Below are 56,878 nucleotides of genomic sequence, written 5' to 3'. Positions count from 1 at the left end.
ACGCCAGCGGGCCGGGCCGTCGGGGGCGGCGGCGAGAGCCGGGGCGGCCGGTGGCCGGTCGCCCCGCGGGGCCTCCGGCTCGGCACGCAGCTCCAGCGCCGCCGCGTCCGATCCCGCCCCCGGCTCGCTCAGCGCGAAGGCCGCGATCGCCGTGCCGTCGGCCACCCGGGGCAGCCAGCGGGCGCGCTGCTCCGGGGTGCCGTGCGCGTGGACCGGGTGGGCGCCGAGGCCCTGGAGGGCCAGGGCCGTCTCGGCCTCCGTGCAGGCGTAGGCCAGGGACTCCCGCATCAGGCACAGGTCGAGGGCACCCGAGGTGAACAGGCGCCCGAGCAGCCCGAGGTCGCCGAGCTCGGCGACCAGGGCACGGTTCACATGCCCCGGTTCGCCCTTGTCGGCCAGCGGGCGGAGCCGTTCCGCGGCCAGGGTGCGCAGCTCGGCGCACCAGGCGAGTTGTGCCGGTTCGAGCGAGAATGCGGTCATCGCCGGTCCCTTCTCCGCCACCCCGCCTGCCGGCCGGGCCACTCCGAGGCTATCGCGGACCGTTGACTGTCGTCACCAACACGATACGCTCCTGGGGCGAGCCCACCACGCCAAGGGGGCGAACCGTATGAATCCACGGGGCACGGCCCACGTCGACACCTTCGCCCGGGACCATCTGCCACCCCGGGACCAATGGCCCGAGCTCCGCTTCGATCTGCCGGAGCTGCACTACCCCGAACGGCTCAACTGCGCCGCCGAACTGCTGCACGGCCCGCCCGACGACCGCCCGGCGTTCCTCACGCCCACCGGCGAGCCCTGGACGTACGGCGATCTGCGCGCCCGCGTGGACCGCGTCGCGCACCTGCTCACCGGTGAACTCGGTGTGGTCCCCGGCAACCGGGTCCTGCTGCGCGGCCCCACCACCCCCTGGCTCGCGGCCTGCTGGCTGGCGGTGCTGAAGGCGGGGGCCGTGGCGGTCACGGTGCTCGCCCAGCAGCGCCCGCACGAGCTGAGCACGATGTGCGAGATCGCCCGGGTGCGGCACGCGCTGTGCGACATCCGGGCCGTCGACGACCTCGCCAAGGCCGAGATCCCCGGCCTGCGCATCACGGCCTACGGCGGTGACGCCCCGGACGACCTCCTCAACCGCCCGGCGCCGACGACCCCGTTCGAGGCCGTCGCGACGGCGGCCGACGACGTGGCGCTGATCGCGTTCACCTCGGGCACCACCGGCCGCCCCAAGGGCTGCATGCATCTGCACCGGGACGTCCTGGCGATCGCCGACACCTTCTCCCGGCACGTCCTGAAGCCCGACGCGGACGACGTGTTCACCGGCAGCCCTCCTCTGGGCTTCACCTTCGGACTCGGCGGGCTGGTGATCTTCCCGCTGCGAGCCGGCGCGCGTGCGCTGCTGCTCGAACAGGCGGGGCCCCGGCAGCTGCTGCCCGCCATCGCCCGGCATCGGGTCTCCGTGCTGTTCACCGCGCCGACGGCGTACCGCGCGATGCTCGACGAGCTCGACGGGCACGACGTCTCCTGCCTGCGCCGCTGCGTCTCGGCCGGCGAGAACCTGCCGGCGGCCACCTGGCAGGCCTGGCACGAGCGCACCGGCCTGCGCGTCATCAACGGCATCGGCGCCACCGAGCTGCTGCACATCTTCATCTCCGCGGCCGACGACCGGATCCGGCCCGGGACCACCGGCGTTCCCGTGCCGGGCTGGCACGCGCGCGTGCAGGACGCAGACGGCCGGCCCGTACCCGACGGGCAACCGGGGCTGCTCGCCGTACGCGGGCCGGTCGGCTGCCGCTACCTGGCCGACCCGCGGCAGCGGGACTACGTGCGCGACGGCTGGAACGTCACCGGCGACACCTACGTCCGCGACCCCGACGGCTACTTCCGCTACATCGCGCGCGCCGACGACATGATCATCTCGGCCGGGTACAACATCGCCGGCCCCGAGGTGGAGGACGCGCTGCTGCGGCACCCGGACGTGGTGGAGGCGGCGGTCGTGGGACGGCCCGACGAGGCCCGCGGGCAGGTCGTGCTGGCCTTCGCCGTCCTCAAGGAGGGCGCGCGGCGGGACGCCGAGGCGCTGCGCGCCTTCGTGAAGAGCGAGCTGGCACCGTACAAGTGCCCGCGCGAGATCGTCTTCCTGGACGCGCTGCCGCGCACGGCCACCGGCAAGCTCCAGCGGTTCAGACTGCGCACCCACGGGGTACCGGGAGGCGACCAGGAGTGATCCGTACGACCTAAGATGATCAACGTGTCCGACCAGCATGCACCACGGTCTCTCATCGTCACGCTCTACGGCGCGTACGGCCGCTTCGTGCCGGGCCCCGTGCCGGTAGCCGAACTGATCCGGCTGCTGGCCGCGGCCGGCGTGGACGCCCCGTCCGTCCGCTCCTCGGTGTCGCGGCTCAAGAGACGCGGACTGCTCGTGCCGGCCCGCACCGCCCAGGGTGCGGCCGGCTACGAACTGTCCCCGGACGCCCGTCAGCTGCTCGACGACGGCGACCGCCGCATCTACGCCTGTACCCCGCCCGAGGACGAGGGCTGGGTACTCGCGGTGTTCTCCGTGCCGGAGTCGGAGCGGCAGAAGCGGCACGTGCTGCGCTCGCGGCTGGCCGGACTCGGTTTCGGCACGGCCGCCCCGGGCGTGTGGATCGCGCCCGCACGGCTGCACGAGGAGACCCGGCACACGCTCCAGCGGCTGCGGCTCGACGCGTACGTCGACTTCTTCCGCGGTGACCACCTGGGCTTCGCCCCGACCGCGGAGGCCGTCGCCCGGTGGTGGGACCTGGCGGCCATCGCCAAGGAGCACGAGGCGTTCCTCGACCGTCACGCGCGCGTGCTGCACGACTGGGAGAAGCGCGAGGACACCCCGGCCGAGGAGGCCTACCGGGACTACCTCCTCGCCCTGGACTCCTGGCGCCACCTCCCCTACACCGACCCCGGCCTGCCTTCGGGGCTGCTTCCCGCGGACTGGCCGGGGGTCCGCTCGGCGGCGGTGTTCCGGGGGCTGCACGAGCGGCTGCGGGACGCGGGGGCGGGGTTCGTGGGGCTCTGATCCCCGCGGGCGCCGCCCGGATTGCCGCCTCCGCCGCACTGTGGAACGGTCGACGATGTCCGTGAGTGGGCGGAGCACGCGGCGGGAGGCGGACCGAGGGATGACCGTCACCACACCACCGGGCGCGGCAGGCGCCCGCGCGGACCGGCTGCCGTGAAGCGTCTCGGGCGCTCGGTGCACGGTGGATGGCATCGGGCCGGTGCGCACACCCTCGTGCGCCAGGGCCGCGAGGTGGAGCTGCTGCACCGGGCCATGGGCTTCGCCACGCTCGCGCTGGTCACCCTGGCACCGCTGCTGATCGTGGTCGCCGCCGCCGATCCTCTGGCGCGGGGCGGATTCGCCTCGTGGCTGGCCGACGGCATGGGGCTGTCCGGGCGGTCAGCGCGGGTGCTCACGGAGATCTTCAGCCCGCCGCGCAAGGTCATCGGCACCACGAGTGTGCTCGGCGGGGTCGCGCTCGCCGTCTTCGGCGTCGCCTTCGGCGGGAGCGTGCAGAACGGCTACGAGCGGATCTGGGGCCTGCCCTCGGGCGCGTGGCACCGGGTCTGGCGGCAGGCGGTGTGGATGATCGCGATGACCGCGTACCTGTACCAGGAGGTGCAGACGCGCAGCCTGACCTCGGGGCCGGAGCGGATCGCGCTGAGCGCGGCGTCCGGGGTGCTGTTCTTCTGGTGGGGGCAGCGCTTCCTGCTGGGTGGTCAGGTCCCCTGGCGCCTTCTGCTCCCGGGTGCGGTGGCCACCATGCTGGGGCTGGGCGGCCTGCGGATGTTCTCCTACTTCGTCTTCACCCCCCTCATCGTCGACAACGCCATCAGCTACGGAGCGGTCGGCGTCGTCCTCGTCGTGGAGTCCTGGCTCATCGGCGTGGGCTACGTCGTCTACGGCGGGGCGCTGATCGGCCGCTGGGCGCTGGAGCACCACGGGCCCCGCGACCGCACCGAGTAGCCCACACCCCGGCGGCCTTTCCGTAGGGCGTCCGGATTTTCCGTAGGAACGCACATGCCACCCCGATGAGGCCCGGCCCCGGCTCATGCGAACCCACAGCTGGGTTTCCCCTTGCATCTGCGGCATTATCATCAGCGGATACCCGGCCGAGGGAGCAGACCCGTCATGACCCGTACCGTGCGCCGCGTCCGCCGCCCGCTCCACGGGGCCGCGGTGGGAGCAGCCGCCCTGCTGGCCCTGAGCGCCTGCTCGCCGTCCGGCCCTGGCTCCTCGGCGAAGCCGGACGCCTCGGGGCCGGACAGGCTCTCCGGTGAGGTGACCGTCTTCGCCGCGGCCTCGCTGAAGGAGAGCTTCACGACGCTGGGCGAGCGGTTCGAGAAGGAGCACCCCGGCACCGAGGTCACCTTCAGCTTCGGCGGCAGCGACTCCCTCGCCGCGAGCATCACCGGCGGCGCCCCGGCGGACGTCTTCGCCTCGGCCAGTACCAGGACGATGAAGACCGTCACAGCCGCCGGGGCGGTCTCGGGCCCGCCCGTGACCTTCGTCCGCAACAAGCTGGAGATCGCCACCCTGCCGGGCAATCCGCACAGGGTGAGCTCCCTCGAGGACCTCGCCGCACCGGACCTGAAGGTGGTGCTCTGCGACAAGGGGGTACCGTGCGGCGCCGCAGCGCAGAAGGCCCTGGACGCGAGCCGGCTGAAGCTCACCCCCGTCTCCTACGAGCAGGACGTCAAGGCCGCGCTGACCAAGGTCGAGCTGAAGGAGGCCGACGCCGCCCTCGTCTACGCGACGGATGTGCGCGCGGCGGGTGACAAGGTGGCGGGCGTGGAGTTCCCCGAATCCGCCGAGGCCGTCAACGACTACCCGATCGCCCTGCTCAAGGACGCGCCCAACGCCGAGGCCGCCGAGGCGTTCATCGCGCTGGTGCGGTCCGCCGAGGGCCGGAGGGTCCTCGGCGGGGCCGGGTTCCTCACGCCGTGACGTCCTCCCCGACCGATGAGCCTCGCGCCGCGGCCGGCGTCCTCCGGGGCGGTCCGCGGCGCCGGCGCGTGCGGACGGGCGTCCCGCTGCCCCTGCTGCTCCCCGCGCTGACCGGCCTGGCCTTCCTGATCGTCCCGCCGGCCGCCCTGCTCGTGCGGACCCCGTGGCACAGCCTGCCCGAGCAGCTGACCAGCGCGGATGTCTGGCAGGCCCTCCGGCTGTCCCTGTTCAGCGCCACGGCGGCCACCGCCGTGTGCCTGGTCTTCGGCGTGCCGCTGGCCTGGCTGCTGGCCCGCGTCGACTTCCCCGGCCGGGGTCTCGTACGCGCCCTCGTCACCCTGCCCCTCGTCCTGCCTCCGGTCGTGGGCGGTGTGGCGCTGCTGATGGCGCTCGGCCGCAACGGCATCGTCGGGCAGTGGCTGGACTCGTGGTTCGGGATCACGCTGCCCTTCACCACCGCCGGGGTCGTGATCGCGGAGGCGTTCGTGGCGATGCCGTTCCTCGTCATCAGCGTCGAGGGCACCCTGCGGGCCGCCGACCCCCGCTACGAGGAGGCGGCCGCCACCCTGGGCGCGTCCCGCTTCACCGCGTTCCGGCGGGTCACGCTGCCGCTGATCGCGCCGGGCATCGCGGCGGGCGCGGTCCTCGCCTGGGCGCGGGCCCTCGGTGAGTTCGGGGCGACGATCACCTTCGCCGGCAACTTCCCCGGCCGCACCCAGACCATGCCCCTGGCCGTCTATCTGGCCCTGCAGAGCGACCCGGAGGCCGCGATCGCCCTCAGCCTGGTGCTGCTGGCGGTGTCGATCGCGGTGCTGGCGGGGTTGCGCGACCGTTGGATGAGGGCCGGATGACCGAGACCCACGAGCAGGACGCGTACGCCGGCACCGCTACGGGCGGGCTGGACGCCCGCCTCGTCGTCGACCGCGGCGGCTTCCGGCTCGATGTGGCGCTGACCGTCGCGCCCGGCGAGGTCGTCGCCCTGCTCGGGCCGAACGGCGCCGGCAAGACCACCGCGCTGCGCGCCCTCGCCGGACTGACTCCGCTGTCCGGCGGCCATCTGCGGCTGGACGGCACCGACCTGGACCGTACGCCGCCGGAGGCGCGCCCTGTCGGTGTCGTCTTCCAGGACTACCTGCTCTTCCCTCATCTCACCGCCCTCGACAACGTCGCCTTCGGCCCCCGTTGCCAGGGCGCGTCCAAGGCGCAGGCCCGGGCGCGGGCCGCCGAGTGGCTGGAGCGCCTGGGCCTCGCGGCGCACGGCGGCGCCAAGCCGCGCCGGCTCTCCGGCGGCCAGGCCCAGCGCGTCGCCCTCGCCCGCGCCCTGGCGACCCGCCCCCGGCTGCTGCTGCTCGACGAGCCGCTGGCGGCGCTGGACGCCCGTACCCGTCTGGAGGTGCGCGCCGGGCTCCGCCGGCACCTGGCCGAGTTCGAGGCGGTCGCCGTGCTCGTCACCCACGATCCGCTCGACGCGATGGTGCTGGCCGACCGGCTGGTGGTCGTGGAGCACGGCCGGGTCGTCCAGGAGGGCACCCCGGCCGGCATCGCCCGCCACCCGCGCACGGACTACATCGCGCGGCTGGTCGGTCTGAACCTCTACCGGGGCGAGGCCGACGGCCACACCGTCCGGCTGGCCGACGGCCCGCCCCTCACCACCACGGAGGTCCTGTCCGGCCCCGTCTTCGTGGCGTTCCCGCCCAGCGCGGTCACCCTGCACCGCGACCGGCCCTCCGGCTCCAGTGCCCGCAACCTGTGGCGCTGCGAGGTGGCCGGTCTGGAGACCCACGGCGACCAGATCCGGGCCGACCTCACCGGCGAACTCCCCCTCGCGGCCGACCTCACGACGGTCGCCGCGGCGGAGCTCGGCCTCCATCCGGGAGCGGAGGTCTGGGCGACGGTGAAGGCGGCGCAGACCCACGCCTACCCGGTCTGAGGCGGCCGGCGTCCCCGTGCCTCAGGCCGCCGCCCTGACCGGTGCCCCTCCGGGACGACGGCATCCCCGTGCTTCAGGCCGCCGCCCTGACCGGTGCCCCTCCGGGACGACGGCATCCCCGTGCTTCAGGCCGCCGCCCTGACCGGCGCCCCCTCCGGGACGACGGCTTCGCGCACGACGCGGCGGCGCCGGACCGGCAGGAGCGTCGGGTGGGCGACGCCCCAGGCCGCGCCCTTGCAGATGAGTTCCTTGTAGAACGCGGCGAGCCGGCCGGTCAGGGCCGCCCGGACGGCGCGGTCGTCGGCGGTGACGTACTGGATCAGGCCGTCCCCGCGGCCCAGCGAGATGCACTGGTTGAAGTACCGCAGCGGCACGTTCGGGATCTTCCCGCCGGTCAGGCGTGCCGCGATGGCGTCGGCGGCCTGCCAGGCGGTGGGGACGCCGGAGGCGCACGACATCCGCAGGGGCTTGTCCGCGGGGCCCATCGCGAGGGCCGCGTCGCCGACGGCGTACACGTCCGGGTGCGACACCGAGCGCATGGTCCGGTCGACGACGATCTGGCCGGTGCCGGTGACGTCCAGGGTGGTGGCCTGTGCGATCGGGTGGACGGCGAACCCCGTGGTCCACACGGTGACCGCGGCCGGGAGGGGCGTTCCGTCGGCGGTGGTGACGCGGTCGGGCTCGACGGCGGTGACGGCGGTGTGCTCGTGGACGGTGATGCCGAGCCGGTCGAAGACCGCGCGCAGATGCCGGGCGCCCTTGCCCGAGAGCCAGTCGCCGAGGCCGCCGCGGGCGGCGAGGGCGACGTCGAGGTCCGGGCGGGCTTCGGCGATCTCGGTCGCCGCCTCCACGCCGGTGAGACCGCCGCCGACCACGACCACGGGCTCCCCGGCGGCCAGGCCGGCCAGGCGTTCGCGCAACCGGAGCGCTCCGGGCCGGCCGGCGATCTCGTGGGCGTGTTCGGCGGTGCCGGGCACGCCCTGGTCGTTCCAGCCGCTGCCGAGGGCGTACACGAGGGTGTCGTAGGCCAGTTCCTCCCCCGGCTCCCCGGCGCCCTCCGTGCCGGGGGCGGCGACGGTGACGGTCTTGCGGTCCACGTCGAGGGCGGTGACCTTTCCCTGCTTCAGTGCGACGCCGGTGCCCTCGAACATCTCGCTGAACGGGCGGGGCGCGAGGTCCTGGCCGCTGGCGAGCTGGTGCATCCGGACGCGCTCGACGAAGTCGGGCTCGGCGTTGACGAGGGTGATGGCGACGTCCTCGCGGTGCAGTCGCCTGGCGATGCGCCCGGCGGCGGTGGCTCCGGTGTAGCCGGCTCCGAGGACGACGATGCGGTGCTGCATGGCGTAGCTCCTGTCATGACGGCTGTCTCCAGCGGATTCACCCCTTGAACCGGGCGGCCCGCCGTTCCCTGACAGGAATGCGATGTGAGGCACGTCACATCGCGTGCGGCCGGGTCAGAAGACCGTGAGCAGGGGGTCTCCGTGGTCGCCGGCGGCCCACAGCCGGGTCGCGCGCTCGAGCTTGTCGGGGTTGACCTGGCTGCGGAACGCGACGATGCCGTCGGCGGCGACCTCCAGGCACATGACGCCGATGACCCGGCCGTCGAGGACCACCACGACGGCGGGGTCACCGTTGGCGGTCCAGGCGTAGACCCCGGGAGAGCCGCCGACCAGGGCACGCTTGGCCGCGCCGGGCTTGAACAGGCCCCGCATGAACCTGGCGACCGCGAGGGCGCCCTCGAACGCCTTGGCGCGGGCCGGAACCTTCCCGCCGCCGTCCCCGACCGCGACGGCGTCCTGGGTGAGCAGCCGCACGAGCGGCTCGGTCCGCCCGCTCGCGGCGGCCGCGAGGAACTCGTCGATGACCCGCCGCGCGGCTGCCTCGTCGATCTCGGTGCGCGCGCGGGTCCTGCCCTCGGCGACATGCTTCTTCGCGCGGTGCAGGAGCTGCTGGCTGGCGGCCTCCGTGATGTCGAGGATCTCCGCGATCTCCCGGTGCGGATAGTCGAAGGCCTCCCGCAGCACGTACACCGCCCGCTCGTTCGGGGAGAGCCGCTCCAGCAGGACGAGCACCGCGTACGAGACGGATTCACGCTGCTCGGCGGTGTCGGCGGGCCCGAGCATCCGGTCCCCGGCGAGCAGCGGCTCGGGCAGCCACTGGCCGACGTAGGTCTCGCGCCGCGCGCGGGCCGAGGTGAGCTGGTTGAGGCACAGGTTGGTGAGCACCTTCGTCAGCCACGCCTCGGGGACGTCGATGCGGTCGGTGTCGGCGCCCTGCCAGCGCAGGAACGTCTCCTGCACGGCGTCCTCGGCCTCGCTCGCCGACCCGAGCAGCCGATAGGCGACGGCCTCCAGGCGCGGCCTGGCGGCTTCGAACCGGTCCACGTCGTCCATGGTCATGACCATGTTCCGGATCCTAACGCTCCCGGGCGCCGCCGTTTCCGAGGCTCAGCCGCGGCTTGGGAGCGTCGGTGCGGCCCGTCTGCGGGCGGCGGCTGCCCGCGCGGTAGGGGGCGGGCCAGGTCGCGCCGGGACCCGTGTAGCCCTGCTCGGCCGCCGCGTGCAGGGTCCAGTGCGGGTCGTACAGGTGCGGGCGGGCGAGCGCGCAGAGGTCGGTGCGGCCCGCCAGGATCAGGGAGTTGACGTCGTCCCAGGAGGAGATCGCGCCGACGGCGATCACGGGGATGCCGGTGGTATTGCGGATCCGGTCCGCGAACGGCGTCTGGTACGACCGTCCGAACTCCGGCTGCTCGCCGGCCACGACCTGGCCCGTCGACACGTCGATCGCGTCGACGCCGTGCGCGGCGAAGGCCCGGGCGATCTCGACGGCGTCCTCGGCACTCGTCCCGCCCTGGGCCCAGTCGGTCGCGGAGATGCGGACGGTCATGGGCCGCTCCCCCGGCCACACGTTCCGTACGGCGTCGAAGACCTCCAGCGGGAAGCGGAGCCGCTTCTCCAGGGAGCCGCCGTAGGCGTCGGTGCGCCGGTTGGTCAGCGGGGAGAGGAACCCCGACAACAGGTAGCCGTGCGCGCAGTGCAGTTCGAGCAGGTCGAAGCCTGCCCGGGCGGCGCGGACCGCGGCTGCCGCGAACTGCTCGCGGATGTCGGTCAGCTGGGCGCGGGACAGCTCGCGGGGCGTCTGGCTGAACCCCTTGTACGGGAGCGCCGAGGCGGCCACGAGCGGCCAGTTGCCCTCCTCCAGCGGCTCGTCCATGCCCTCCCACATCAGCTTCGTGGAGCCCTTGCGGCCACTGTGGCCGAGCTGCACGCCGATCGCGCTGCCTGGCGCCCGGTCGTGCACGAAGTTCGTGATCCGTTTCCAGGCCTCGGCCTGCCGGCCGGTGTAGAGACCCGCGCAGCCGGGCGTGATCCGGCCCTCCTCGCTGACGCACACCATCTCGGTCATCACCAGCCCGGCCCCGCCCAGCGCCCGCGCGCCCAGGTGGACGAGGTGGAAGTCGCCGGGGACGCCGTCGACGGCCGAGTACATGTCCATGGGAGAGACGACGACCCGGTTGCGCAGGGTCAGTCCGCGCAGCCGGAACGGCGTGAACATCGGGGGCGTGCCGGGCGGGCAGCCGAACTCGTGCTCCACCGTCTGCGTGAAGCGGGCGTCGCGCAGCCGCAGGTTGTCGTGCGTGACGCGGCGGCTGCGGGTGAGCAGGTTGAAGGCGAACTGGCGGGGCGGCTGGTCCAGGTACAGGGCGAGGTTCTCGAACCACTCCAGGCTGGCCCGGGCCGCGCGCTGGGTGGAGGCGACGACGGGGCGCCGCTCCGCCTCGTAGGCGGCCAGGGCCTCGGGCAGGGTGTCCCGCTCCTCCAGACAGGCGGCCAGGGCGAGCGCGTCCTCGACGGCGAGCTTGGTGCCGGAGCCGATGGAGAAGTGGGCCGTGTGGGCGGCGTCCCCGAGGAGGACGACGTTGCCGTGCGACCAGTGGTCGTTGACGACCGTGCGGAAGGTCGTCCAGGTGGAGTTGTTCGACTTCAGGGGGCGGCCGCGGAGCGCTTCCGCGAAGATCTTGGCGCAGCGCTCGACCGACTCCGCTTCGTCGAGCTCGTCGAATCCGGCCGCGCACCAGACCTCGTCGCGCATCTCGATGATGACCGTCGAGGCGTCGGGGGCGTAGGGGTAGCCGTGGAGCTGCATCACGCCGTGTTCGGTTTCGGCGATCTCGAAGCGGAAGGAGTCGAAGGGGAAGTCGGCGGCGAGCCAGATGTAGCGGCAGCGGTGGTGCGTCACCCGGGGGCGGAAGGCGTCCGCGTGCCTCTCGCGGGTCGTGCTGTGGATGCCGTCCGCGGCGATGACCAGGTCATGGGTCCGCTGGAGGTCTTCCGGGGCCTCGGTGCGGAAGCGGAGGCCGACGCCGAGTTCGCGGCAGCGGGCGTGGAGGATCTCCAGGAGGCGCCGGCGGCCCAGGGCCGCGAACCCGTGTCCTGAGGAGGTGTGGCGGGTGTCGCGGTGGACGATGTCGATGTCGTCCCAGCGGATGAAGTGTTCCTGGAGGGCCTCGTGGACCCGGGGGTCGGCGTGCTCTATGCCGCCGAGGGTTTCGTCGGAGAGGACCACGCCGAAGCCGAAGGTGTCGTCCGGGGCGTTGCGTTCCCAGACGGTGATCTCCCGTGCCGGGTCCAGGCGTTTGAGGAGGGTGGCGGCGTAGAGGCCGCCGGGGCCGCCGCCGACCACCGCGACGCGCAGGGGTTCGCCGGGCGGGGTGGCCGGATGCGGGTCGGCTGTGGCCGGTCGCGCGGTTCGCCGCGCCTCTTCGGGTACGTCCACTATCGTCCGCTCCATTTCGGAGGGCGCTTCTCCGTGAACGCCGCGTGGAACTCGGCGTAGTCCTCCCCGGTCATCAGGAGGGCCTGGGTCGAGGCGTCGAGTTCGATCGAGGCCGCCAGGGGCATGTCCAGTTCGGACGTGAGGAGCGCTTTGGTCTGGGCGTAGGCCAGGGCGGGGCCCTCCGCCAGGCGCCGGGCCAGTTGCTGTGCGGTCTCGTCCGCCCGGCCCTCCTCCGTCAGTTCGCTGATCAGTCCGATGCGCTCCGCCTCGGTGGCCCGGACCGGGTCGCCCAGCATCAGCAGGCGGGTCGCGTGACCCAGGCCGACGACCCGGGGCAGCAGGTAGGCCGCGCCCATGTCGCCGCCGGAGAGGCCGACGCGGGTGAAGAGGAAGGCGAAGCGGGCGGTGGGGTCGGCGACGCGGAAGTCCGCTGCCAGGGCCAGGACCGCCCCGGCGCCCGCCGCCACGCCGTGCAGCGACGCGATGACGGGGAACGGGCACTCCCGGATCGCCCGGACCACCTGGCCCGTCATCCGGTTGAAGTCCAGGAGCCGGGCGGTGTCCATGCCGAGGGTCGCGCCGATGATCTCGTCGACGTCGCCGCCGGAGCAGAAGCCGCGGCCCTCTCCGGCCAGCACCAGGGCCCGTACGGACCGCTCCCGGGACAGCTCCGCGAGCAGATCGCGCAGGTCGGCGTAGGCACCGAAGGTGAGCGCGTTGAGCTTGTCGGGGCGGGCCAGGGTGACGGTCGCGACGCCGTCGGCGACGGCGACGCGCAGATGCTCCCAGCCGGGGGTGCGGGCGGCGGAGCCGGTGAAGGGACTCATGACGTGCGGCCTCCTCGGGCGGGCACTGCCTCACTGAGCTCTACCCCTCGAAGCTATCACTCATCCGTGACTGTCGTCATGAGTGCGCGATAGACCGTCCGGGTAGGACTTCGGTACGCGCCCGGCGTGACCCGGGCCGGTCACATCCGTCACAGATCGTCCACACCGGCGTAACGGCGGGAGCAGCTGCGCGCGGCACCGCGTTCACCTGGGTAAGCCGTCCGGCAAGGAGGCGAAGACGCCTCCGACGGTGCCCCTCGGACGCCTCCGGAGAGCGGCGCCGTACCATTCATCAGGTTGAAAGCAGGATGTCCTGCTCCATGAACGGACCCGCCGTGTACGAACTCCCCTCAGCCCCCGCCTCCTGGCGCATCGCGCTGCCGCACACCGCAGCGGCGGTGCCCGTGGCCCGTGCCCTGGTCCGTACGGCGCTGGCCGAGCTGGAGCACGGGGCGGACTGCGACACCGCGGAGCTGCTCACGGCGGAGCTGGTGGCCAACGCGGTGGAGCACACCACCGGCGAGTCGCCGATAGAGCTGGTCGTGGAGCTGATGCCGTCCGGCTGCCAGGTCGAGGTCCACGACGGCGACCCGGCCCCGCCCGGCGACCTCACCTGCCCGGCCGGCGGACCACCCAACCCCTGGCAGGAGCACGGGCGCGGGCTGCTGCTGATCCGCGCCCTGAGCTCCTCCTGCGGGCACCGGCCGACCGCGTCCGGCAAGGCGGTCTGGTTCAGGCTGCCTCTGGTACCGGCCCAGCGACGTCCGTCGGTGTGATTGCGGCGGACCGAGAGCTCCGCCGCGCAAGGCCCGTTCAGGCGAGGGTCGCCACCATGACCGCCTTGATGGTGTGCATCCGGTTCTCCGCCTCGTCGAAGACGACCGAGTGGGCCGACTCGAAGACCTCGTCGGAGACCTCCAGGTACTCCAGGTCGTGGGCCGCGTGGATCTCCTGGCCGACCTTGGTGCCGAGGTCGTGGAAGGCGGGCAGGCAGTGCAGGAACCTCACGTCCGGGTTGCCGGTGGCGCGCAGGACGTCCATGGTCACGGCGTACGGGGCGAGGGCGGAGATGCGCTCGGCCCAGACGTCCTTCGGCTCGCCCATGGAGACCCAGACGTCCGTGGCGACGAAGTCGGCGCCGCGCACGCCGTCGTCCACCGTCTCGGTGAGCGTGACGCGGGCGCCGCTGCCGACGGCGAGGGCACGGGCCCGGTCGACGACCTCCTCGGCCGGCCAGTACTCCTTCGGCGCGACGAGACGGACGTCCATGCCGAGCAGGGCGCCGGTGATCAGGTAGGAGTTGCCCATGTTGAAGCGGGCGTCGCCCAGGTAGGCGAAGGAGACCTCGGTCAGCGGCTTGGCGCAGTGCTCGGTCATGGTCAGCACGTCGGCGAGCATCTGGGTGGGGTGCCAGTCGTCGGTGAGCCCGTTGTAGACGGGCACCCCGGCGTACGCGGCCAGCTCCTCCACCTTCTGCTGGCTGTCGCCCCGGTACTCGATCGCGTCGTACATCCGGCCCAGCACCCGCGCGGTGTCCTTCACCGACTCCTTGTGCCCGATCTGCGAGCCGGAGGGGTCGAGGTAGGTGGTCGAGGCGCCCTGGTCCGCGGCCGCGACCTCGAACGCGCAGCGGGTGCGGGTGGAGGTCTTCTCGAAGATCAGCGCGATGTTCCGGCCCCGCAGGTGCTGGGTCTCGGCCCCGGCCTTCTTGGCGGCCTTCAGTTCGGCGGCCAGCTCGACCAGGCCGCGGAACTCCTCCTCGGTGAGGTCCAGCTCCTTGACGAGGTGGCGGCCGGCGAGGGCGGTCGGGACAGTCGCCATGGGGGCGCTCCAGGGATACGGGGACACAGACTTTGAAATACTATACGAGGGATGGCATGTCTATACAGATGCCGTCAGGGACTCACGAACCCGGGGAGCCCGAGGGAGCCAGGGGGAGGCCCTACCGCACCGGATCCCGTTCCACCGGGCAGCTCATGCACCGCGGCCCGCCCCTCCCCCGGCCCAGCTCGCTGCCCGGGATCTCTATCACCTCGATGCCCTGCTTGCGCAGGTGGGTGTTGGTGGTGGAGTTCCGCTCGTAGGCGACCACGACCCCGGGTTCGACGGCGAGGACGTTGCACCCGTCGTCCCACTGCTCGCGCTCGGCCGCGTGCACGTCCTGGGTGGCGGTCAGCACACGGATCTCGTTCAGGCCGATGGCGGCCGCGATCGCGCGGTGCATGTGCTCCGGCGGATGGTCGGTGACCTTCAGCTCCTTCTCGCCGACGCCCGGTTCGATGGTGTACGAGCGGAGCATGCCGAGGCCCGCGTACTGGGTGAAGGTGTCGCCGTCGACCATCGTCATCACGGTGTCGAGGTGCATGAAGGCACGCCGCTTGGGCAGGTCGAGGGCCACGATCGTCTCGGCGGACCCGGCGGCGAACAGCTTGTGCGCGAGCATCTCCACGGCCTGCGGCGTGGTGCGCTCGCTCATACCGATGAGCACCGCCCCGTTGCCGATGACCAGCACGTCCCCGCCCTCGATGGTGGAGGGGTAGTCGGTCTGCCCCTTCGACCACTCGTGGAACGTCTCGTCACGGAACAGCGGATGGTGCCGGTAGATCGCCTCGAAGTGCACGGTCTCGCGCTGCCGGGCGGGCCAGCGCATGGCGTTGATGGACACGCCGTCGTAGATCCAGGCGGAGGTGTCGCGGGTGAAGAGGTGGTTGGGCAGCGGGCCCAGCAGGAAGTCGTCCAGCTCCATGACGTGGAAGCGCACGGAGGTCGGCTCCGGGTGCACGTCGAGGAACTCGCGTTTCGTCATGCCGCCGACCAGGACCTCGGCCAGCTCCCGCCCGGGCAGGTCCTCGAAGGCGGCTCTGAGCGGGTCGGTGGCCAACGGGCCGTACTCCTTCTCGTCGAAGACCCGCTCCAGGACGAGGGATCTGGCCGCCGGCACCTCGAGGGTCTCGGCCAGCAGGTCGCCGAAGAGGTGGACGGCGACGCCCCGGTCGCGCAGCACATCGGCGAACCCGTCGTGCTCGGCGCGGGCCCTGCGCACCCACAGCACGTCGTCGAAGAGCAGCGAGGTCTTGTTGCTCGGGGTGAGCCTTTTGAGCTCGAGATCGGGCCGGTGCAGGATGACGCGGCGCAGCCGCCCGGCCTCGGAGTGGACGTGGTATGCCATGCCTCCATCCTGACCATCCATGGGCGTATTGACGCGCTTCTCGACCGTTTCGGTGACCGCCAGTTCTCGTCGCGGCGACGACAAGCGCGGCAGGGCCGGTTCACACCCGCGGCGACGGCTCCAGCAGTTCCTCGGGCCGGGCCAGCATCCGGCGGGCGGCCCGGCCCGGTTCGAGGATCGTCCGAGCGACGATCCAGCCCGCGAGGGCATGCGGCTCGGCCGGGGCGTCGGCCAGGACATCGGCGTACCGGACGAGCGCGGCGGCCGCGTCACCGGCGGCGAGGTGCTCGTCGGCGGTACGCGCCACGGTGGGAGGCGTGGCGAAGCCCTGGGTGCGCGTGTCCGGCCAGGACCTGCGGTCGGGACGCAAGCGGAGGTCCGACGACGCTGCGGCCCGGGCGGGCGCCACGTTGCGCAGCCGCCACTCGGTGCGGTGCAGGGCGGCGGCGGTGCGGGCCCGGCCCAGTGCGGCCGGGGGCACATCCTCCCGCAGCCAGCCGTCCAGGGTGCGGGCGAGCCCCGCCACCAGGGCTCGGCCCTGAACGGTCAGCCGGCCGCTGGTCAGCAGGGTGCGCACGGCCAGGCGGCTCTGCAGGCGGCGCAGGGCGAAGAAGTAGCCGGCGCGCTCGACCGCGTCGGCGCCCAGCGCATCGGCCAGCCGGTCCCGCCAGAAGCCCGCGACGCCGGTGAAGGCGTACGCGCCGTGCAGCAGGCCGGTGAGGTGGCGGGGGTCGGTGCGCCAGGGGGCGTAGTAGCGCTCGGCCCGGTCGTCCTCCAGCAGCGGGAACAGGTGCAGGAGGGCGGCCAGTTTGCTGTGCTGGAACTCGTGCACCAGCGTTTCGGCGAGGGCGAGCGCGGAGGCCGGGCGGACGATGAGCATGCCGCCGAAGGAGTCTCCGCTGGAGGCCGACACCTGCACGAAGGGCAGCGGGGGCGGGCTGACGCCGGTCCGCCCGAACGGCACGATGGCCCGGATCATGGCGGGGTCGACCCGCCCGGGGCCCGGCGTGCCCGGGCGGGCGAGGATCCGCGCGGCCTCACCGAACAGCCGCTGCCACTCCCGCGCCTCGTCCTCGTCGAGCCGGGCGGGGGGCAGGTGGTCGTCGAGGTCGCGGTAGGGGTCGAGGTCTTCGAGCACGACGGTGCCGGGGGCCTCGCCACCGGGGCCGGTGAGGGTCAGGGTGCGCAGGGGGAGCCAGGTGTCCCCGCCGGCGCCGGAGTGCTGCCGCAGCGGACGGCAGATCACCCGCACCGAGCCGTTCGCGCGGCCCGGCCCCGCGACCGTCAGCTCTCCCCCGGCCGTCGTGGCCCGGCCGGCCGCCAGCCCCTGGCGCGCGTCGGGGAGTTGGACCATCCCGAGGCCGGGCAGGGGCAGCCGCCCGTCGGTGAGCGGAACGTCGAGGGCCGTCTTGGTGCCCGCGTGCAGCGACGCCGAGAGGGCCAGCGCGCTCAGGTGGCCCGCCTCCGCCCACAACGGCGGCCCGGTCGCCGTGCCGTGGACCCGGCGCAGCATGTGGGAGATCCAGCCGCCGGTCGGCGGGGCCAGCAGCAGGCGTTCGACCGGCTCGGGGGACTTCTCGGCCGCCTCCTTGAGCACCCGCCAGGCTTCGGCGACGGGGGTGAGGGGGGTGGGCAGGGCGTCGAGGTGGCCGAGGAGGGTACGCAGGAGCAGCAACCGCCGCGCCCGTTCTGCCCGTTCGAGGAAGGCGACGGCCGCTGCCGAGCCGCCTCCGGCGGCCAGCTCCGCGAAGAGCCGGTCCGGCATGCGGAGGGGAGCGAGGTGCTGCTCGCTGGTCATCGTCGCGGACCTCCGGTCGGGTTGGCGGACATGCGGGGACCCCGGTGCGCGTACGGGTGTCGCACCGGGGCTCTGCTTCGGGACGGGTCGGCGGCTAGTGCGGTCGCAGCACTAGTCGGCTCGGGCGCCGCCCTGGCCTCCGCCTTCGCCGCTCCTCGTGCTGCTGCGGGCACGCAGCACCTCGGCCAGCAGGCGTGTGGTGGGGGGCAGGGCGGGGAGACCGTCCACGGCGCTCAGGGGCAGCGCCGCGAGGTCCGCCAGGTCGGATTCCCAGACATCGGCCCGCGCGGGGGCGACGACCGGTACGGGTGCGGCGGCTCCGGCGTGGTGCAGAGCGGGCGGCTGGTCCAAGATGCTCCCCCTTCTCGCACGGTGGCACGCGATGCCCCGTGTCTTTCCATCATGGCCAATACCCCCCGGGGCGAAAACCGTACGATCACGCCACTGATCATCGGCGATCACGGCGACGCTCGGACGTGGCCGGCAATTCGCCCATCGCGGCGGCGAGTTCCTCTCTCAGTATCGGATCGTCGTCGATGGACACCACGGCGTCGAACAGGTCCCACAGCGCGTCCGGATCCCGCCGGGCGAGCCCGGCGACCAGGTTGACGACATCGGTGCGTGCCTTGCTGTGACGGCGCAGTACGGCTGTGACACGGGGGTTCAGCGCGGAGACGACGGACTGTCGTTCGTCGGGGTCGTGCATGGCGGGGTAGGCGAGGAGGGCCTCCACCACCCGCTGCAACGCCGTGAGGGGGCGCGGCACGGCGGGCGGTCCGGCCGGGGGCAGGGTCTCGGTGCGGTCGGTGCCCTGGAGCCGGATCTCGGGATGCTGAAGGGTACGGCCCTCTTCCCTGAGGGCCGCGATGCGCGCCCGAACGGCCGGAAACAGTTCCTCCGGATCGGGCGGTGCCGGCAGCACGGCCGCGCGTTCGGCCAGCAGACCGAGCAGGACGTCGGAGAACAGACCGGTGGCACGGACGGGATCGTTGGCCGCCGCCCGGCCCCGGCCCGCGGCGCGGAGCACGGTCTGCCGGTGCACATGATCGGGGCGGCCCACCGGCAACGCCTCGGCGGGCAGCGCCTCCCGGAAGGTGAGGTCCTCCTCGAACGTCTCGCAGGCGTCCACGATCCACACCTGCTCGCGCAGCCCGGGTACGGCGTCCCCCGCGTACCGGGCGAGCGCGGAGTCCAGGTCGATACCCACCTTGTCGTCGACGGCCGCGTCCGCGCAGAACAGCCGGAGCCGGCCGGACCTGTCCAGCACGCCGTGCCCGCCCCACCACACCCACAGCATGTCGCCCTGGGCCGGGGACAGTTCGCGTACGAGTACCCGGCGCAAGGTCGCCTGGTCCGCGGGCCCGTAGGGGACGTACGGGTCGGAGGACGGCAGCGGGCTGAGGTGCAGCCGCAGATTCGGCTCGGGAACCCCGGCGTCCCGCAGCAGCCGCCAGAACCGGACGGCGTCCCGGGCGGGACCGGGCAGCCGCCAGGCGTCGCCGGCCTCGTACGCCTCGATCCCGACGACGAGGGCGTGCACCCGGGCGGGGTCGACGGACGGCCCGGGCCGGGCCCCGGTCACGGCAGGCGGTCCGCGATGTGGCGGTACACGGCCGGGTTCGTCCAGTAGGCGCTGTGCGCGGCGGGGAACGGCTGGCCGCTGTCGACGGCCACGTCGGTGACGCGGCCCCGGAAGAGGCCGGCGCCGACGTGGCCGAGCAGGTCGCGCGGGTCGTACAGGTTCAGCCAGGCGGGGACGTGCGGCGGCAGCGGTGCCGGGTGTTCGAGGGAGGGCAGGGACCCCGACTCGTAGAGGAACGGCCCTTGGGAGCCCGCGGTCACCAGGAGCCGGACCTGGGGCAGCGGGGCGGAGACCAGCGTGTCGAGGGCGATGATGCCGCCGAGGCTGTGGCCGACCAGGACGACGGGCGGCTCCAGGCCGGCGACGAGGGTACGCAGGCCCTCCCGGCACGCCGAACCCCGGCTCAGATAGCGCAGGATGTCGCCGGCGGCGGGGTGCGCGGCCTCGGTGAGGGCACGGCGGCGGCGTTCGACAGCGCGGACGGCCGCCGCTCCGGCCGTCCGCAGCAGGTAGGAGCGCAACCCGCGCTCCGTACCCCGGGGCGGTGCGCCGAGGGCCTCGGCGATCCGGGCGGTGACGGCGTCCCGGGTCTCGGCGACGGGCACGAGCGGGGAGTCGGCGTCGAGGGCGTCGGCGATGAGGCGGGCGGTCAGGCAGCGGGCGGCGAGGACCGCGAGGTCCGCCGGGTCGAGGGCGTCGGCGGCGGGGCCGAGCAGGGGGTGGGCGGCCAGGTCGGTGGCGGCGCGCGCCAGCCCGGGGCCCGCCTCGGCTCCTGGTTCGTCGCCCCGGGCGGCGAGTGCGGTGAGCAGCGCACGGATGCGCTGCTGCGGCGGTACGGTGCCGGGCGGGCGTTCGACGGCAGGGCCGGATCCGGCGGCTGCCAGGGCCAGTTCGGCCGACGGGTCGGCGTAGAGGGCGGCCCAGGCCGCGGCCGTCTCGTCGCCGGGGAGTGGTTCTGACGGGCCTTCGCCGATGCCGCGTGTGGTGCCGGAGCGGGGCGGCAGGCTGGCCCCGCCGGCCGCGAGCGTGGCACCGTGTGCCGCTCCCCAGGCGTAGGGCACCACGCGAAGGCCGTCACGCTGTTCACCCAGTCCGGCCGTCACCCGCGCGACCAGCGCGGTAAGGCCCGGCTCGCGGACCCCGGTCCCGTGGACGAACACGACCGCCGTCATGCGCCCCCCGTGACACGACTGTCCTTGTGGTACCAACTTACCAGTACCACAAGGAAGTTGACCGGCGTCACATGGGCATGGGAGCGATGTCGCACTCGATGCGGCGGCGCTGGCGGGCGGCCTGCAACCAGGGGTGGTCGGTGCGCAGCACTCCCGCGAAGCCCTCCACCGCCTTGCGCTGGAGCACGTCCGCCTCGTCACCGCGCCCGAGGCCCCGCAGATCGAGCGCGAGGTTGGAGAGGCAGGAGAGGGTGAGCGGATGGTCCCCGCCCGCCACTTCGCTCAACAGCGGGAGGTTGGCGGAGTCGATCGCGTGCGCCCGCTCGAAGTCGAGCCGCGCGTAGGCGGTGTTGGCCTGGCCGATGCCGACGGTGAGTGCGATGACGTGCTGCGCTCCGACCGTGTCGCCCAGTCGGCGCACCACGTCGTCCTCCAGTTCCTGTGCGGTGTCCAGGGAACCCAGGGCCCGCTCGGTGGCGGCCAGGTTCGCCCTGGTCACCAGGGTGTGCGCGTGGTTCGGCCCGAGGCGCCGTAGCAGCCTGGCCACGGTGGACTCCGCAAGGCGCCGCGAGCCCTCCAGGTCTCCGGACAGGCGCCGGTCGACGCAGACGTTGGTCGCCGTGGTCAGCGAGTCGAGGTGCTCGTCGCCGTAGCGGGACTTGAAGTTGCGCAGGGTCTCCTCGGCGAGCTTGGCGCCCTCGGCGAGGTCTCCGTCTCTGCGGCGGCAGACTCCGAGGTCACGGGCGATGCGCAGTGTCAGGGGGTGCTTGTCACCGAGCGCGGTGGCGGCCCTGCGGTAGACGTCCTCCTGCCATTCGCGCGCCCCGGGGTACCGGCCCGCCTCCCGCATGTCGATGCCGACGCAGTGCAGGGTGTTGAGCGTGAAGAAGCTGGCGTCGCCGAGCAGCATGTCGCGCTGGCGGGCGGTCTCCTCGTCCAGCGGCAGGGCTTCCCTGAACTCCCCGCACAGTCTCAGGTCGACGCCCCAGCTGTGGCTGCTCCGCAGGGTGGCGGGATCATCGGGGCCGAACAGCGAGCGGGCCAGTTCGGTGGCCTCCCGGCCCAGGTTCCGTGCTTCCTGGAAGCGGCCCTGGTACCGGCGGGCGTCGGACATCTCGCACAGGGAGTCGATGAGCTCCTCGGGCTCGACCTGCACCCGGCGGGAGACCTCCAGCGCCTTCTCGGTGAGCGGGATCGACTCCGCGATCTGGCCGACCTGACGCAGCAGAAAGGCGAAGCCCTTGGTCATCCGGATGACATAGATGTCGTCCTCGCCCGATGCGGCGAGCCAGGCGCTCCATGCCTGCCGGCCGAAGACCGCGGCGTTCTCGTGGTCGCCCCAGTAGTAGAGGAACCACATCGTGTCGTAGACGAGGTCACGCACATAGGGGTCGGTGCTGGTCACCGCCTGGGAGGCGAGTACGTGAGGCAGCAGCGCCTGATAGTCGCGCCATCCCTGGGAGGCTCCGTAGGAGCCGCGGTTGGCGGCGGACAGCAGCTGGTGGGCGGCGTCCCGCATCCGCTCGCGTTCCTCTTCGCTCAGCTTGGCGAGGAGCACGGTCTGGAGCAGGCGGTGCATCTGAAGAGTGCCCGCGCGCGGGTCGACCTTGATCAGGGAGAACTGGCTGAGGTCCCGGATGGCGCGGTTGAGTCTGATCGGCTCGCGGAGCATCGGGTCGATCTGCGGTGTGATGTTGACGCCCCGGCTGCTGCGCAGGATCGACCGCGGGATCGGCTCGGGGGCCATGCTGGCGCAGATGTCGAGGAGCTGGCGGGCACCCGGGTTGTTCTCCCTGATGCGCTCCAGGGAGATGTCCCAGGCGGCGGCGACGGAGACCGGGTAGTCGGGGCTCTGCTCGATCTCCAGGATCTCCGGACTGCGCCGGGCGAGCAGGTCGAGGTACTCGTCGACCTCCATGCCGGTGACGCCGAGCCAGGCGCCCGCCTGCTCCACGGCGAGCGGCAGGTCGCCGAGTGCTTCGGCGAGGCGGTCGGCGTCCTCCCGGGGCAGGTCCGCGGCGCGCTTCTGGAGCAGTTCGATGGACTCCTCGCGCTCGAAGACGTTGACCGGCAACGAGGTGGCCACCCGTTCCCAGCCCCGGTTCCGGGAGGTGACGATGACCTTGCCCGGTCCGTTGTGCGGGAAGTAGCCGCGCACCGCCTCGATGTCCTCGGCATTGTCGAAGACCAGCAGCCAGTTGTCGTAGGGCGTCCCGGTGCGCAGCGCCTCCAGCACCGCGGGCACGGCCGTGTTGGCCGCTGCGGCGCCCATGCTGTCCTGGCCGACGGGGGCGACGCCCAGCTGGGAGGCGAGGGAGGAGAGCGCGGCCAGGATGAGGCTCTCGCGTTCGGCGGGGATCCAGCAGATGATCCGGTAGTCACGCTGGTGGGTGTAGATGTACTCCAGCGCCAGCTGGGACTTGCCGACGCCGCCGAGGCCGTGCAGGGCGTTGGGCAGGACGGCCGCGGTGTCCTGGGCGGCGAGCTGCTCCTCCACGGCCCTCAGCAGCGCCTGACGGCCGACGAACGAGGTGTTGCGCATGGGCACGTTCACCAGTAGGGCCGGCGTCGCGGTCGTGGTGCGCTGCATGAGCGGCTCTGCCTCCGGGGTCTGTTGTCGGTGCGCCTCGGCCGTCTCCGACGGCGCGGATTCTCCAGTCGGATCGGAAGTTCCCGAATCCGGGTTGATGCCCGCTGGGCTGGATGGAGTCGTTTCGCCCGGGTTTTTCACCTGTGGGGGTGGGTGGGCGGACGCGCTGTTCTCCACCTGTTCGGCCGGGGAGGGCGGGTTCCTGGACAGGTTCGGTTCGATGCGCCTGGCCCGCTCGGTGTAAGGCCCCGACAGGGCCCGCATCACGGCCAGTTCACTGCGCGCCCAGCCGGGCTCGGCCAGATCGGGCAGCCTGGTGCGCAGCGGGTCGTGCAGGGCGGCGCGCAGGGCGACGCCCCGCTCCCCCGCGGCGGGCAGTTCGCCCACCACGCTGACCGTTCGGGCGAGTTGACTCCGGGTGGTGGTCGCGAGCAGAGCCTCGCGCACGCCCTCGGCGAACTCGGGGCGCCCCTGCTCCCCGCCCTCCCAGTCGATCAGCCCGCCCATGAGGATCTCGGCCAGGTGGTCGGGTCCGGTCTCCGGCATGACCCGCCTGCGCAGCTGCTCCACGAGGTCGAAGTCGAAGGGAACGGCGGCCAGTTGGGTGGCGAGCCGGCGGGCGGAGGGGGTGGCGAGGCTGAAGAAGCGCCGTACGGCGGCGCCCGCCGCGCGCGGAAGGCGCGGGGCGCGCAGACCGGGGGCGGGGGCGCCCTTGCTCAGGGCACCCGCCAGCACCACGGGCAGCGAACGCCGTACGCCGCGACCGCCGGTGACCAGGTCGGACCAGGCCGCGAGGGAGGCGGGTTTAAGGGAGAGCACCGGGACGGCGACGGAGCCGTCGCCCGCCTCGGGCAGCGGCCGCATCGGATCGGGCCCGCCGGGCGGGGCCCAGTGCCCGAGGCCGTCGTTGGGAGCTCCGAAACCCCCGGCCTCCAGGACGGCCGGGTACGGGTAGAGCGAGGAACGGTGGCGCAGATGCGGCGGCAGCAGGTGGACGAGGGCGGTGGGGCCGGCGTGGGCGAGGCGGCCGAGGAGCTCGTCGGCGGCGGAGGCGGCCCAGCCGTGGGCCAGTCCGTCGGTGACGACGAGGAAGATCCGGCTGCCCCGGCCGTCGAGCAGTTCGGCCGGGTCGGCGACGGCCCGGCCCGTGGGCCAGCGCAGGCCGGCGGTGCCGGTGCGCGGCACGGTCACCCGGATCGTGCGCACACTCCGGAAGGCGCCGCTGTGCTCGGCCGCACGGGTCAGGCGTGCGGCGCTCTCCTCCCAGATGCGCATCGTGGGCGCGTCGTCGATCAGCAGCACCAGGTCGAAGGCGGAGACCCGGGCGGGCCGCAGGAACGGCATCCACAGCCCGTCGGCGAGACCCTGTTCGGCGGTGGTCTCCTCGTCCAGCTCCAGGCTGCTGCGGGACGGGACGCGGCGGGCCAGGTGGTGCAGGGCGCGCGCGAGCAGCGCCGTGACACGGCCGGGGCCGGACGGGTCGGGTTCGGCCCGGGGCAGCAGCGGCGGCCCGAGGTGCAGGGTGAAGCGGCCTTCGGGGTGCGGTGAGAAGCGGCCGCCGGGCCGGGAGCCGGCCTGGTCGGCGGGAGGGAGCGGGGCGGGGATGCGGCGGGTGGGCCGGGGCCCGGGGGGAGCGCCTTCCTCGTCGGCCGCGGGCCGGCCGGCGAGGGCGTCGTCGTCCGCCGGCGGCGGGGACGGCTGTCCCGTCCCGGAGTCCCGCGGGCGGACGGCTTCCCCTTCCGGGGCCGGGGGCGGCGCCTGCCGGTGCGTGCCGCCGGGTCCGCCGCACCGGCTCCAGTGGGCGGCCAGCCACACGGCGTCGGCGAACTCCTGCCAGCGCGGTACGAAATGATCGGGAGCGGCAGGGACCCGGTCCACGCGCTCGCCCGCGGGCGGCTCGGGGTACACCGAAGGAGGCGGCGACGATCCCGATGCGGGATCCCCGTCGCCGGGTCCGGATGCGCGCTCCCGGGTCATCAGCGGCCCTTCGCGAGGTCGCGGAGCAGCAGTTCGACGAGCTTACGCCCGTCACCGTCAGCCTGAAAACCACCCGCAGTAGTCATCTGGACAGCGTTCAGCAACTGGTCGAGGGAGTGGACCCCGCCCGCCTGGACCCGCTGGACGAACAGGTCGACGAGGTCTTCGGTGCCCTGCGGGCGGAGTCCGAGGTGGCCCTCCACCATGGCCAGGAGTTGCTCCCGGGTGGGGGTGTGCATCTCCATCGGCAGGCAGCGGCGACGGAAGGCGGCGGGGAATTCCCGCTCCCCGTTGCTGGTGATCACCACGACCGGGAACTCCCGGCATTCGACGCGTCCGCCCCGCACCACGGCCCGGCTGCCCGGGTCGCTGGTGTGTACGCTCGCCGCGTCGGCGGCGTCGCGCACCAGCTCCGGAACCTCATAACTTCCATTCTCCAGAACGTGCAGCAGGTCGTTCGGCAGATCGATGTCGCTTTTGTCGAGTTCGTCGACGAGAAGCACCCGGGGCCGGCCGTAGGGCAGCAGGGCGGTACCCAGGGGCCCCAGTGTAATGAACTCGCCTATAACCGGCGCAAGTTGGGGATCCTTTGACGCGACCGACGGGTTGACGGAATGTTCGGCGTCTTCGAACACCGGCTCCGCCCGTGCCGTCTCGCGCAGTCCGGCCTGCCAGGCGGCGATGGCCTGGGCACGGCCCATGGCGTCGTGGACGTACAAGCCGTCCCGCAGGCTGGTCCGGCTCACGACGTTCCACTCCAGCACCCGGCCGAGCCCCAGCTCACGCGAGATCAGGTAGGCGAGCGTCGACTTGCCGACGCCCGGCGGGCCGGTGATCAGCAGCGGGCGGCGCAGCAGCAGGGCCGCGTTGACCGTCTCTATCTGCTCCTCGTCGAGTTGGGGGGTCAGGCCGCCGGGGCCCAGCCGGCGCAGCGCGGCCTCCGCGTCGTCCGGGGGCGGGGCCTCGGCCGGGCCGCCGCGGAACCTCCGCCAGGGCGGCGGATCGGGCAGCACGGGTGGGGCGCCCTGCGGGCTTCCGGTGGCGTGGAAGACACGCCAGTCGTCCGCGGCCGTCCGTTCCTGTGCGCTCATGCCGAAGCCTCCTAGCTCAGCTGGCGAGATCGCCGGGGTCGGTGGCCTGGAGGTCGACGACTCGTGTGGGGTCGTCCCACAGGAATCCGACGTTCCGGGCCAGGTACTGGACCGCGTCCTCCGCGCCGCTCTCGGCGTTCAGACGCATGCGGTGAATGACGGAAGGAAGCTGCACGGGCATCGTGACGGCCGCGAACACCGCGGTCACCACCTCGCGCCGCTCCTCGATGAACACACCTCTGCGGTCCCAGACGGCCAGCCCGATCCCCTCCGCGATCGCCGCTTTGAGCGCCTCCAGGGCCGGGGCCCCGGTCGGCGCGTCCAACAGCACTGCCGTCCTTGTGGATTCCCCGGCGAGCGCGATCTGCCACGCGCGCTGCCGCCGGGCGTCCGCTTCCCGCCAGGGGTGCACCGTGATCCCGTGCCGCTTCAGCGCCGCCCAACGCCGCTGCCACTGCTGCCGGACCACGGCGTTGTCCGTACGCATGCGTTCCAGACTGCGTAGATGAACCCCGTACCGCAGGCTGAGCGGAGTGGGCTCCCCGTCGCCCACGGCGAACGTCAACCCCGCCACATCGTGGTTCATCAGATCGTACGGAAGGAGGAACTCTATGTACGCAGGCGGCTCCTGGGGTCCGCGCGGCTCCGGTTCGCGCGGGACCAGCCAGAGGCGGGTCCCGCGCCGGAGCGCCTCGTCCACGGCTCGGCCGAGGTCGTCCAGGGAGATCGTCTCGGGTTCGCCGGGGCGGGGGTCCCAGCGCCCCGGGGTCGCGTTGGTCCAGGTCCGCACGACCACGTCCGTGCTGCCGTCCCGGGCCGGTTCGACGGCGACGACGAGGGTGCGGGGGATGTCGGGCGACCACACCACCGCCGCACGTCTGTCCCGGCGCCTTGCCAACTCCGCGGTCAGGCCCGCGCGTCCGGTCCAGTCGTCGACCCAGCCGGCGAGCGCGAGGCGGTGCTCGACGGTGCCGGCGAGACGGGCGGCGTGGTCGAGGAGCAGGACGGCGGGCGGCAGGCCGTCGTCCTGCACGTTCCATTCGAGAAGGTGCGCGAAGAGCTGCTCGGGGGTGAGTCCGTCGGGGAGGTCCAGGCCGGTGAGTTCCTCGGCCAGACCGTCCCGTAAGCGTACGGCGGGCAGGTCTCCGCGGGAGAGCGCGACGCGTGCGCTCTTCTCGTCCTCCTTGGACAGCGGTCCGGCCAGGGCGGGGGCAGGAGCGATCAGCCGGTCGAGTTCGTCTCCGGCGGGGGCTCCCTCAAGGATGCGGACCACCCCGACCAGTACGTGCTCGCCGCCCGCCACGCTCAGCGCGGCGGTCACCAGACTCACCACGTCCTCACGGAGCCTGACGCCGCGGATGTCCACCGGCCGGTGGAGCTGGCCTCCCAGGAGGCCGGCGAACTGCACCCGGCTCGGCGCGTCCTCCACGCAGCCCAGCTCGCAGAGCACGTCCGTGATCTGTAACAGCAGCTCGAAATCCGGCCGATGTCCGGAAGCGCCGCCGAACTCGCCGGGCGCCGTACCTGTCCGCACCGACTTTCCCCCTGAGTCGGTTCACCTGTCTGGGCAGACCAGCGAAGTTAGCACGGCAACCAGCGGTTAACCAGGGACGAATGGGACCGGAAGGGCGACGCCCGGCCAGGAGTGTCCCAGGCGGGACAAGCCTGGCCGGAATCGCACGGCCCTCGCCTCACAGCCTCGGGTCGACCGGCTCCGACTCCAGGGCCAGCACCCCGAACACCGCCTCGTGCACCCGCCACAGCGGCTCGCCCTCGGCCAGCCGGTCCAGGGCCTCCAGGCCCAGGGCGTACTCGCGGATCGCCAGGGACCGCTTGTGGTTGAGGAACCGCGAGCGCAGGCGGGCCAGGTTCTCCGGGCGCGTGTACTCCGGGCCGTAGATGATCCGCAGGTACTCGCGGCCGCGGCACTTGATGCCGGGCTGCACCAGGCGGCCCTGACCGTCGCGGACGACCGCGCCGACCGGCTTGACGACCATGCCCTCGCCGCCGCGGCCGGTCATCTCCAGCCACCAGTCGACGCCGGCCCGCACCGACTCGGGGTCGGCGGTGTCGACGTAGAGGCGGCGGGTGGTCTGGAGCAGGCCGCTGCCGTCGTGCTCGACGAGCCGGTCGAGCAGGGCGAGCTGCTCGTCGTGGGGCAGTCCGGTGAGGCTGCGTCCCTGGACCGCGAGGATCTGGAACGGTGCCAGGCGCACGCCGTCCAGGCCGTCCGTGGACCAGCAGTACCGGCGGTACGCCTCGGTGAACGCGGCGGCGTCGGTGGCGCGTTCACCCGTGCGGGACAGCAGGCCCGACACGTCCACGCCGCGCGCCGCCGCGCCCCGCAGGGCGGCCAGCGCCTTCGGCAGCACCGCGCCGGACGCGGCGCCCACGGCGGCGTACTGCGACCGCAGGAGCCCGGACGCCTTCAGCGACCAGGGCATCAGCTCGGCGTCCAGCAGCAGCCAGTCCGTCTCCAGACGGTCCCAGAGACCGGCCTCGCCGATCGCCGTGCGCACCCGGTCGAGGATCTCCTCCGTGAGGGCGGCGTCGTCGAGGAAGGGGCGCCCGGTGCGGGTGTAGAGGGACCCGGTGGGCCCGTCCACGCCGAAGCGCTTGCGAGCCGTTCCCGCGTCCCGGCACACCAGGGCCACCGCCCGCGAGCCCATGTGCTTCTCCTCGCACACGACCCGGGCGACGCCGTCGTCCTTGTACTGGGCGAACGCCTCCTCAGGGTGCTCCAGGTAGCCCTCGACGTGGCTCGTGGCCGTCGGGGCCATGGTCGGCGGGAGGTACGGCAGCAGCCGCGGGTCCACCGCGAAACGGCTCATGACCTCCAGGGCCGCCGCCGCGTTCTCCTCGCGGATCGAGACGCGGCCCTGGTACCGGGTCTCCACGACCCTGCGGCCCCGCACGTCCGCCAGGTCCAGCGGACGGCCGTCCTGACCGCCGGGTGCCTCGCTGCGCAGCGGCTTCGTCGGCTCGTACCAGACCTGCTCCGCCGGGACGTCGGCCAGTTCGCGCTCCGGCCAGCGCAGCGCGGTGAGCTTGCCGCCGAAGACCGCGCCGGTGTCCAGGCAGATGGTGTTGTTGAGCCAGGAGGCCTCCGGCACCGGGGTGTGGCCGTACACGACGGCGGCCCGGCCCCGGTAGTCCTCCGCCCACGGGTAGCGCACCGGCAGGCCGAACTCGTCGGTCTCCCCGGTCGTGTCGCCGTACAGGGCGTGGCTGCGGACGCGTCCGGAGGTGCGGCCGTGGTACTTCTCGGGCAGACCGGCGTGGCAGACGACGAGCCGGCCGCCGTCGAGGACGTAGTGGCTGACGAGGCCGTCGAGGAACTCCCGCACCTCGGCGAGGAACTCCTCGCTCTCGCCGGCCATCTGCTCGATGGTCTCGGCGAGGCCGTGGGTGTGCTGGACCTTGCGGCCGCGCAGGTAACGGCCGTACTTGTTCTCGTGGTTGCCGGGCACGCACAGGGCGTTGCCCGACTTCACCATCGCCATCACGCGGCGCAGCACGCCGGGGCTGTCCGGGCCGCGGTCGACCAGGTCGCCGACGAAGACGGCCGTACGGCCCTCCGGGTGGACCCCGTCGGCGTAGCCCAGCTTGCCGAGCAGTGCCTCCAGTTCGGCGGCGCAGCCGTGGATGTCGCCGATGATGTCGAACGGGCCGGTGAGGTGGGTGAGGTCGTTGAACCGCTTCTCGGTGACGACCGTGGCGCGCTCGACCTCCTCCACGCCGCGCAGGATGTGCACCTTGCGGAAGCCCTCGCGCTCCAGATGCCTGAGGGAACGGCGCAGTTCGCGGGTGTGGCGGTGGATGACCCGGCGGGGCATGTCCGCGCGGTCGGTGCGGGCCGCGTTGCGCTCGGCGCACACCTCCTCCGGCACGTCGAGCACGATGGCGATGGGCAGCACGTCGTACTGCTTGGCCAGGTCGATCAGCTGGCGGCGGGCGTCGGACTGCACGCTGGTCGCGTCCACGACCGTGCGGCGGCCGGCGGCCAGGCGCTTGCCCGCGACGTAGTGCAGGACGTCGAAGGCGTCCTTGGTGGCGCTCTGGTCGTTCTCGTCGTCCGAGACGAGGCCGCGGCAGAAGTCGGACGAGATGACCTCGGTGGGCTTGAAGTGCCTGCGGGCGAAGGTGGACTTGCCGGAGCCGGTGGCCCCGACCAGCACCACCAGGGACAGGTCGGTGACGGGCAGCACGCGCCCCTGCTGTACGTCGGTCATGCCGCCTTCGCCTCCTTCGGGTCGGTCTGGGTGAACACGGCCATCTGGGTGGGCGGTCCCACCTCGGGGTCGTCAGGACCCACGGGTTCGAACGCGACGCCGTAGCCGTGCCGTTCGGCCACCGTCTCGGCCCAGGCGCGGAACTGCGCACGGGTCCACTCGAAGCGGTGGTCGCCGTGCCGGACGTGGCCGGCCGGGAGGGATTCCCAGCGCACGTTGTACTCGACGTTGGGGGTGGTCACGAGGACCGTCCTCGGACGCGCCGAGCCGAACACCGCGTACTCCAGGGCCGGCAGCCGGGGCAGGTCGAGGTGCTCGACGACCTCGCTGAGCACGGCGGCGTCGTACCCCTTGAGCCGGACGTCGGTGTACGCGAGGGAGCCCTGGAAGAGCTGGACGCGGGAAGCCTGCCGCTCCCCCATACGGTCCAGCTTGAGCCGCCGGGAGGCGATGGTGAGGGCGCGCACCGACACGTCCACGCCCACGATCTCGGTGAAAGCCGGGTCCTTGAGCAGTGTCTGCACCAACTGGCCCTGGCCGCAGCCGAGATCGAGGACCCGGGCCGCCTTGGACCGCCGGAGCGCCGTGACGATCGCCTCGCGTCGCTGCATGGCCAGCGGGGTCGGCTTCTCCTCGGCCTCGGTCTCCGCCCCGACGGCGTTGTCGATCTCCTCGACCTCACTGTCGTCGGCCTCGGCGAGGCGCACCAACTCCAGGCGCTCGGTGGCCTGCCGGGTCAGCGACCAGCGGCGCGACAGGTAGCGGCTGGTGATCAGCCGCTGCTCCGGGTGGCCGGGCAGCCAGCCCTCACCCGCGCGCAGCAGCTTGTCGACCTCGTCGGGGGCGACCCAGTAGTGCTTGGCGTCGTCGAGGACGGGGAGCAGGACGTAGAGGTGACGCAGGGCCTCGGCGAGGGTGAGGGTGTCCGATTCCAGGACGAGGCTCACGTACCGCGAGTCGCCCCAGTCGGGGAACTCGGTGTCCAGCGGCACGGGCTCGACGGCGACGGTCCAGCCGAGCGGCTCGAAGAGCTTCCGTACGAGGTCGGGGCCGCCGCGAGCGGGCAGCGCGGGCACCTCGACGCGCAGCGGCCTGGCCTGACCGGGCAGTTCCGGCCGGGCGTTGCAGACGCCCCTCATCGCGCTGGAGAAGACACCGCTCAGCGCCACGGCGAGCAGGGAGGAGGCCGCGTAGGGGCGGTCGTTGACGTACTGCGCGAGTGCCGCGTCGGGGGCGCCGCCGCGGCCCTTGCCCTTGCCGCGCCTGACCAGTGCCACCGCGTCCACCTCCAGCAGCAGCGCCGCCGTGCAGCGCTGGGCCTCCGCCTCGGGGTAGAGGACGTGAGCCGTGCCGTAGGAGGTGGAGAACGCCTGCGCCTTGCCGGGATGCTTGTGCAGCAGGTAGCCGAGGTCGGTGGCGGGGCGTTCGGGAGTGCCGGTGGTCGTGATCGTCAGGAACATGCGGAGGGCCTCTCCGGCTGGGTGGACGCTGTCGGTGCCGTACGTGCGCGAGCCCCCGGGAAGGGTGTTCCCGGGGGCCCGGCAGGACGACGCCCACAGCTTCGCACACCTGTGCCCACCAGCGCCTTCGTTTATCGAGGGCGGTTCGGCGGGCCCGCTACGACAGCTGTGACTGCACCTGCGCGGAGATCAGTTCCAGGTGGTCGAGGTCGTCGAGGTCGAGGACCTGGAGGTAGATGCGGCGGGAGCCGATCTCGGCGTAGCGGCCGATCTTGTCGACGACCTCGGCCGGGGAGCCGGCCAGGCCGTTCAGCTTCAGCTCGTCCACCTCGCGGCCGATCGCGGCGGCCCGGCGGGCGATCTCCGCCTCGTCCCGGCCGACGCAGACGACGAGGGCGTTGGAGTACGTCAGCTCGTCGGCGCCGCGGCCCGCCTCCTCGGCGGCTGCGCGCACCCGGGCGAACTGGCGCTCGCTGTCCTCGACGGAGGCGAAGGGCATGTTGAACTCGTCGGCGTACCTGGCGGCCAGCCGCGGGGTGCGGGTGGGGCCGTGGCCGCCGACGAGCACGGGGATCTTCCGCTGCGCCGGCTTGGGCAGGGCGGGAGAGTCCACGAGGTCGTAGTAGGTGCCGTGGAAGTCGAAGGTCTTGCCGGGGTCCGTCGCCCACAGGCCGGTGACGATCTCCAGCTGCTCCTCGAGGCGGGCGAACTTCTCCTTGGGGAAGGGGATGCCGTAGGCCTTGTGCTCTTCTTCGAACCAGCCGGCTCCGAGGCCGAGTTCGACCCGTCCGCCGGACATCTGGTCGACCTGGGCGACCTGGATGGCGAGCACGCCGGGCAGCCGGAAGGTGCCGGCGGTCATCAGGGTGCCGAGCCGGATGCGCTTGGTCTCGCGGGCGAGTCCGGCCAGGGTGATCCAGGCGTCGGTGGGGCCGGGCAGCCCGTCGACGTTGCCCATGCGGAGGTAATGGTCGGAACGGAAGAAGGCGTCGAAGCCGAGGTCCTCGGTGGCTTTGGCGACGGTGAGCAGGGTGTCGTAGGTGGCCCCCTGCTGGGGCTCGGTGAAGATGCGAAGATCCATGCCTCCATCCTGCACCGCCTCGTCGGACGATCACGAGATCGGTCCCCCGTCCACGCCGGTCCCCGGTCGGGTGAAATTGCGTCAATACCGCAGCCGCCGCCCGGCCCGGCCAGTGACCGGCCCCGGTGGTGATCGTTGGCTCGGGCGGAGCCGGAGCCCCCGGCTTCCGCACCGGGGGTGGACCACCGGGGCGTCACCCGCGTCGGCCTCCCCGGGGGCCGGGGGCCGAGGAGGCCGTCATGTCCGAAGAGAGCGTGCCGCAGCAGGGCGGGAGCGGGCAGCCGAAAGGGCTGTTGCAGCAGATGGAGGAGCTGATGGCGGCGTTGAACGCGGACCTGTCAGCGCTGGACGCGGATCTTCAGGCGGCGGGGGACGCCGAGCGCGGGGCCGTCGAGGAGGGGCGGGCGGGGTAGATATTCGCACCGTCCCGCCCACCCCCACCCTCCTTGCCCGCACGCCCACCGGGTCTCCCTACCCCGCCTCCCTCTCCGGCAGGGTCTCCTCCCGGTCCGCGAGTCTGCGGAGCATTTCCAGGACGCGGTCGCGGGACTCGTCCGCCGCGTCGATGGCCTCCATGCACTGCCAGTACGTGCCCTCGTCGTCGGCGGAGCTGGCCAGGGCGACGAGGGCGATGCCGACCTCGCCGAGGAGACCGCCGAGGTACATGAGGGTGTGGCGGGCGTCGCCCAACTCGGTCAGCTGGCCCGCCCGCAGCTCACCGGGGGCCAGTTCCGGCGGGTCGAGGACGCCGCAGCCCCGGCCCGCCAGCTCCGTCAATCCCAGTGCCTCGCCGCGCAGTTCGGGCGGTCCGGCGACCGCGAGGCGGCTGCCTATGGCTTGCGCGAGGGCCTGCGCCTGCCACACCTCGGCCAGGGTCTCCCGCGCGCCGCCGCCCGCCGCCAGGGACCGCCTGCTCGTCACGATGAGCCGCACCGCGTCCATGCGCTGCCCCCGTCTTGTCCGACGCGCTGCGCGCGTCCGTCTGCCGCACTCCCTTGTTCACTACCCAGAGTGAATGGGTGTGAGACGAAAAGCCAGAGGAAGGCGGAAAATTGCGGACAACGATTGGGATTCGAGCCGTGATTTGACTACGCAACGTACAAGCGGACTTCTCCCCTCCAGGCGTCCCCTCCAGGCGTCCCCTCCAGGCATCCGCTCGAGGTATCCCCAGGCGTCCGCTCCAGGCGGTGGGACGGTGCCGCTAGATCGGGAACCTCCGCTCGTTCCGGTCGATCTTCGCGTCCAGCGCCGCCAGCGGATCGATGCCGAGCACGTCGCACAGCTGGAGCAGGTACGCGAGCACGTCGGCGACCTCGTCGGTGACGCGGTGCGCGGTGTCCGGGTCGGCCATCACCCGGGCCGACTCCTCGGGGGTCAGCCACTGGAAGATCTCGACCAGTTCGGATGCCTCCACGCTGAGGGCGGCGGCCAGGTTCTTGGGGGTGTGGTACTGCTGCCAGTTCCGCACGGCCGCGAAATCGGCCAGCCGACGTTGCAGTCCGGCCACGTCCAGGGGATCAGTCACGGTCCAGGTGTACCACCGTGGCTCCCTCCGTCCCGGCGGCCCAGGAGCCGTCGCTGACCGCGCCGACCAGCCGGATGTGCCCCCGCTCGCACATCCGGGCCGCCAGCCGCAGCAGTTCCAGCCGCTGCCGTCCGTCCAGGCCCCGGTCGAAACCGTCGGCGAGGACCGTGAGCGTCTGGAGCGCTGCGGGCACCTCGCCGGCCGGGTCGACCTCCAGCACGCCTGGTCCGGTGAGCAGCACCAACGCGAGTGCCACGTAGCGCAGTTCGCCGTCACCGAGCCGTCGCAGGTCTGTGCGGACGCCGTCACCCCGGTCGAGGGCGGCGCGGATCGTCCCCGTAGCCCCCTCCGACCGGGCGAGCACGTCCGCCACCGGCCCCGCGCAGCCCGCCCGCACCGCCGCCACGAACTGCGCGTGCCGCCGCCCGCACTCGGCGCGGGTACGCCACAGCACGTCGGCGAGGTTGGCGCAGCCGCCCAGCAGACGGCCGGGGCCGGCCGTCACCGGGCCGCGCATGCGGGCGGGTTCGGGGTCGCAGGCGAAGGCGGAGCGCAGGGCGACGACCATCTGCTCGGCGGCTGCCAGCACCCTGCGCTGCCCGGGTGTCCGGCCGGCCACGCGCAGCGGCAGCAGGGCGGTGCCGAGCCGGTCGTCCGGGAGCGGGCCGCGGGTCACCGGCGTCGGCCCGGCCGTGTGCCAGGCGGCCTGCACGGCGCGCTTGCCCGGGTCGCGCAGGGCGGTCTCCAGGAGGACCTGCCCGTCGACCGTCAACCGCTCGCCCACGACGCGCAGTTCGGGCTCGGCCTGCACGGCCACGTCGAGGCGGACCGGGCCAGCGGGGCCGTCGGCCGTGCAGCCGATGCGGAACCCCCGGCGGCGCTGGGCGTCGGGCCGGGCCCGTTCCGGGACGCAGGCGGTGGGGTCGGGGAACGCCTCGCCGAGCTCGGCGCCGCCCCCGAGCCGGGCGAGGGCCTCGTACGCCCGCAGCGCGCTGGTCTTGCCGCAGCCGCTGGGTCCGGCGAGGAGGGTGAGGGGCCCGAGCGGGAACGCGGCGCGGCGGTGGGTGGTGAAGGCGGCCAGGCGCAGTTCGGTGACGCGGGGGCGGTCGGGGAGGGCGGGCTGGGTCATGTCCGGACGGTAGGGCCCCGTCGGCAGGACGAACCGTTCCGTCGCCGGGGCTTCCTACGATCGAGCTACGGTCACACACCCACGGTCACAACCCGGGCAGCCCCGCTCCCTCCATCAGCCCCGTCACCTCGGTCCCCGCCGGCGTCAGCAGGAAGACGTTGCGGTCCACCCGGTGCATCCCGCTCGCCAGGCCGAAGACCACGCCCGTGCTGAAGTCGAGGACCCGCTTCGCGACGTCGCTCTCCGCGCCGGTGAGGTCGAGGAGGACGGGGACGCCCGCCATCAGCCGCTCGGCGACGTCACGGGCGTCGGCGAAGACGTTGACGCGCAGGACGACGAAACGGCGTCGGGTCTCCGTCTCGGCCTCGGGTATGGACCGGTGGCCGACGGAGGACGGCCAGGCGTCCCGGCCTCGCAGCGGCACGACCTGGGCGAGCCCCTCCCACTGTTCGTCGGTGACATCGTGGCTGTTCACCGGCATGCTCCGTCCTGGCTCGCACTCGCTGTCTGCATCGGGCAATTCTTGCGCAGAGTCACCCGTTCGGCCCAACAGCGACACGCTCCGCGACCTCAATGCACCTCACATCGGCCGGAAGGCGGCTGTGTGACGGGCGTAACTGCTCGTGATCAAGTGATGTGACACCTGCGTAACGGGAGGTTCGTACCGTCGACGGCATGACCACGACCCCCCGGCCGCAGCAGGAGACGCAGCGGGTTCGCACCGTCTGCTCGTACTGCGGTGTGGGCTGCGGCCTGGTGCTGGATGTCGGGACGGGTCCGGACGGGCGGCGCACGGTCCTGAAGGCGTCGGGTGACAAGGCTCACCCCGCTAACGCGGGCCGGCTGTGCACCAAGGGCGCGACCACCGCCGACATGCTCGCCGCGCCCGGGCGGCTGACCGGCGCACTCGTGCGGGGCGGCCGGGGCGAGGAGGCCCTCCCGGCGCCCGTGGCCGACGCGATCGCCGAGACCGCCGCGCGGCTGCGGGCGATCGTCGACGAGCACGGGCCGGACGCGGTCGCCTTCTACGTCTCCGGGCAGATGAGCCTGGAGGCACAGTACCTGGCGAACAAGCTGGCCAAGGGGTTCGTCGGGACGAACCGGATCGAGTCGAACTCACGGTTGTGCATGGCGAGCGCGGGCACCGGCTACAAGCTGTCGCTGGGCGCGGACGGGCCGCCCGGGTCGTACGAGGACTTCGACCGGGCGGACGCCTTCCTCGTCATCGGGTCGAACATGGCCGACTGCCATCCGATCCTGTTCCTCCGGATGATGGAGCGGGTCAAGGCGGGCGCCAAGCTGATCGTCGTCGACCCGAGGCGGACCGCGACCGCCGCGAAGGCCGACCTGTTCCTCCAGGTCAGGCCCGGTACCGACCTCGCGTTGCTGAACGGCCTGCTGCACCTGCTGCTGGAGAACGGGCACACGGACCCGGAGTTCGTCGCGGACCACACCGAGGGCTGGGAGGAACTGCCCGGGTTCCTCGCCGAGTACCACCCGGCCGCCGTCGCCGAGATCACCGGCCTCGACGAGGGCGGCCTGCGCGAGGCGGCCCGGATCATCGGCGCGGCCGGGAAGCGGTGGATGAGCTGCTGGACCATGGGGCTCAACCAGTCCACCCACGGCACCTGGAACACCAACGCCCTGATCAATCTGCATCTGGCGACGGGAGCGATCTGCCGTCCGGGTGCCGGGCCGTTCTCCCTGACCGGGCAGCCCAACGCCATGGGCGGGCGCGAGATGGGCTACATGGGGCCGGGGCTGCCGGGGCAGCGGTCGGTGCTCGTCGCGCAGGAGAGGGCCTTCACCGAGGATGTGTGGGAGCTGCCGCCCGGGACGCTGCGGGCCGACGGGGCCGGGCAGGGCACGGTCGACATGTTCCGGCAGATGGCCGACGGGGAGATCAAGGCCTGCTGGATCGTCTGCACCAACCCGGTCGCCTCGGTCGCCAATCGCCGCACCGTCATCGAAGGTCTTGAGGCCGCCGAGTTCGTCGTGACCCAGGACGTGTTCACGGACACCGAGACGAACGCGTACGCCGATGTCGTCCTGCCGGGCGCGATGTGGACCGAGGCCGAGGGCGTCTTCGTCAACAGCGAGCGCAGTCTCACGCTGACCCGGCCGGCCGCGGACCCGCCCGGGGAGGCGATGGCCGACTGGCGGATCATCGCGGAGGTGGCCTGCGCGATGGGCTACGAGAAGGGGTTCTCGTACGACAGCGCCGAGCAGGTCTTCGAGGAGATCCGGCGGTTCTGGAACCCGAAGACCGGGTGGGACCTGCGCGGGGTGTCCTACGAGCGGCTGCGCGAGACGCCCGTGCAGTGGCCGGCCGCGCGGGAGGACGGGCCGGAGCGCAATCCGATCCGGTACGTGGACGACGAGGGGCTGCGTTTTCCGACGGCTTCCGGGCGGGCCGTCTTCTTCGCGCGGCCGCATCTGCCCGCCGCCGAGATGCCGGACGACGACTATCCGTTCGTGCTCAACACCGGGCGGGTGCAGCACCAGTGGCACACGCTCACCAAGACCGGGAAGGTCGCCAAGCTCACCAAGCTGAATCCCGGGCCGTTCGTCGAGCTCCACCCCGCGGACGCCTCGGCGCTCGGGGTCGCCGACGGCGATCTCGTGGACGTCTCCTCGCGGCGCGGGCGGGCCGTGCTGCCGGCGGTCGTGACGGACCGGGTGCGGTCCGGGTGCTGCTTCGCGCCGTTCCACTGGAACGACCTGTTCGGCGAGTACCTGAGCATCAACGCGGTGACGAGCGACGCGGTGGATCCGCTGTCGTTCCAGCCTGAGTTCAAGGTGTGTGCGGTGTCGCTGGCGAAGACGGCGGCACCCGCACCGGAGGCGGCCCCGGCCCTGACGCCCACGGCCGTGACGCCGGGCGGCGCGAACCCCTTCGGCCTCGAACCCTCCCCTCCCCCGGTGCTCTCCGCCCAGGAGCGCCGGTACCTCACCGGTTTCCTCGCCGGGCTCGGCTCGGGTGCCCCCGGTGTGCCGGTTCTGCCGCCCGACGCGCCCTTCTCCCCCGAGCACGCGCTGTGGGTGAACGGGGTCCTCGCCGGCATGTACTCACGGACCGGGGCGGCCGTGCCGCAGGAGCGGTCCGGACGGGAGGTCGTCGTGCTCTGGGCCTCGCAGACCGGGAACGCGGAGGAGTTCGCCGGCGCCACCGCCGAACGGCTGACCTCGACGGGGCACCGTACGACCCTCGTCGGCATGGACGACGCCGATGTCGGGGCGCTCGCCCGCACCGCGGACCTGCTGTTCATCACCAGCACCTTCGGGGACGGCGACGCACCCGACAACGGCTCCGGCTTCTGGGACGCGCTCCGCGGCGAGCGGGCCCCTCGGCTGGACGGGGTGCGGTACGCCGTGCTGGCCTTCGGCGACTCCTCCTACGACGACTTCTGCGGGTACGGGCGGCGGCTGGACGCGCGCCTCGACGAGCTGGGCGGGGTGCGGCTGGCCCCGCGTACGGACTGCGAGCCGGACTTCGAGCCGTCCGCCGGGGAGTGGCTCGACCAGGTGCTGTCGGCGCTGGGCGAGAGGACTGCCGCGCCGGCCGGGAAGCCCGGGACGAGGTCCAAGCCCGTCACCACCGCCCGGCTGGTCGGCAACCGGCTGCTCAGCGGGGCGGGTGCGGGCAAGGAGGTCCGGCGGTTCACCTTCGACACGAGCGGGACGGACCTGGCGTACGAGGCCGGCGACGCGCTCGGTGTGCGGCCGGTCAACGCGCCCGCCCTCGTGGAAGAGTGGCTGGCGGTGACCGGGGTGGACGCCGGATCGGCCGTGGTCGTCGACGGTGTCGGTGAGGTGCCGTTCGGCGAGGCCCTGCACCGGCATCTCGACATCACCCGGATCACCCCCGACCTGCTCCGCTTCGTCGCCGAACGCGCCCGGGACAAGCACGAGTTGCGCAGACTGCTGCGGCCGGACAACAAGGACGGACTGGCCCGGTGGAGCTGGGGGCGGCAGGCCGTGGACGTGCTCGCCGAGTACGCGGTACGGGCGGGCGCCGAGGAGTGGGCCGGGGTGCTGCGCAGGCTCCAGCCACGGCTGTACTCCATATCGTCCAGCCCGCTGGCCGATCCCCACCGGGTGTCGCTGACGGTGTCCGTGGTGCGGTACGAGAACCTGCACGGCCGGGCGCGCGGCGGGGTCTGCTCGCCGTACCTCGCGGACGCCCGACCGGACACGGAGGTGCCGGTGTTCGTGCAGCGCTCACCGCACTTCCGGCCCCCGGCCGACGCGTCGACGCCGATGGTCATGGTCGGCCCGGGCACCGGAGTGGCGCCCTTCGTGGGCTTCCTCCAGGAGCGGCGGGCGCTCGGCCACCGCGCCCCCAACTGGCTGTTCTTCGGTGAGCAGCACCGGGCGACGGACTTCTACTACGAGGACGAACTGACGGCGCTGCGCGACGAGGGCACCCTCACGCGGCTGGACACCGCCTTCTCCCGGGACCAGCGCAACAAGGTGTATGTGCAGGACCGGATGCGCGAGCACGGGCCGGAGCTGTGGCACTGGCTGCGCGACGGGGCCCGCTTCTACGTCTGCGGCGACGCCTCCCGGATGGCGAAGGACGTGGACCGGGCGCTACGGGACATCACGATGACGCACGGTGGACTGGGCGAGGCGGAGGCCGCCGCGTATCTGAAGCAACTCGCGGCGGACAAACGGTACGTGCGGGACGTGTACTGACCGGAGGGGTCGGCGGGCCAGCGGGGGCGGAAGGCCAGCAGGGCCGGAGAGTCCGGAGGGGATCCCTTGTCCGGGTCATGCGGTAATCCCGCGCACGGCACCGCCCGCTACGAAGTCCGGCCGCCCGCGGGCCGCTCACGCTGCCCCGGCCGGGCGTCCGGGTCCGCCTGCGCGCGTTCACGGCGTCGCCGCAAGACCCTGGCGAGCACGGATGTACAGGAAGCCGTGCTCGGCCGGGCGGACTGACGGCGGCGTCAGGCCGAGGCCGCCCGACGGCGGCATCAGGCCGCGGCCCGGGTGAAGCGCAGGGTGGCCACGACCGTGGCCTGGCCGCGGATCATGCCCAGCTGGTTCCAGCTCATGCCGAACTGCTCGCGGTCCACGGTGAACTCGGTGTCCAGGGTGAGGCTCCCGGCGTCCTGGTCCGTCACGCGGGCGTCCAGGGCCAGCGGCCTGCTGATGCCGCGCACGGTGAGCTGGCCGTTGACGTGCGCCCGGTTCCCGTCACGGAGTTCGGCGCTGCGGGCCGCGAAGGTGATCTCGGGGTGGTGGTCGGCGTCGAAGAACTGCTCCGACCTCAGGTGGGTGTCGCGCTTGGCGTGCCCGGTGTCCAGGGAGGCGACGTCGAAGGTCAGGGTGCCGACGGCGGACCCGTCGGACCGGACCTCGCCCTCGCCGCTGACGACGCCGAACGCGCCCTTCACGGTGACCAGGCCCCACATGGTCTTGTGCCGGATGCCGACGGTCGATGCGGTCGCGTCGAGCTGCCACTGTCCGGTTTCCACGGCGACGGTCATGATGGTTCCCCCTGCGATGTCGTTCAAATTTGGATGACTGGCAGGGACGCTAGCAGTTAATTCAATCTTGGACGACCGACTGCTCCAAATTTGGACGACAGGTAGAATCGGCACCATGGCCGCCCCCGGGGAGCACCCCACCGACCTGCCCGAATGCCCGTCCCTCGGCGGTGGCGGGCTGCTGCCCGCCGAACTGCGCGCCTGGATGCTGCTGCTGGCCGCGACAGGAGCCGTGGAGCAGCGGCTGCGCACGGTCGTGAAGGAGAAGCTGGACATCTCGCACGACGAGTTCCTGGTCCTGTGCCTGCTCGCGGAGCAGCCCGAGGGCGGCCTGCGCATGACACGTGTCGCGGAGCTCCTGGGCCGCCCCAAGACCCGCCTGACCTACCAGATCGCCTGCCTCCAGCACGCCGGCCTCGTCACCCGCAGGTCGGTCCGCGGTGACAAGCGGGGCGTCGAGGTCGCCCTCACGGACAAGGCGCGGCTTCTGCTCCAGGAAGCCTCCGCCCCGCTCGCCGAGACGGTCACCGAGTCCCTGGCCCGCTTCATGGGCCCGGACCAGTGCGCGGCGATGCGCGGGCTGGTGCCGGATCTCGAGGAGGAGTCCCGCCCGGAGTAGCGGGGCGGCTTTCTCTACACGGTCGTAGAATCCGGGAACACCGGCGCGACGGAACGCGTTGTACCGGAGACACACAACCTCTGAAGGAGCACGTTCTTGTCCGCCAGACCGACGGACCCTCCGGGGCACAGTCCCCGACCATCCCGCCACGGCACCAGTGATCGCGGCACACGGCGGGGTGGTGTTCGGTGAGTGCCGCCGAGGCCCTGCTGGGCCTGCTCGCCGTGTTCGTGCTGACCGCCGGCACCGGCTACTTCGTCGCCCAGGAGTTCGCCTACGTCTCCGCCGACCGGCTCACCCTCGCGCGTGAGGCCGAGGCCGGGGACCGCAGGGCGGCCCGCGCCCTCACGGTGCTGGAGCGGCTGTCGTTCATGCTGTCCGGCGCGCAGCTGGGCATCACCGTCACCGGTCTGGTGGTCGGCTTCATCGCCGAACCGTCGGTGTCCGCCCTGCTCAGGCCCGTCCTGTCGGGGCTCGGCCTGCCGGACGCGGCCGTCGGCGGCATCGCCGTCGTACTCGCCTTCACCCTGGCCACGGTCGTGCAGATGGTCCTGGGCGAACTCGCCCCGAAGAACCTCGCTATCGCCGTGCCCGAGCGGCTGGCGAAGGCGCTGGCACCGTCCACCCTGGCGTATCTGAAGGTCGTCGGACCTGTCGTACGGGTCTTCGACCGCGCGGCCGACCGGCTGCTGCGCAAGGCCGGGATCGAGCCCGTCGAGGAACTGCACCACGGCGCCACGCTGGAGGAGCTGGGCCATCTGATCGGCGAGTCCCACGAGCAGGGCGAGCTGCCCGAGGACACCGCCGCGCTGCTGGACCACGCGCTGGAGTTCTCCGAGCGCTCCCTCGACGAGGTGATGGTGCCGCGCGCGGACGCCGTGTTCGTGCGCAAGGACGCCGGCGCCGAGGAGGCGGTCGGTCTGATCGCCCGGCACGGCCACTCCAACTACCCGGTGCTCGGGGACCACCCGGACGACATCGTGGGTGTGCTGGGCGTGCGCGAGCTGATGGCACTGCCCGCCGCCCGCATGGCCGGTGCGCGGGCCGGCGAGGTGGCGCGGCGGCCCCTGCTGCTGCCGGACACCCTCACGCTGCCCGACGCGGTGACGCGGATGCGGGAGCAGGACGACGAGTTCGCGGTCGTCCTGGACGAGCACGGCGGCGTGGCGGGCGTCGTCACCTACGAGGACATCGCCGAGGAGCTGGTCGGTGACATCGCCGACGAGTCCGACAAGGTCACCCTGCTCGCCGTCGCGGACGGCGACGGCTGGCTGGTGGACGCCGGCCGCCGGGTGGACGAGGTGGCCGAGGCGACCGGTGTCCGGCTGCCGGAGGACGACGACTACGACACCGTGGCCGGTTTGGTCGTGGACCGGCTCGGCCGCTTCCCGACGGTCGGCGACCGCGTCACGGTCGGGCTGCCCGGGGGCGGCCGGGCCGTGATCGACGTGCGCACGCTGGACCGGCACGTGGCCGACCGGGTCCGGATCAGCCCGCTCGTGGAGGCCGCGGAAGCCGAGGAGATGGCGTGAGTTTCCCCATGGCGGTCTTCGTGACCGTGCTGCTGCTGATCGGCAGCGGCTTCTTCGTCGCGGCCGAGTTCGCTCTTGTGGCCGCCAAACGGCACCGGATGGAGAAGGCTGCGGCCGACGGGCGGCGCGGCGCCGGCGCGGCCCTGGCCGGCATGCGCGAGCTGTCGCTGATGCTGGCCGGCGCCCAGCTGGGCATCACCGTGTGCACGCTGGGCCTGGGCTCGGTGTCGAAACCCGCGATCTCGCACGAACTCGACCCGCTGCTGCACACGCTGGGCCTGCCCAGTGCCGTCAGCTACGGCGTGGCCTTCGCCGTGGCGATGGTCGTGGTGGTGTTCCTGCACATGGTGGTCGGCGAGATGGCGCCCAAGTCCTGGGCCATCGCCCACCCCGAGCGTTCGGCGATGCTGCTGTCGCCGGCCTTCCGGGCCGTGGTGCGGGCCGTGCGTCCGCTGATCCGGCTGCTCGACTCGGTGAGCAACGCGCTGGTGCGGCTGTGCCGGGTGGCCCCGCGCGGCGAGCTGGCCTCGGTGCACAACCGGGAGCAGCTGACGCACCTGGTGGAGGAGTCCGAGCGGCTGGGTCTGATCAGCGCGACCGATTCGGAGTTGCTGACCCGTTCACTGACCGAGCCGGATACACCGGTCGCCGCGCTGCGGATCCCGGCCTCCGAGATCACCTGGGCCGAGGGTGGCGCGGACGTCGAGGCGCTGCTGCGCTTCGCCGCGGAGCACGACCGCACCCGGCTGCTGGTCCGGGAGAACGGCGCCGTCCTCGGCTCGGTGCACGCCCGGGACGCCCTGGTGGCGCGGGCCCGGGGGCGGGCCACGACCGCGCGGGACCTCGCCCGGCCGGTGCCCGAGCTGGCGGAGACCGCCACGGTCGCCGAGGCGATCGAGGTGCTGCGCCGCCGCCGGTCGTCGCTGGCCGTGGTCCGGGACGGCTCCGGCCGGCTCACCGGCCTGGTCATCCTGGACGACCTGCTGGCCCGTCTGATGCAGCCGGCCGCGGCGCCCTGACGGGGACGGGGCCCGAACCTCCAGGACATCTGCACACCGGGGGCCGGGAGGCGGAGCGCCGCCCGGCCCGCCGACGGGTCCCTTCCCCGGCAGGGGAGCTTGGCGGCGAAGTGCCCGCTTCCGGAACCGGGGCGCAACACTCCGGCACCCAACCGGGCGACGGGCTCTGTGAAGGAATGGGCTCATCCGGTGACCCCGCGGTCACAGCGGTGAAGGCGACCGCCCGAAGGAGCCGCGCATCGCCGGAGGTCGGTTGGCTCTCCTCTCCGCGGAGTGTTTTGATCCTGCGCACGGCGGGAGCGGCCGGGACGGGCGCTGGTCCCCGGATTCCGGCGCCACTCGCGCTCACCGTCACTGCGAGACATTCACGCGAAGGGAAACACCCCCATGAACCTCACCTCTCGGGTCGCCACCGCCGAGCTCTCCGACGCCGACCTGGACACCGTCGCCGGCGGCAACGCGGGCGGCGTCGATGTCTCCGCGGGCCTCGTGGGCGGTCTCTCCGCCGGCCTGGTCGGCCCCCTGACCGGCGAGGCCTGCGCCGCCCTGCAGGCGACCCTGTCGCCGGAGGGCGCGGCTGCGGGCGCGCACGCGGGCGTCCACACGACGTCGCTCTGACGACCTCCGCGCGACGGGCCCCGGGAAGCGTTTCCCGGGGCCCTTTCGTGTGCGCGCGGCGGTGGCCGTCACGTATCGCAAACGTGAGGAATTCGCGAAGCACGTGACGGAGTTCTGGACACCACGGGGGTGGGTAACGCGGCGAGGAGCCGTGACGCAGACTTACTCGGACCCCTCAGATCCCGGCTGCAAACCGATTGGAACCCGCTGTGAAAACCGACTCGACCCGAGCCGAAGAACTGCCGATCTACGAGAGCCTCATACGCGAACGGGGTGACGTCGTCGAGGAGGCCCGTGTGGTGGCCGAGGAGACCCAGCACCAGATGAGCCAGGCGCTGAACGGTGTGGCCACGGCCCCGCACGACACCGGCGCGCGCTGATCACCCGCTCAGCGGGTCGTGGCCCCAGTTCATCAGGGAGTACCGCCACCGCGTGTCCCGGACGTCCCCGGAGGGCCGCTGGGCCTGGTGGCGGCGGACGTAGCCGACGACCTTGCGCATGTGCCGGTAGTCGTCGTCCGTGAGGTCGCCCTTCCCGGCCCGCAGGATGGCCACGATCCGGCGGCCGGAGGCGTGCCCGGTGGACTCGCCCCCGTCCTGGTGCTGACCGGCGCTCTTCGATTCGTCGGACTCCAGCCACTGCTCCAGGTCCGCCGGTGTCATGTTCACCAGCTCACGGAAGTCGTTCCAGGTCTCCTCGCGCTCCTCACCGTCCACGCCGCCTCACTTCTTCTTCTTGAGCGCGGACGGCTTGTGCACCGCGGTCCTGCCGGACTTGTCGCTGCGCACCTCGTACTGCGGCTCCTCCGGTGAGGCGTCGACCGTGCGGCCCGACGCCTCGGTCCGTTCGGTGATCTCCCTCTCCACCTCGCCCTCGGTCCGGCTGCCGTGACTGCTCCAGGTGACCTTGTCGCCCTTCTTCGGTTTCCCGCCCTCGCTGCGGCCCGTCGCCATGCCGATGCTCCCTCGCGGAGAAGTGTGCTGTCCCTCCAGCGTGTGGGCTGTGCGGTCAGGGCGCAGCCCGACGGGCGCGGTCCCGGTGGCGGCCGCGGTGCGGAACGCCCAGGCCATGCCCGGTTCCGTCACGGGGCGGAAGACCCGCCGTACGGACGGAGTGCACAGGGCGGTGACGGCCACGGCGGCGACCAGGGTGGCGGCGACCGGACCGGCGGGGCCGCGGACCCAGGCCGGCTCGTACCAGCCCCAGTACTTCGCGGCCTGCGCCACGAAGCCGTGCAGCAGGTAGCCGCACAGCGTGCCGGCGCCCAGCACGGTGAACCATGTCCGGCGCCCGGGCACCCAGGCGAGGAAACAGCCGGCCAGGACGAGCGAGCAGCCGAAGGCGGCCAGGGTCATCACGGGCCCATACCAGAGGGGGACGCCCAGCTCCGGGGCGCTGTCCGCGTGGAAGAACCAGGCGTAGTCCATCCGCGGGACCGCCCAGTACGCCACGGCCAGGGCGCAGGCGGCCACCGGCACGGCGAGGATCCGGACCGCACGCCGTCGTACCAGGCGGAAGTGCTCCGGCCGCAGCAGCAGACCGAACACGAAGTACGGCAGGAACTGCAGGGTGCGCTGCAGATCGAGGTCGTGGCCGATGGACGGGACGGTCGTCGCCAGCATCGCGATGCCCAGGGCGAGCGGAAGCGGCCACCGCACCAGCCGCCACAGGGGCGTGGTCAGCCGCCAGAGGAACAGAGCCGCGAGGAACCAGGTGAGATACAGGGGGTCCAGCAGGCTGACCGGGCGGTCGGGGTCCTGGCTGGTCCAGCGGGTGAACAGGGTGTACGCCGTCTCGAACACCACGTACGGGACGGCGACGCCGGTGATCAGGCGCCGGAGCCGGGTGGGGCTGCCGTCGAAGGTGCGGGAGAAGTAGCCGGAGATGATGATGAAGGCCGGCATGTGGAAGGCGTAGACGAGCATGTAGAGGGCGGTGACGGCCCTGCTGCCCTGGCGCAGTGGCTCCCAGGCGTGTCCCACGGCCACCAGCACGATCGCGAGGTACTTGGCGTTGTCGAAGAACGCGTCCCGCTGCCGGACCGGGCGGGGCGCCGCGTCCTGCTCCTTGGTCACCGGCGCCCGCGTCACCTCGGCCCCGGGAACGGCCGTGGTCATCGTGTCACTCACGGCACCTCCCGCAACGACTGGAGGCGTGGGTGCCTCTTGCGGCCGGGAGCAAGGGGGTGGGGTGCGCGCAGAACATCGCCCGCACCCTAATCACAGGGCCGTGCGTTCGTTCAACTCGTAACGGAGGTGGCTCGCTTCGGTTCATGCCCGGGTATACGCGCGGAGGCGGGCGATCGTCTCCCGGGGGGTGGTGCTCAGGTCTCCTTCCACACCAGCGCGGTCAGTACGGCGCTCACGACGGTGACGGGGACGCCCGCCTGGTTCAGCAGCCGCACCCGCATGCTGCGCCCCCGGGCGAGCCGCTTGGTCACGGGCACCACCACGAAGCTGCCGCCGCCGGTCCCGGTGATCTCGTGGATCGGGTGGTCGGCCCGGTGCTCGTCGCCCTCGTACTCCGACATGCGCGCCTGCACGACGGCACCCGCCGGCAGTCCGTCGATGTGGAGGCTGACGGTGCCGCTGAACCGGGACGGGCCCCGGGCGAACACGCTTCCGCCGGTGCCGTGGTGGCCGGTCTCGTCGGTCCACTCCGCGGTGAACTCGACCGAGTCCCAGGCGCCGGGCGCGAGTCGGTACTCCCTGGCGACACCGAGGTTGACGTACTGGGGCATGGGGTCCTCTCCTTCCCACCGGCCCGCCGGGAGGGCCAGGGCGTCGGCGACGTCGCGGCGGAAGCCGGCCATGTCGAATCCGCGCGGGTCGACCTTCCAGTCGCTCCACTCCAGGTGGCCGATGGCGCTCTTGTGGCCCCAGCCGTGCGCGCGGCAGATCGCGGCGGTGGCCTTGACCATCGCGAGGTACTGGGCGGGCGGCCACGGGTCCTTGCCGTCGCCCCTGTTCTCACACTCCCAGCCGTAGAAGCGGGCGTTGCCGTCGACAGCGCCGGCCGAGCCGTCGTGCTCGTGCGTCGGGGGCGGATACGTGCCGTACGACTCGCCGATGACGGCGTCGAGCACGTCACGGTCACCGCCTCCGGCGTGGTTGGCCCGGCCGTTTCCGGTGAGGTGGACGACTCCGTCCTTGGTGATGCATCCGGTGGCGAGCGGGCCGGGCAGGGCGCTGTGGCCGCGGAAGATCAGTCCGACGACGTCCGTGCCGGAGCCGGTGACGGTGTGGTGGATCATCGCGCCGTGCACGGGACCCCAAGGGCCCTTGTGATTACGGTTGTTGGTGCGCCAGCCGGATACTTCGCGAACGGCGCAGCCCTCGGCCTTCAGCGCGGCGACGAGCCGGGCGGCGGTGAGTGGGGTGGCCATGAGTCAGTCCTCCGTTCCGGCGCGTGCGTGCCGGTCTGAAGACGGTCCGATCACATCGGGGGGAGCGAGCCTGATCTCGGAACTCGCCCGGCGGCGGCGGGGTTGGCGGATCGTTTCGCCCGCGAGTTCCGCGTGTGCCGCGCCAGGCCCTCACCATTCTCGCGCCGCTCGCCCCGTCGCTCACCTCGCCGTTGGCCACGTCCGCAAAATCGGCGCGATTACGACGCCGCCGCACCAAGGAGGTCCCGCGGCACGTCGTAGCCGACGAACTCGAACATGAGCAGGCGGGACGCGTGCGGGCCGGGGTGTGCCGGTGAACCGGTGCACCCCCACTCCGTAGCCGGCCGGCGGCAACGCCGCAGATGCGCGTGCCGGACCCCGCGTCCGCGGGCTGCTGTGAACGACAGGCGCTGGGTCCGGCCGGCCGTCGCGGACGACCGGATTTCGACGGTCGTCGGCGGTCCGCGGCGAGGGCCGACGGTCGTCCGCGGACGCCGGCGGGTCCAGGTGGGGGAACCGGCGGGCTCGGTGGCGAGGAGGATCGCGGAGGGCACCGGCAGGGCGATCTCGGGCTTCGCGCACGGGGACGACGAACGGGCCGGTTCCGACGGGGATTCGGAACCGGCCCTTCGTCAGGCGGTGCAGCGGATACCGGGCCCGGTGCTCACCGGTTCGGGCGGCGGTACGCCTTCACGACGCTGGCGTAGCTGTTCTTGGCGTGGCCCTGTGCGATGACGCCCTCCATCAGCGCCTCGGAGTACTTGGGCAGTTCGGTGTCGAGGCCGAGCGCCTCGGACTCCTCGACGAGGTGCTTGAGCGCGCCCAGGTGGGTCTCCAGGGTCGCGTCGTCGGCCGGGAACTTCTCGTCGCCTGCGTCGATCTGCGCGGCGTAGTCGGCCGTGAACATCTTGATGGCGTCGAGCCACATGTGCGCCCACGGCAGGAACTCCTGCGCCTTGACACCGCCGGTCTCCACGATGGCCACACCGTGCAGGAAGCTGTTGAGGGCACCCCACATCAGGCCGAGCAGCGACACGTCGAACAGGGCGGGCTTGCCGTGGTCGGTGCCGAGGTAGGTGGTGCCGCCGCCGAGGAGCTTCAGCACGGGCTCGTGGGCGTCGAAGACGGCCTGGTCACCGGCGTAGAAGAGGACGGAGGTCGCGGCGCCGATGCCGGGCGGGGTGATCATGATGGCGCCGTCGAGGTACTGTGCGCCGTTCTTCTCCGCCCACTCGGCGGTCTGCCGGGCCTGCTCGGAGGAGCCGGTGGTGAGGTTGACGACGGTCTTGCCGCGCAGGGCGTCACCGAGCGGGCCGATGACGTCGTGCACCACGTCGTACGTCGACACGCACACGACCACGAGGTCGCCGGCGCCGACGGCGTCGGCGGGGTTCGCGGCGAGGACCGCGCCGTCCGCGACGAGTCCGTCGGCCTTGCCGGCCGAACGGTTCCACACGGTGGTGGCGTGGCCCGCCTTCAGGAAGGCGGCGACCAGGGCCTGCCCCATCAGGCCGAGGCCGAGCACCGTCACCGAGGTGTGGTTGTCACCCATGAATGTGTTCCTCCAGTACGAAGTGGTGTGCTGTGCGATCCGGCACGCGGGGCGCGCCGGTGGAATGGACGGTCCGGGGCGTCGACTCAGAGGAAGACGGTGCCGGGCTCCGGGCCCGACCAGGACGCGGCCCTGCAGTGCGAGGTCGGCGTCGGCGAGGGCGTGCGAAGGACACGGCGTGGTGGGCCGGCACGAAGACGTCCTCGGCGACCGCGGTGGCACTGCCGGCGGCGGCGCCGGCCGGGACGTCCCAGTCGTCGGAGGCGGGCAGGGTGCCGTCGGGGCCGAGCCGCTCCCAGCAGTTGTGGAAGCTCACCGTCGAAGTCCGGCCGCAGCCGGGCCCGGGAGGCCGGCCATACCGCCGTGACGTGCCCGAACCGGCCCTTCTTGATACTGCCGATGGTGATCGCCGGCCGCAGTCGCTCATTCTCGGCCACCTGCCCCCGTCTCCGCGCCCCGCCGAACCGCACTCCTCGGGGAACCCTGACCCATGCCCCTTCGGATTCGCTTCGGACCACTTCGGATTCGCTTCGGACCACTTCGGAAACGGTGCCCGAACGCCCTGCGGAGCGGTGGCCGAGCCCTTGTCGTCGCCGGTCACGCCGGTCGCCGGGCGGTTACGCTGGAGATCATGGAATTCGGGGTGCTGGGGCCGCTGGAGGTGCGCACGGACGAGAGTCGTGTCGTGCGGGTACCCGAAGTCAAGGTGCGCCTGCTCCTCGCCGATCTGCTCGCCCACCACGGGCAGGTCGTGCCGGCGGCGCGGCTCATCGAGGACCTGTGGGGCGGCTCGACGTTCACGGCCCGGCCGACGGCGTCGCTCCAGGCCAAGGTCTCCCAGTTACGGCGCGCGTTGGAGGACGCGGAGGCGGGCGGGCGCGAACTGATCGCGCACCGGCCGCCCGGGTACGTCCTGGACGCCCGGGCCGGAGCGATCGACGCCGGGCGGTTCCGTGAGCTGGTCGCCCGGGCCCGGTCCGGCGAGGACCGGGTGACGCGGGCGGCGCTCTACACCGAGGCGCTGGCGCTGTGGCGCGGCCCCGCCTTCGCCGAGTTCGCGGACCAGCCGTCCGTGCGGCCGACGGCGGCGAGCCTGGAGGAGGAGCGGCTGACGGCGGTGGAGGAACACGCCGCCGTGCGGCTGGAGTTGGGCGAGCACAGCCCGCTGGTGGGCGAGCTGACCGGGCTGGTGGCGCGGCATCCGCTGCGCGAGGGGCTGCGGGGCGCGCTGATGTGGGCGCTGTACCGGGCGGGGCGCTCCTCCGACGCTCTCGACTGCTTCAACGATCTGCGTCGCCGGCTGGACGAGGAGTTGGGGCTGACTCCCGGCCCGTCCCTGGAGGCGCTGCAGCAGGCCATCCTGCGCCACGATCCGGTGCCGGCCCGGCCGGAGCCGCCCGCGCCGTCCGCCGCGGGGGTGCCTACGGGGCCGGGGCCGACCGGGCCGGCATCGCCCCTGGTGGGCCGCGAACAGGACGTCCGGGCGATCCGGGCCCTGCTCTCACGGCGCCGTCTGGTGACGCTCACCGGCCCGGGCGGGGTCGGCAAGACCCGCCTCGCCCAGGCCACGGCGGAGAGCCTGGCGGGCACGTTCGGTGACGGCACCCGGCTGGTGGAACTCGCGGACACCGGGGGCCTGGAGCGGTTCGCCGGAGCGGAGGCGCTGGCCGAGCAGGTCATGGCGACCCTGGGAATCAGGGAGAGCACCTCCGACGACGTCGCCGAGGGCCCCACGGACCGCCTGGCGAACGCCCTGGCCGGCCGGAGGCTGCTGCTCGTGCTGGACAACTGCGAGCACGTCGTGGAGGCCGTCGCGCAACTGACCGGTCTGCTGCTGAACCGGGCCCCGCGGCTGAGCGTCCTGACGACCAGCCAGGAACCACTGCGCACCCGTGACGAGACGGTGTATCCGGTGACGCCCCTGTCGCTGCCGCCGGAGGACGGCCCGGATCTCGACGCCCTGACGAGCGCGGGGGCCGTACGCCTCTTCGTCGACCGGACCAGGGCGACGGACCCGGAGTTCGTGCTCGACTCCACCACCGCCCCGCTGGTCGCCGATGTGTGCCGGCGCCTCGACGGCATCCCGCTCGCTCTGGAACTGGCCGCCACGCGCGTGAGATCGCTGGGCATCAGGGAACTGCACGACCGGCTCGACGACCGGTTCAAGGTGCTCAACAGCGGCTACCGGGACGCCCCTTCACGCCACCGGACTTTGCAGGCGACGCTCGACTGGAGCTGGAGCCTGCTCGACGACCGTGAACGGACCGTGCTGCGCAGGCTGTCGGTGTTCGCCGAGGGGTGCGGACTGCGGGCCGCCGAGGACGTGTGCTCCGGCGGCGGTGTGTCCCCCGCCGACGTCCTGGACGCGTTGAGCCTGCTGGTGGAACGCTCCCTGGCCGTCCGCACCGAGGGACCGCAGGGGCCGCGCTACCGGCTGCTGGAGTCGGTCGCGGTCTACGCGCGCGACAAGCTCGCCGGGTCGGGTGAGCACGCCGGGACCGCCGCCCGGCATCTGCGCCACTGCGTCCGCCTCGCCGAGCGGGCCAGGCCGCATCTGCACGGACGGGAGCAGTCCCGCTGGTTCCGGTACCTGGACGTGGAGGCGGCCAATGTGCAGCGCGCGCTGGCCGAGGCCGGCCGGGCCGGGGCCGCGCAGGAAGCGCTGCGCCTGGTCAACTCGCTGACCTGGTACTGGTACGTCCGTGGCCGACTGGGCGAGGCCCGCAGGTCGCTGGCGACGGCCCTGGACACGCCGGGCGAGGCCGCGCCCGAGGAGCGTGCGGAGGCGGTGTTCTGGTACACGGGCATCCGGTTGCTGCTCGGCGAGCACGACCGGGAGTGCGACGCCCCGGAGGAGTACCCGCCGGGGTCCACGCTGGAGTCGACGAGGGCCCAGTGGTTCCTGGCGCACGCGCAGTGGACCGTGGGGGCGCTGGTCGAGGGCGAGCAGCGGGTCGAGCGCGTCCTGGTGCGCTTCCGCACCCTGCGCGACGCGTGGGGCACCGCCGCCGCGCTGACCACGCGCGCGTGCTTCGCCCTGGCCCGCGGGGACCTGGAGTCGCTGCGCGGCAACGCCGAGGACGCCCGCGCCCACTTCGCGGAACTGGGCGACCTGTGGGGCCGGCTGAAGACGACGGACGTGCTGGGCAGGCTCGCCGAGATCAACGGCGACTACGACCTCGCCGCCCGGCTGCACCGGGAGAGCCTGCGCATCGCCCAGGAACTGGAGACCTGGCCGGAGATGTCCACGAAGCTGTCGGGTCTCGGCAGGATCGCCCTGCTCACCCAGCGCTACGACGAGGCCGACGACCTGCACACGCGCGCCCTGCGGATCGCGGTGGGGCAGGGCAACCAGCCGGCCGAGCAGTACGCCGCGCTGGGCCTCGCCCTGAGCGCCCGCCGGCAGGGCCGCCTCGACGGAGCCGAGGAGTGGCTGCGGCCCTGGCTCGCCTGGAACCGGCGCCGCGGCGACGGCCCCGGCCTCGCACTGGTCCTGGCCGAACTGGGCTTCATAGCCGAACAGCGCGGCGACGCCGGCCGTGCCGTGGCCTGCCACCGCGACGGCCTCGCAGCCGCGGCCACGACCAGGGACCCCCGGTCGGTCGCGCTGGCCCTGGAGGGCCTGGCCGGGGCGTACTCCCTGTCCGGCGTCCCGGAACGGGCGGCCCGCCTCCTCGGCACGGCGGCGGCGACCCGTGAACGGGCGGGCGCCCCGCACCCCCCTGCGGAACGGGGCGACGTCGAGCGCATCGCGGCCCGTCTGCGCGCCGCACTGGACGAGGCCACCTACGCCCGCGAGTTCACGGCGGGCAGCGAGCGCCATCACGAGGCCGAGGCCGCGGCGGAGTCGGCGCACCCGGGAGCTCCGTGAGCCGCCGGCCTCGCACCGGACCACCCGACGGCGTCGGGGTCGTCGTTTCAGGTCACAGGCCGGTCAGGAGCTGTGGAGCCAAAGAGATCCTTCGGTCCGAGCCGGCCGCGGTTGACGCGGTCCTGGGCCCGGCCGCGGACGCCGGCCATACGCCCGTCCGCGACGGCGACGTCCATGGCGTCCCCGTCCGAGTGGAGGATCGAGGCGGTCTGCACCCACCGCTCCACCCGGGTCCTCTGCGACGCCTTCCGCCAAGTAGGTGTCCACGCGCGCGGGCCACGGCTCGTGCCGGCCGTAGGGAGTCCGCGCCCCCCAGGGCTGCGCGATACGGTCCACCGACGGGTCCACGCCTGCCTCCCGGCACCCACGGTTGCTGTGCGCCGCGCGCGTCATCGGTACCCGTGGGGTGCGGTACCTGACTCTCCTGGCGCGGAGCCTCGAATCGGGTGAGCCACCGGCTCGCGTGGACCGGTTCGCCTCGCGCTCACCGGTCCGCGCGGCCGGCTCAGGCCGGGTGGTCCGGCTGCTGCTCGGGAGGCGTACCGCCGCCTTCGCCTCCGCCCTTGTCGCCGCGGTCGGTGCCGTGAGGGCGGCCGCCGCCCTTTCCGGCGGGCTGGGCCGCCTTGCGGGCCTCGCTGTCCTGCGGAGTGCCCGCGCCCTTGTCACTGCGCCGCAGCTCGGGCTGTTGCGGGTTCGACATCAGCTCTCCTCCTTGCGTCACCGCGCATCGCCTGCCGGTCACACCGGTGACTCGTCGTCGCCGGCCGAAACACTCGGCGAGGCATTTGTCCCGTGAGCTCACTCGTCTGTCCCGTGAGCTCGCCCGTCGAGCAGCCCGGCAGCGTCCGAGCCGCAGGTGCTCCGCCCCCCGCTACGCGAGCGTCCGGATGATCATTCCGCTGCGGGGCCGGGTGGGGATGCGGTTCAGGGGGATGCTCAGGTCCTGCGGCGGCACCTGGTAGTCCAGGGCCGCCAGGCGCCGGGCGAGCGTCTCCAGGATGCCCACGGCCATGGCCTCGCCGGGGCAGCGGTGTCCGTTCCGTGGGTCCGCGCCGCCTTGGGGGATCAGTTCGTCCCGGCCGGGCGGCTGGTCGAGGAAGCGTTCGGGGCGGAAGACGTAGGGGTCCTTGAACAACCGCTCGTCGTGGTTCTGGCCGTGGACGTCCAGCAGGACCAGGCCACCGGCCGGGACGCGGCGGCCCTGCCAGGTCAGGTCGGTGACGGCCCGGCCGCCCAGGAACGGGGCGAAGGGGTAGAACCGTCGCACCTCGTGGGCGAATGCCGTGGCGTATCCCTCCTCGCCCGACCGGAGCCGCTCCTTGTGCTCCGGCCACCGGTGCAGGGCGTGCGCGGCGAAGGCCACGAACCAGCTCAGCGCGGTGGCGGGCCGTATGACGTTGAGCAGCTCCACCGCGGCGATCCGGGGCGTCAGCTCGGCACCGGAGGCGTCGCGGTACCGGCAGACGCGGTCGAGCACGCAATCCGCGGGGGGCCGGACCGTGCCGGACCTCACCTCTGTGATGAGGGCGGCGAAACGCTGTTCCTGCCGGGTACGGGCCCTCCTGGCCCGCCAGTGCCGCGGACCCGCCGTGGCGAAACCGTCCACCATGGCCAGCAGATCACGCGCCAGCGGCTCCTCCTCGTCCTCGGCGAGGGGAACGCCGGCCCATCGGCAGACCCCGCGTGCGACGACCCGGCCGACGGCGTCGAAGAGCACCACCTCCGGCTGCGCCCGCCAGCGCGGTACGGCCTCGTCCCAGGCTTCGGCGATGTGACCGGCCGAGCCCGTCACCGCGTCGGTCTCCAGCAGCGGCAGGAAGAACGCCTTGCGCTGCCGGTGCGCGTCGCCGTCGAGGGTGTGGACCGCGCCGTGGCCGAAGAGGGTGCTCAGGACCGGGCCGGGCAGCGCGCCGTGGCGCCGGACGTGCTCCTCGTCGTAGAAGAAGCCGACCGCGTCCGGACCCCGCACGGCCAGGGCCGGGTGGCCGAGGACGCGGAGGTTCAGCGCCGTGTCGTTCTCGACGCGCATCAGATCGGGCAGCCAGGCGTAGCCCTCGGTGAGCAGAGCCAGGGACTCGGGAACCAGTCGGTGGGCACTCATGCACCGGGAGTGCCCACGCCGGCCCGGGCGACACCGGCGCGCTTCAGCCACCGAGGCCACTGTGGCGTCACTTCTGCCTCCCATGGTCCTCTTCCGCACCGGTCCCCGGTTCCGCCATCCGCCGGTGGGCCGCCGCCTTCACCCCGTCGGGAAGCACCTTCCCGGCCAAGCCCTGCGCCTTGGACTTCAACGACCCGGTCACGGCCTTCTTCTCCCCCTTCACGATCGCTTCGAACGCCTGCTCGGCCACCTGCGCGGCATCGTCCTTCTTCGCGGTGCCGATCCGGGTGTCGTCCGCCATGTCCGCCCGGTCGAAGAAGTCCGTGTCCGTCGGGCCCGGCATGAAGGAGGTGACCGTCACGCCGGTGTCCTTCACCTCCTCCGCCAGGGCCTGGGCGAAGGACTGCACGAACGACTTGGACGCGTTGTAGACGGGCTGGAAGGAACCGGGCATCGTCGCGGCGACGGACGAGGTGAAGGCGAGCCGGCCCGCGCCGCGCGCCACCATGGCCCGCAGCAGCGTCTTGGCCAGCCGCACGGTCGCGGTGACGTTGAGGTCGATGACCTCCTGATCGTCGGCGAGGTCGGTGTCCACGAAGGCGCCGCCTTGGCCCACCCCGGCGTTGAGGACGGCGACGTCGACCGTCAGACCGTCGAGCGCGTCCAGGAGCCGGAACCGCCCCTCGCCGGTCCGCAGGTCGGCGCGCACGGCGCTGACCTGCGCACCCGTCTCCCGTAGCTCCTGTGCGGCGGTCTCCAGCCGCTCGTCCTCGGCGTTCACGACGAGGTCGTGACCGTGCAGCGCGAACTGCCGTGCCAGCTCGTGGCCGATTCCGCTGGACGCGCCGGTGATCAGGGCGAGGGGCCGTGTCTCAGTCATGGCGGACGAGTATCCGTCCCGCCCCGTGCCACGCCTCGCGGCGACCGCGCGGCCGGGCCGGGCTTCGTGCGGGCCACGTTTCCCGCGTAGCCGCACGGTTACCCAGGGGGTGTCGTGCCCGCCCCCACGCGTCCTGACGCCGGGGACGGTCGCTCAGCAGCGGATCGGAAAGGGAGCTCGCATGGCCAGCACCAAGGTGTCCGACTACGTTCTCCAGCGGCTGCGCGAGTGGGACGTCGACCACGTCTTCGCCTACGCGGGCGACGGCATCAACGGGTTGCTGGCGGCCTGGGGACGCGCGGACAACAAGCCGGAGTTCGTCCAGGCCCGGCACGAGGAGATGTCGGCGTTCCAGGCCGTCGGCTACGCGAAGTTCTCCGGCAAGGTGGGCGTGTGCGCGGCGACGTCCGGACCGGGCGCGATCCACCTGCTGAACGGGCTCTACGACGCCAAGCTCGACCACGTTCCGGTGGTGGCGCTGGTCGGGCAGACCAA

45 protein-coding genes and 2 pseudogenes (2 of these 47 running past the window's edge) are annotated in these 56,878 nt (G+C 72.9%); 16 read left to right on the top strand and 31 right to left on the bottom strand.

Going from position 1 to position 56,878, the window contains the following annotated elements; all coding sequences use genetic code 11:
• Positions 1-480 carry the 5' end (the start) of an acyl-CoA dehydrogenase family protein gene (locus ACFY9S_RS23325; RefSeq protein ID WP_391131580.1) on the bottom strand. 702 nt of this gene lie to the left of the window's left edge, so the window shows 480 of its 1,182 coding nt (coding positions 1-480); its start codon is at positions 478-480; its stop codon lies off the left edge, out of view.
• A gap of 127 nt (positions 481-607) precedes the next feature.
• On the opposite strand from ACFY9S_RS23325, the gene ACFY9S_RS23320 reads away from it, so the two are divergent.
• From ACFY9S_RS23320 to ACFY9S_RS23295, 6 genes are all read left to right on the top strand, one after another.
• Positions 608-2,218: an AMP-binding protein gene (locus ACFY9S_RS23320; RefSeq protein ID WP_391131578.1), complete on the top strand. Its 1,611-nt coding sequence runs from the start codon at positions 608-610 to the stop codon at positions 2,216-2,218.
• Between the two features lie 15 nt (positions 2,219-2,233).
• Positions 2,234-3,046 carry a PaaX family transcriptional regulator C-terminal domain-containing protein gene (locus ACFY9S_RS23315; RefSeq protein WP_391131576.1) on the top strand — a complete coding sequence of 271 codons (813 nt, stop codon included), beginning with the start codon at positions 2,234-2,236 and terminating at the stop codon, positions 3,044-3,046.
• A gap of 153 nt (positions 3,047-3,199) precedes the next feature.
• Complete coding sequence (locus ACFY9S_RS23310) at positions 3,200-3,991, top strand: ribonuclease BN (RefSeq protein WP_391131574.1); 792 nt, start codon at positions 3,200-3,202, stop codon at positions 3,989-3,991.
• 165 nt (positions 3,992-4,156) lie between these two features.
• Entirely contained in the window at positions 4,157-4,972 is an 816-nt protein-coding gene (gene modA, locus ACFY9S_RS23305; RefSeq protein WP_391131572.1) for a molybdate ABC transporter substrate-binding protein, read from the top strand.
• Positions 4,969-5,823, top strand: a complete 855-nt coding sequence (locus ACFY9S_RS23300; RefSeq protein ID WP_391131570.1) for an ABC transporter permease — start codon at positions 4,969-4,971, stop codon at positions 5,821-5,823. The genes modA and ACFY9S_RS23300 overlap by 4 nt, the downstream gene beginning before the upstream one ends.
• Positions 5,820-6,902 (top strand): ATP-binding cassette domain-containing protein, encoded by a 1,083-nt coding sequence (locus tag ACFY9S_RS23295; RefSeq protein ID WP_391131569.1) that lies wholly within the window; start codon positions 5,820-5,822, stop codon positions 6,900-6,902. The genes ACFY9S_RS23300 and ACFY9S_RS23295 overlap by 4 nt, the downstream gene beginning before the upstream one ends.
• A 125-nt stretch (positions 6,903-7,027) precedes the next feature.
• Here the strand turns inward: ACFY9S_RS23295 and ACFY9S_RS23290 are convergent, their stop codons facing one another.
• The 4 genes from ACFY9S_RS23290 to ACFY9S_RS23275 all read right to left on the bottom strand — a co-directional run bounded on the left by ACFY9S_RS23290 (position 7,028) and on the right by ACFY9S_RS23275 (position 12,505).
• Positions 7,028-8,242, bottom strand: a complete 1,215-nt coding sequence (locus ACFY9S_RS23290; protein WP_391131567.1) for an FAD-dependent oxidoreductase — start codon at positions 8,240-8,242, stop codon at positions 7,028-7,030.
• Between the two features lie 114 nt (positions 8,243-8,356).
• The gene (sigJ, locus tag ACFY9S_RS23285) at positions 8,357-9,307 is read right to left on the bottom strand and encodes an RNA polymerase sigma factor SigJ (protein WP_391131565.1); all 951 of its coding nucleotides are present in this window, start codon (positions 9,305-9,307) and stop codon (positions 8,357-8,359) included.
• Positions 9,308-9,317: 10 nt separating this feature from the next.
• The gene (locus ACFY9S_RS23280; protein WP_391131563.1) at positions 9,318-11,693 is read right to left on the bottom strand and encodes a bifunctional salicylyl-CoA 5-hydroxylase/oxidoreductase; all 2,376 of its coding nucleotides are present in this window, start codon (positions 11,691-11,693) and stop codon (positions 9,318-9,320) included.
• Complete coding sequence (locus tag ACFY9S_RS23275; protein WP_391131561.1) at positions 11,678-12,505, bottom strand: enoyl-CoA hydratase family protein; 828 nt, start codon at positions 12,503-12,505, stop codon at positions 11,678-11,680. Before ACFY9S_RS23275 ends, ACFY9S_RS23280 begins: the two co-directional genes overlap by 16 nt.
• A gap of 308 nt (positions 12,506-12,813) precedes the next feature.
• Here ACFY9S_RS23275 and ACFY9S_RS23270 point away from each other — a divergent pair, with 308 nt between their 5' ends.
• Positions 12,814-13,281: an ATP-binding protein gene (locus ACFY9S_RS23270; RefSeq protein ID WP_391131559.1), complete on the top strand. Its 468-nt coding sequence runs from the start codon at positions 12,814-12,816 to the stop codon at positions 13,279-13,281.
• A gap of 37 nt (positions 13,282-13,318) precedes the next feature.
• On the opposite strand, the gene argF is transcribed toward ACFY9S_RS23270, so the two are convergent.
• The 12 genes from argF to ACFY9S_RS23210 all read right to left on the bottom strand — a co-directional run bounded on the left by argF (position 13,319) and on the right by ACFY9S_RS23210 (position 32,657).
• Positions 13,319-14,326 carry an ornithine carbamoyltransferase gene (gene argF / locus ACFY9S_RS23265; protein WP_391131557.1) on the bottom strand — a complete coding sequence of 336 codons (1,008 nt, stop codon included), beginning with the start codon at positions 14,324-14,326 and terminating at the stop codon, positions 13,319-13,321.
• Positions 14,327-14,447: 121 nt separating this feature from the next.
• The gene (locus ACFY9S_RS23260; RefSeq protein ID WP_391131555.1) at positions 14,448-15,674 is read right to left on the bottom strand and encodes an arginine deiminase; all 1,227 of its coding nucleotides are present in this window, start codon (positions 15,672-15,674) and stop codon (positions 14,448-14,450) included.
• Between the two features lie 100 nt (positions 15,675-15,774).
• Complete coding sequence (locus ACFY9S_RS23255) at positions 15,775-17,472, bottom strand: aKG-HExxH-type peptide beta-hydroxylase (protein WP_391131553.1); 1,698 nt, start codon at positions 17,470-17,472, stop codon at positions 15,775-15,777.
• A 111-nt stretch (positions 17,473-17,583) separates the two neighbouring features.
• Entirely contained in the window at positions 17,584-17,823 is a 240-nt protein-coding gene (locus ACFY9S_RS23250) for a hypothetical protein (RefSeq protein WP_391131551.1), read from the bottom strand.
• A 97-nt stretch (positions 17,824-17,920) separates the two neighbouring features.
• Entirely contained in the window at positions 17,921-19,054 is a 1,134-nt protein-coding gene (locus tag ACFY9S_RS23245) for a caspase family protein (RefSeq protein ID WP_391131550.1), read from the bottom strand.
• On the bottom strand, positions 19,051-20,226 hold the full coding sequence (locus ACFY9S_RS23240) for an alpha/beta fold hydrolase (protein ID WP_391131548.1): 1,176 nt from the start codon (positions 20,224-20,226) through the stop codon (positions 19,051-19,053). Before ACFY9S_RS23240 ends, ACFY9S_RS23245 begins: the two co-directional genes overlap by 4 nt.
• A gap of 67 nt (positions 20,227-20,293) precedes the next feature.
• Positions 20,294-24,793, bottom strand: a complete 4,500-nt coding sequence (gene fxsT / locus ACFY9S_RS23235) for an FxSxx-COOH system tetratricopeptide repeat protein (RefSeq protein ID WP_391131546.1) — start codon at positions 24,791-24,793, stop codon at positions 20,294-20,296.
• The gene (locus ACFY9S_RS23230) at positions 24,793-25,884 is read right to left on the bottom strand and encodes an AAA family ATPase (RefSeq protein ID WP_391131544.1); all 1,092 of its coding nucleotides are present in this window, start codon (positions 25,882-25,884) and stop codon (positions 24,793-24,795) included. Before ACFY9S_RS23230 ends, fxsT begins: the two co-directional genes overlap by 1 nt.
• 16 nt (positions 25,885-25,900) lie before the next feature.
• Positions 25,901-27,418, bottom strand: coding sequence for a hypothetical protein (locus ACFY9S_RS23225; RefSeq protein ID WP_391131542.1), 1,518 nt, complete (start codon positions 27,416-27,418; stop codon positions 25,901-25,903).
• 157 nt (positions 27,419-27,575) lie between these two features.
• Positions 27,576-30,116, bottom strand: coding sequence for a polynucleotide kinase-phosphatase (locus tag ACFY9S_RS23220; protein WP_391131540.1), 2,541 nt, complete (start codon positions 30,114-30,116; stop codon positions 27,576-27,578).
• Positions 30,113-31,576: a 3' terminal RNA ribose 2'-O-methyltransferase Hen1 gene (locus ACFY9S_RS23215; protein WP_391131538.1), complete on the bottom strand. Its 1,464-nt coding sequence runs from the start codon at positions 31,574-31,576 to the stop codon at positions 30,113-30,115. Before ACFY9S_RS23215 ends, ACFY9S_RS23220 begins: the two co-directional genes overlap by 4 nt.
• Before the next feature lie 157 nt (positions 31,577-31,733).
• Positions 31,734-32,657, bottom strand: coding sequence for a TIGR03560 family F420-dependent LLM class oxidoreductase (locus ACFY9S_RS23210; protein WP_391131537.1), 924 nt, complete (start codon positions 32,655-32,657; stop codon positions 31,734-31,736).
• Between the two features lie 239 nt (positions 32,658-32,896).
• On the opposite strand from ACFY9S_RS23210, the gene ACFY9S_RS23205 reads away from it, so the two are divergent.
• Positions 32,897-33,070, top strand: coding sequence for a hypothetical protein (locus tag ACFY9S_RS23205; protein WP_391131535.1), 174 nt, complete (start codon positions 32,897-32,899; stop codon positions 33,068-33,070).
• 58 nt (positions 33,071-33,128) lie between these two features.
• On the opposite strand, the gene ACFY9S_RS23200 is transcribed toward ACFY9S_RS23205, so the two are convergent.
• The 4 genes from ACFY9S_RS23200 to ACFY9S_RS23185 all read right to left on the bottom strand — a co-directional run bounded on the left by ACFY9S_RS23200 (position 33,129) and on the right by ACFY9S_RS23185 (position 35,792).
• Complete coding sequence (locus ACFY9S_RS23200) at positions 33,129-33,599, bottom strand: DUF6099 family protein (protein ID WP_391131533.1); 471 nt, start codon at positions 33,597-33,599, stop codon at positions 33,129-33,131.
• Between the two features lie 259 nt (positions 33,600-33,858).
• Complete coding sequence (locus tag ACFY9S_RS23195) at positions 33,859-34,182, bottom strand: MazG-like family protein (RefSeq protein WP_391131531.1); 324 nt, start codon at positions 34,180-34,182, stop codon at positions 33,859-33,861.
• Positions 34,175-35,311 (bottom strand): ATP-binding protein, encoded by a 1,137-nt coding sequence (locus tag ACFY9S_RS23190; RefSeq protein WP_391131530.1) that lies wholly within the window; start codon positions 35,309-35,311, stop codon positions 34,175-34,177. Before ACFY9S_RS23190 ends, ACFY9S_RS23195 begins: the two co-directional genes overlap by 8 nt.
• 85 nt (positions 35,312-35,396) lie before the next feature.
• Positions 35,397-35,792 (bottom strand): cell division protein SepF, encoded by a 396-nt coding sequence (locus tag ACFY9S_RS23185; protein ID WP_391131528.1) that lies wholly within the window; start codon positions 35,790-35,792, stop codon positions 35,397-35,399.
• Between the two features lie 194 nt (positions 35,793-35,986).
• On the opposite strand from ACFY9S_RS23185, the gene ACFY9S_RS23180 reads away from it, so the two are divergent.
• Positions 35,987-40,009, top strand: coding sequence for a molybdopterin-dependent oxidoreductase (locus tag ACFY9S_RS23180; RefSeq protein ID WP_391131526.1), 4,023 nt, complete (start codon positions 35,987-35,989; stop codon positions 40,007-40,009).
• Between the two features lie 281 nt (positions 40,010-40,290).
• Here the strand turns inward: ACFY9S_RS23180 and ACFY9S_RS23175 are convergent, their stop codons facing one another.
• The gene (locus ACFY9S_RS23175; protein ID WP_391131524.1) at positions 40,291-40,806 is read right to left on the bottom strand and encodes a YceI family protein; all 516 of its coding nucleotides are present in this window, start codon (positions 40,804-40,806) and stop codon (positions 40,291-40,293) included.
• A gap of 115 nt (positions 40,807-40,921) precedes the next feature.
• On the opposite strand from ACFY9S_RS23175, the gene ACFY9S_RS23170 reads away from it, so the two are divergent.
• From ACFY9S_RS23170 to ACFY9S_RS23150, 5 genes are all read left to right on the top strand, one after another.
• Positions 40,922-41,425 carry a MarR family transcriptional regulator gene (locus ACFY9S_RS23170; protein WP_391131522.1) on the top strand — a complete coding sequence of 168 codons (504 nt, stop codon included), beginning with the start codon at positions 40,922-40,924 and terminating at the stop codon, positions 41,423-41,425.
• A gap of 188 nt (positions 41,426-41,613) precedes the next feature.
• Complete coding sequence (locus ACFY9S_RS23165; RefSeq protein ID WP_391131520.1) at positions 41,614-42,957, top strand: CNNM domain-containing protein; 1,344 nt, start codon at positions 41,614-41,616, stop codon at positions 42,955-42,957.
• Positions 42,954-43,976, top strand: coding sequence for a CNNM domain-containing protein (locus ACFY9S_RS23160; protein ID WP_391131518.1), 1,023 nt, complete (start codon positions 42,954-42,956; stop codon positions 43,974-43,976). The genes ACFY9S_RS23165 and ACFY9S_RS23160 overlap by 4 nt, the downstream gene beginning before the upstream one ends.
• 387 nt (positions 43,977-44,363) lie before the next feature.
• A complete protein-coding gene (locus tag ACFY9S_RS23155) occupies positions 44,364-44,594 on the top strand; it encodes a hypothetical protein (RefSeq protein ID WP_391131517.1) in 231 nt (76 codons plus the stop codon).
• Positions 44,595-44,803: 209 nt separating this feature from the next.
• On the top strand, positions 44,804-44,974 hold the full coding sequence (locus tag ACFY9S_RS23150; RefSeq protein WP_391131515.1) for a hypothetical protein: 171 nt from the start codon (positions 44,804-44,806) through the stop codon (positions 44,972-44,974).
• On the opposite strand, the gene ACFY9S_RS23145 is transcribed toward ACFY9S_RS23150, so the two are convergent.
• From ACFY9S_RS23145 to ACFY9S_RS23125, 5 genes and pseudogenes are all read right to left on the bottom strand, one after another.
• Positions 44,975-45,310, bottom strand: a complete 336-nt coding sequence (locus ACFY9S_RS23145; protein WP_391131513.1) for a DUF3140 domain-containing protein — start codon at positions 45,308-45,310, stop codon at positions 44,975-44,977.
• A 6-nt stretch (positions 45,311-45,316) separates the two neighbouring features.
• Positions 45,317-45,547 (bottom strand): HVA1 family protein, encoded by a 231-nt coding sequence (locus ACFY9S_RS23140; RefSeq protein ID WP_391131628.1) that lies wholly within the window; start codon positions 45,545-45,547, stop codon positions 45,317-45,319.
• A 90-nt stretch (positions 45,548-45,637) separates the two neighbouring features.
• A pseudogene (locus tag ACFY9S_RS23135) lies at positions 45,638-46,711 on the bottom strand (acyltransferase family protein); the annotation flags it as partial.
• A gap of 206 nt (positions 46,712-46,917) precedes the next feature.
• Positions 46,918-47,979, bottom strand: a complete 1,062-nt coding sequence (locus ACFY9S_RS23130; RefSeq protein ID WP_391131511.1) for an N-acetylmuramoyl-L-alanine amidase — start codon at positions 47,977-47,979, stop codon at positions 46,918-46,920.
• 664 nt (positions 47,980-48,643) lie between these two features.
• Entirely contained in the window at positions 48,644-49,531 is an 888-nt protein-coding gene (locus tag ACFY9S_RS23125; protein WP_391131509.1) for an NAD(P)-binding domain-containing protein, read from the bottom strand.
• Positions 49,532-50,162: 631 nt separating this feature from the next.
• Between ACFY9S_RS23125 and ACFY9S_RS23120 the strand changes: the two genes are divergently transcribed.
• The gene (locus tag ACFY9S_RS23120) at positions 50,163-53,402 is read left to right on the top strand and encodes a BTAD domain-containing putative transcriptional regulator (protein ID WP_391131507.1); all 3,240 of its coding nucleotides are present in this window, start codon (positions 50,163-50,165) and stop codon (positions 53,400-53,402) included.
• 77 nt (positions 53,403-53,479) lie between these two features.
• Here the strand turns inward: ACFY9S_RS23120 and ACFY9S_RS23115 are convergent.
• From ACFY9S_RS23115 to ACFY9S_RS23100, 4 genes and pseudogenes are all read right to left on the bottom strand, one after another.
• Positions 53,480-53,795 (bottom strand): annotated as a pseudogene (locus tag ACFY9S_RS23115) (hypothetical protein); the annotation flags it as partial.
• A 112-nt stretch (positions 53,796-53,907) separates the two neighbouring features.
• Positions 53,908-54,102, bottom strand: a complete 195-nt coding sequence (locus ACFY9S_RS23110) for a hypothetical protein (RefSeq protein WP_391131505.1) — start codon at positions 54,100-54,102, stop codon at positions 53,908-53,910.
• Positions 54,103-54,273: 171 nt separating this feature from the next.
• The gene (locus tag ACFY9S_RS23105) at positions 54,274-55,503 is read right to left on the bottom strand and encodes a cytochrome P450 (RefSeq protein ID WP_391131503.1); all 1,230 of its coding nucleotides are present in this window, start codon (positions 55,501-55,503) and stop codon (positions 54,274-54,276) included.
• A gap of 67 nt (positions 55,504-55,570) precedes the next feature.
• Positions 55,571-56,383, bottom strand: a complete 813-nt coding sequence (locus tag ACFY9S_RS23100; protein ID WP_391131501.1) for an SDR family NAD(P)-dependent oxidoreductase — start codon at positions 56,381-56,383, stop codon at positions 55,571-55,573.
• A gap of 181 nt (positions 56,384-56,564) precedes the next feature.
• On the opposite strand from ACFY9S_RS23100, the gene ACFY9S_RS23095 reads away from it, so the two are divergent.
• Positions 56,565-56,878: the 5' portion of a thiamine pyrophosphate-requiring protein gene (locus ACFY9S_RS23095; RefSeq protein ID WP_391131499.1), read on the top strand. 1,555 nt of this gene lie beyond the right edge of the window; only the first 314 of its 1,869 coding nucleotides appear in the window; it begins with the start codon at positions 56,565-56,567; its stop codon lies off the right edge, out of view.

Origin of the sequence: Streptomyces sp. NPDC012474, assembly GCF_042955185.1 — a bacterium.
In the GTDB taxonomy this organism is placed as follows: Bacteria; Actinomycetota; Actinomycetes; order Streptomycetales; family Streptomycetaceae; genus Streptomyces; species Streptomyces cahuitamycinicus.
Note: the sequence above shows the minus strand (reverse complement) of the source record. Positions and strands in the feature narration are given on the sequence as shown.

Excerpts from the sequence above, each read along its gene's own strand:
- ACFY9S_RS23180 (WP_391131526.1), top strand. The coding sequence starts at position 35,987 with ATGACCACGACCCCCCGGCCGCAGCAGGAGACGCAGCGGGTTCGCACC.
- ACFY9S_RS23255 (WP_391131553.1), bottom strand. The coding sequence starts at position 17,472 with ATGACCAGCGAGCAGCACCTCGCTCCCCTCCGCATGCCGGACCGGCTC.
- ACFY9S_RS23140 (WP_391131628.1), bottom strand. The coding sequence starts at position 45,547 with ATGGCGACGGGCCGCAGCGAGGGCGGGAAACCGAAGAAGGGCGACAAG.
- ACFY9S_RS23295 (WP_391131569.1), top strand. The coding sequence starts at position 5,820 with ATGACCGAGACCCACGAGCAGGACGCGTACGCCGGCACCGCTACGGGC.
- ACFY9S_RS23185 (WP_391131528.1), bottom strand. The coding sequence starts at position 35,792 with ATGCCGGTGAACAGCCACGATGTCACCGACGAACAGTGGGAGGGGCTC.
- ACFY9S_RS23280 (WP_391131563.1), bottom strand. The coding sequence starts at position 11,693 with ATGGAGCGGACGATAGTGGACGTACCCGAAGAGGCGCGGCGAACCGCG.
- ACFY9S_RS23275 (WP_391131561.1), bottom strand. The coding sequence starts at position 12,505 with ATGAGTCCCTTCACCGGCTCCGCCGCCCGCACCCCCGGCTGGGAGCAT.
- ACFY9S_RS23210 (WP_391131537.1), bottom strand. The coding sequence starts at position 32,657 with ATGGATCTTCGCATCTTCACCGAGCCCCAGCAGGGGGCCACCTACGAC.
- ACFY9S_RS23240 (WP_391131548.1), bottom strand. The coding sequence starts at position 20,226 with ATGACGGCGGTCGTGTTCGTCCACGGGACCGGGGTCCGCGAGCCGGGC.
- ACFY9S_RS23100 (WP_391131501.1), bottom strand. The coding sequence starts at position 56,383 with ATGACTGAGACACGGCCCCTCGCCCTGATCACCGGCGCGTCCAGCGGA.
- ACFY9S_RS23110 (WP_391131505.1), bottom strand. The coding sequence starts at position 54,102 with ATGTCGAACCCGCAACAGCCCGAGCTGCGGCGCAGTGACAAGGGCGCG.
- ACFY9S_RS23205 (WP_391131535.1), top strand. The coding sequence starts at position 32,897 with ATGTCCGAAGAGAGCGTGCCGCAGCAGGGCGGGAGCGGGCAGCCGAAA.
- modA (WP_391131572.1), top strand. The coding sequence starts at position 4,157 with ATGACCCGTACCGTGCGCCGCGTCCGCCGCCCGCTCCACGGGGCCGCG.
- ACFY9S_RS23320 (WP_391131578.1), top strand. The coding sequence starts at position 608 with ATGAATCCACGGGGCACGGCCCACGTCGACACCTTCGCCCGGGACCAT.
- ACFY9S_RS23105 (WP_391131503.1), bottom strand. The coding sequence starts at position 55,503 with ATGAGTGCCCACCGACTGGTTCCCGAGTCCCTGGCTCTGCTCACCGAG.
- fxsT (WP_391131546.1), bottom strand. The coding sequence starts at position 24,793 with ATGACCCGGGAGCGCGCATCCGGACCCGGCGACGGGGATCCCGCATCG.
- ACFY9S_RS23230 (WP_391131544.1), bottom strand. The coding sequence starts at position 25,884 with ATGAGCGCACAGGAACGGACGGCCGCGGACGACTGGCGTGTCTTCCAC.
- ACFY9S_RS23190 (WP_391131530.1), bottom strand. The coding sequence starts at position 35,311 with ATGACCCAGCCCGCCCTCCCCGACCGCCCCCGCGTCACCGAACTGCGC.
- ACFY9S_RS23290 (WP_391131567.1), bottom strand. The coding sequence starts at position 8,242 with ATGCAGCACCGCATCGTCGTCCTCGGAGCCGGCTACACCGGAGCCACC.
- ACFY9S_RS23270 (WP_391131559.1), top strand. The coding sequence starts at position 12,814 with ATGTCCTGCTCCATGAACGGACCCGCCGTGTACGAACTCCCCTCAGCC.
- ACFY9S_RS23220 (WP_391131540.1), bottom strand. The coding sequence starts at position 30,116 with ATGACCGACGTACAGCAGGGGCGCGTGCTGCCCGTCACCGACCTGTCC.
- ACFY9S_RS23125 (WP_391131509.1), bottom strand. The coding sequence starts at position 49,531 with ATGGGTGACAACCACACCTCGGTGACGGTGCTCGGCCTCGGCCTGATG.
- ACFY9S_RS23260 (WP_391131555.1), bottom strand. The coding sequence starts at position 15,674 with ATGGCATACCACGTCCACTCCGAGGCCGGGCGGCTGCGCCGCGTCATC.
- ACFY9S_RS23200 (WP_391131533.1), bottom strand. The coding sequence starts at position 33,599 with ATGGACGCGGTGCGGCTCATCGTGACGAGCAGGCGGTCCCTGGCGGCG.
- argF (WP_391131557.1), bottom strand. The coding sequence starts at position 14,326 with ATGGCGACTGTCCCGACCGCCCTCGCCGGCCGCCACCTCGTCAAGGAG.
- ACFY9S_RS23130 (WP_391131511.1), bottom strand. The coding sequence starts at position 47,979 with ATGGCCACCCCACTCACCGCCGCCCGGCTCGTCGCCGCGCTGAAGGCC.
- ACFY9S_RS23170 (WP_391131522.1), top strand. The coding sequence starts at position 40,922 with ATGGCCGCCCCCGGGGAGCACCCCACCGACCTGCCCGAATGCCCGTCC.
- ACFY9S_RS23315 (WP_391131576.1), top strand. The coding sequence starts at position 2,234 with ATGATCAACGTGTCCGACCAGCATGCACCACGGTCTCTCATCGTCACG.
- ACFY9S_RS23215 (WP_391131538.1), bottom strand. The coding sequence starts at position 31,576 with ATGTTCCTGACGATCACGACCACCGGCACTCCCGAACGCCCCGCCACC.
- sigJ (WP_391131565.1), bottom strand. The coding sequence starts at position 9,307 with ATGGTCATGACCATGGACGACGTGGACCGGTTCGAAGCCGCCAGGCCG.
- ACFY9S_RS23120 (WP_391131507.1), top strand. The coding sequence starts at position 50,163 with ATGGAATTCGGGGTGCTGGGGCCGCTGGAGGTGCGCACGGACGAGAGT.
- ACFY9S_RS23175 (WP_391131524.1), bottom strand. The coding sequence starts at position 40,806 with ATGACCGTCGCCGTGGAAACCGGACAGTGGCAGCTCGACGCGACCGCA.
- ACFY9S_RS23155 (WP_391131517.1), top strand. The coding sequence starts at position 44,364 with ATGAACCTCACCTCTCGGGTCGCCACCGCCGAGCTCTCCGACGCCGAC.